The organism is Frankiales bacterium, from assembly GCA_016125335.1.
Taxonomy (GTDB): domain Bacteria; phylum Actinomycetota; class Actinomycetes; order S36-B12; family CAIYMF01; genus Longivirga.
In genome coordinates this window covers 1-56,714 of sequence record WGLY01000033.1, presented here as the reverse complement: position 1 = coordinate 56,714, position 56,714 = coordinate 1, and the positions used below count along the sequence as shown (strand labels likewise).

Here is a 56,714-nt window from a genome sequence, read left to right as displayed (position 1 = left end):
CAGAGCCCGGTGCTGCACTACTGGTCGCTCTCGCTCGAGGAGCAGTTCTACGTCGTGTGGCCTCTGCTCATCCTGCTGGTCGTGCGATCAGCGGGGAGGTGGAGCGCGATGGCCCGACGCCGGCTCGCCACCACCCTCGGCCTCGTGCTCGTCGTGACGCTGCTGCTGTCCGCCGGGCTCACCTCCTCCCTCGGGCCCTGGGCCTACTTCGGCCTCCAGACCCGGGCGTGGGAGCTCGCCGTCGGCGCGGCCCTCTCGCTCGCCGTGCTCGCGCTTGCCGAGCTGCCGCTGCCGATCGCCGGCGGGGCGGGGTGGATCGGCCTGCTGCTCATCGGATGGGCGGCGCTGAGCTTCGGCACCACCACGCCCTACCCCGGCGTGGCCGCGGTGGTGCCCGTGGCCGGTGCCGCGCTCGTGGTCGCCTCGGGCACGCGCACCCGCGGCGTGGGCGCGGCCGGCCTGCTCTCCGCACCGCTGCTCGTGCACGTCGGCCGCCGGTCGTACGCCTGGTACCTGTGGCACTGGCCGATGCTCGTGCTGGCCGCCGCGCTCGCGCCGAGCACCGGCGACCCGGGCGACGGGTCGCCCACGCACGCACCGTTCGCCTACGTGCTCGCCGCAGTCGTGCTCTCGTACGTGCTGGCCGAGCTCTCACATCGATGGGTGGAGCAGCCGGTGCGCCGGTCCCCGTGGTTCACCGCGTCGCGCGGCCGCTCGCTCGCGCTCGGCGCGGCGCTCACCGTCACGACCGTGGTGCTCGCCGGCAACCTGCTCGACTCGGGCACCGGAGCCGAGACCGGCACGGCGCCGGTCGTGGTGCCGGTCGCGGCCGGGGCGTCGGCGGGTCCGTCCGCCACGACGTCGACCGGCCGCGGCGCCAACGAGGGCGCCGCCACGTCCGGCAAGCCCTCCGCGCAGCCGTCGTCCGCGCCCGTCGCGCTCACGGCGATGACCCCCGCGCAGGCGCGCGTCGACGGGTCGGCGGCGACTGCCTGCTACGTCGGCTACGCCACCACCACGGCCGACCCGTCGTGCCGCTACGGCGCGCGCAACGGCTCACGGGTGGTCGCCCTCATTGGCGACTCGCACGCCGCGATGTGGCTGCCCGCGCTCGACCGGGCCGGCAAGGCGCGCGGCTGGCAGGTGTACCTCTGGTCGAAGTCCTCGTGCCCGATGACCGAGGTCGGGATCTACCTGCCCGCCTACACCGCCCCCTACAGCGCCTGCGACGCGTGGCGCGCCGACGTGCTGCGCCGGCTCGCGGCCCTGCCGCGCCTCGACGCCGTCGTCGTCGTGCGCAGCAAGGGCTACACGCCCGACCTCGTGCTCGACGGCCAGGGCTCGGCCGCCACCCCGAGCACCCTCCCCGCCCTCTGGCAGCAGGGCACGCACGACCTGGTGACCCGGCTCAAGGCGATCGCCCCGCAGGTGGTGATGGTCGAGGACACCCCGTGGGCGCTGGGCGACGTCCCGGACTGCCTGTCCGCGCACGTGAGCGACCCGTCGGCGTGCGCGTTCCCGCGCAGCCAGCGCGCCCACCTCGACGCCGGGCTCGTCGCGGCCGAGAAGGCCGGCGTCGCAGGCATCCCCGGCGTGCGGTTCGTCGACCCGACCTCGCTGGTGTGCCCGGGCTCCACCTGCCAGGTGGTGACGCCGACCGGCGTCATCGTCTACCGCGACGGCCACCACCTCACGCGGACGTTCAGCCGCACGCTGGCCGCGAAGTTCGGCCGGCTCATCGCGCCCTCGCTCGGCTGAGAAGCGCCGGCCTACGCCGGGCCGTCGGCCGCGTCGGCCACCGCGCCGTCCGGCCACGAGGCGATGCACACCTTGTTCCCGGCGCGGTCCGCCAGCACCCACCAGGCGGGTGCCCGCGACGCCTCCACCACGCGGCCGCCCGCGGCCACCGCCGCCTCCATCCGGGCACGTGCCTGCTCGCGGGGGAGGGAGACGTCGACGTGCATCGCGTGCCGCAGCGCCTTGGCCGGGTCGAGGTCCTGCATCCACACCGTGGACCCGTGGCCCAACGGGTCGACGCCGGCGTCGTCCTCGAGTGCGTCGTAGCCGAGCACGGCACGCCAGAACCCGACGTCGATCTCGTCGGGCCGCGCGGCCACGGCCAGCTGCACCTCCTGCGTGGCGGCCCGGTCCGCCGCGCAGCCGTGCTCGCGCGCGACGGCGGACACGGCCCGGGCCAGCCCGACGTGCCGCTCCTCGACCTGGAACACGCCCCGGGTGAGCCGCACCGTGAGCCGGTCGTCGGCCACCGTGAGCAGCGCGCCCGAGCCCGCGAGGTCCGGCACCCGGGCCAGCGCCTCGGCCAGCCGCACCGCGTCGACCAGCGTCGGTGCCCGGAAGACGGCCGTGGCACCGCCGTGCAGCACGACCCAGTCCTCGACGCCGTCGGCCGCGAGGAACGCACGCCACCCCTGCTCGCTCATGACCCCACCTCCGCGCCCACCGTAGGGCCGCGCCCGGACAGCTAAGCCCGGCGCAGCGCCGGCTCGTCCAGAACGCGGTCGAGGGTGGACAGCAGGCGATCGGCCTCGGCCTCGCCCCACACGATCGGCGGCTTCACCTTGAGCACGTTGTGGAACGGGCCGTCGGTGCTCACCAGCACGCCGAGGTGGCGCATGCGCTCGATGACGTGCGCCGCCTCCTCCCCCGCCGGCTCGAGGGTCTCTCGGTCGCGGACGAGCTCGATCCCGAGGTAGAGCCCCAGCCCGCGGACGTCGCCGATGAGCTCGTGCCGCCCGGCCAGCTCACGGGCGCCGTCGAGGATGCGCGCCCCGGTGGCCGCGGCCCGCTCCGGCAGACGCTCCTGCTCGATCACGTCGAGCACGGCGTTGCCGATGGCCGCCGACACCGGGTTGCCGCCGAAGGTGTTGAAGTACTCCATCCCGTTGGCGAACGACGCCGCCACCTCGGGCGTGGTCACCACGGCGGCGAGCGGGTGACCGTCGCCGGCCGGCTTGCCGACGGTGACGACGTCAGGCACGACGTCCTGCGTCGCGAAGCCCCAGAAGCGCGGGCCCACACGGCCGAAGCCCACCTGCACCTCGTCGGCGATCAGCAGGCCGCCGGCCGCGCGGACGTGGTCCGCCGCCGCGGCGAGGTAGCCGTCCGGCAGCACCACCTGGCCGCCGCACCCGATCATCGACTCGACGATCATCGCGGCGACGCGACCGTCGGGCGCCTCCTGCGTGCACCGCTGCACGTCGAGGGCGTACGCCGCACCGACGTCGGCGCCGTAGCCCCGGTGCGCCCCGCGGTAGGGGTCGGGCATGGCGGCCACGTGCACCCACGTCGGCGCGCCGCGGCCGCCCGGACCGGCGTGCTTGTAGGGGCTGACGTCGACCAGCGTCTGGGTGTTGCCGTGGTAGCCGTGCTCGACGCACACGACGTCCCACGCGCCGGTGTGCGCGCGCGCCAGCCGCAGCGCGAGCTCGTTGGCCTCGCTGCCGCTGTTGACGAAGAAGCACACCGACAGCGGGTCCGGCAGCGTCGCGGCGAGGCGCTCGGCGTAGCGCAGCACCTCCTCGTGCAGGTAGCGCGTGTTGGTGTTGAGCACGGCCATCTGCCGCGCGCCGGCCGCCACCACGTGCGGGTGGGCGTGGCCCACGTGCGCCACGTTGTTCACCGAGTCGAGGTAGGCGCGGCCCTCGTCGTCGTAGAGATAGGCACCGACGCCGCGCACGATGCGCAGCGGGTCGGCGTAGGAGACGGACAGGTTGGGCCCGAGCAGCCTGCGCCGGTCGCCCAGGGTCTCGGGCACCGCGCGCGCGTCCGGCGCCGCGGTGAGCGTGCTCGGCAGGCCCAGCAGCAGACCGGGGTCGGGCGAGAGCGCGAGCCACGTGGCGCGCTGCGACGGCACGGCCACGCCGGGGTAGTCCTCGTCGAGCCCGAGCAGGTCGAGGATCACCTGCACGTGCACGTGCGGCGCCCAGTCGCCGTTGCGCGGCGGCTCCCCCACCCAACCGATCACGTCGCCGGCGGCGACGGCGTCGCCCTCCCGGAGGTGGTCGAGCGTCTCGACCGCGAGGTGGCCGTAGAGCGACCAGAACGGCTCACCGTCGCCGGTGGCGTGCTCGAGCACCACGAGCGGCCCGTAGTCGAGGCGGGCGGTGTTCTCGCAGACACGGCGCACCCGGCCCGCGAGCGGGGCGTGCACCGCGGTGCCCGCGCGGGTCCACACGTCGGTGCCGAGGTGCACCGTGCGCCGCTCGGTCGCGGGGTCGTCGCCGACGGCGAACTCCGGCGCCGTGTAGAGCAGCCGCGCCTCGCCGTAGCCGCCCACGCCCACGGCGTCCGGGTCGCCGTCGACGTCGCGCCGGATCAGCGCGTCGAACCGCGCCGGGTCCGCCGAGACGTCCGCCGCGCCGAACAGGTCGCTGCCCACCGAGAGGTCGAGGTGGAACGTGCGCACCTGCTCCCACGGCCGGCCCAGCAGCGGCGCCGGGGAGGACGCCGCCAGGTGCGCGCGCACCGACGCCGCCCTCGGGAGCGGGTCCAGGCCGCACGCCGCGCGCAGCCGGCACGACGCGAGCAGCGGCGGGACGTCGAGCAGGCGCGCCAGCGAGCGCCACGCCGAGTCCTCGTCGACGCGCAGGTAGGGGTCGTCCGGGCGCTGCGCCGACTGGTCGGCCGCGTGGACGCCGGAGAGCGCCAGCCGGGCGAGCACGAGCTCCCACAGCACCTCGAGCTCGACGTCGGCCAGCGGGTGCACCTCGTGGAACCCGGCCGCGACATCGGCCACCGCCCCCACGGGGTCGTCGACGTGCACCAGGTAGGCCGCGGCCACGGCCACCTCGGCGACGACGGCCGAGTGCACGAGGTCGCCGAAGTCGATGAGCCCGCTCACCCGGGTGAAGCGGGCGGCCGGGTCGTGCCGGTGCCCGGGGTCGACCAGCACGTTGTGGTCGTTGGCGTCCCCGTGGATGACCGCGCGGCGCAGCCGCGGCGCGCGCGGCGTCACGACGTCGTCGAGCCGGGCCAGCACGCGGTCGAGCAGGGGGGAGCGCGCCGGGTCGGTGACGGCGGACCGGGTGGCAGCCACCACCTGGGGGGCGCGCAGCACGTCCCAGTGGAAGTCGCGGTGCGCCTGCGGGTGGTCGTAGCCCTCGAGGGCGGCGGCGAGACGGCCGAGCACCCGGCCCAGGTCGCGGCGCAGCGCGGGCGTGGCGGGCGCGACGTCGGCCAGGAGCGTGCCGGGGAGGTGCTCGAGCATCCGGACGAGGTGGCCGTCGACCTCGACGACCTCCTCGCCGCTGCGCGAGCGTCGCACGCCCTGCACCGGCACGCCCGCGGCCGCGGCCCGCGCCGCCGCGCCGGACTGCGCGTCGAGCACGTCGCGCGACTCCAGCCCGTTGGCGATCTTGAGCACCCAGACGCCCTCGGCGCCGGCGTCGACCCGGAAGTTGCGGTCGCGCTCGCTCGGCAGCTCGGTCACCGTGCCGTGCAGGCCGAACAGGTCCGCGGCCAGCTCCGCGGCCCGGGCGGAGGAGGTGGTCGGCGTGTGGTCGAGCAGCGACATGGCTGCACCCTAGGCCGTGCCGGAGACTGCTACGTCACACCGCGTCGCTCACCCTGCAACGGGCCGTGACGCGGTCGCACAGTGAGGACATGGCTCGCCCCACGACCACTCCCTCGTCCGCTGTCCACCACATCGCCTGCCTCGACGGCAACGAGGCGGCCGCGCTCGTCGCGCACCGCCTGTCCGACGTCTGCGCGATCTACCCGATCACCCCCGCCTCCGCGATGGGCGAGCTGGCCGACGCCTGGAGCGCGGCCGGCCGCACCAACCTGTGGGGCTCGGTGCCCGAGGTGGTCGAGATGCAGTCCGAGGGCGGCGCCGCCGCCGCGCTTCATGGCGCGGTGCAGAAGGGCGCCCTGGCCACGTCGTTCACGGCGTCGCAGGGCCTGCTGCTCATGATCCCCACCATGTTCAAGGTGGCCGGCGAGCTGACGCCCACCGTGCTGCACGTCGCCGCGCGCGCGGTCGCCACGCACGCGCTGTCGATCTTCGGGGACCACTCGGACGTGATGGCGGTGCGCAGCACCGGCTGGGCGATGCTCTGCGCGTCCGACGTCCAGGAGGCCCACGACTTCGCACTGGTCGCGCACGCCGCCACGCTGCGCTCGCGGGTGCCGTTCCTGCACTTCTTCGACGGCTTCCGCACCTCGCACGAGGTCGCCACCATCGAGCTGCTCCACGACGACGACCTGCGCGCCGTGGTCCGCGACTCCGACGTGCTCGCCCACCGCGCCTACGGCCTGACGCCCGAGGCACCGGTGATGCGCGGCAGCGCCCAGAACCCCGACGTGTTCTTCCAGTCGCGCGAGGCCGCCAACACCCACTACGCGGCGGTGCCCGCCACGGTCGCGACCGTGTTCGCGGAGCTGGCCGAGCGCACGGGGCGCCGCTACGACCTCGTCGACTACCACGGCCACCCCGACGCCGAGCGCGTCGTCGTCGCCATGGGCTCCGCGACCGGCACCCTGCGCGAGACGGTCGACGATCTGGTCTCGCGCGGCGAGCGGGTCGGCGTCGCCGTGGTGCGGCTCTACCGGCCGTTCCCCGCCGACGCGCTGCGCGCCGCGCTGCCCGCGACGGTCACCCGCATCGCCGTGCTCGACCGCACCAAGGAGCCGGGCGCCCCGGCGGAGCCGCTGCACCTCGACGTGATGTCGGCCTTCGCCGGCGAGTCGGGCACGCTGGTGATCGGCGGCCGCTACGGCCTGGGCTCCAAGGAGTTCACGCCAGGCGACGCCAAGGCCGTGTTCGACGAGCTGGCCCTGCCCGAGCCGCGCCCGCGCTTCACCGTGGGCATCGTCGACGACGTGACCGGGCTCTCGCTCCCGGTCGACCCGTCGTACCGCGTGCCGACCTCCGCCGTCCAGGCGATGTTCTTCGGCCTCGGCAGCGACGGCACGGTGGGTGCGAACAAGACGAGCATCAAGCTCATCGGCGAGCACACCGACTCTCACGCCCAGGGCTACTTCGTCTACGACTCGAAGAAGTCCGGGTCGATGACGGTGTCGCACCTGCGCTTCGGTCCGGACACGATCCGCTCCGCATACCTCATCGACCAGGCCGACCTCGTGGCCTGCCACCAGTTCCACCTCCTCTCCCGCGTCGACGTGCTGGCCCACGCCCGGCCGGGCGGCACGGTGCTGCTCAACAGCCCCTACCCGGCCGAGGAGGTCTGGGACCACCTGCCGCACGACGCGCAGAGCCACGTGCTCGCCAAGGGCCTCGCGCTGTGGACCATCGACGCGACGACGATCGCGCGCGAGGCGGGCCTCGGCCCGCGCATCAACACCGTGATGCAGCCGTGCTTCTTCGCCGTGGCCGACGTCCTGCCCGTGGACGAGGCGATCGAGCTGGTCAAGGCCGGCATCGAGAAGGCCTACGGACGGCGCGGCCCGGAGGTCGTGCAGCGCAACCTCGTCGCGATCGACGCCGCCCTCGCGGGGCTCGCCCGCGTGCCGGTGCCGCTCGCCCTCACCGCGACGGCCCCCGACACCAAGGGCCCGGACGGCGTGGTGCGCGAGCTCATCGCGGGCCGCGGCGACGCCCTCCCGGTGAGCGCGATGAGCATCGACGGCACCTTCGTCACCGGCACCGCTGCGCTCGAGAAGCGGATGCTCGCGGAGGAGCTGCCGATCTGGGACCCGGCGCTGTGCATCGACTGCGGCAAGTGCGCCATCGTCTGCCCCCACGCGGCGATCCGGATGAAGGCGTTCCCCGCCTCTGACGCCGTCGGAGCGCCCGAGGGGTTCCTCACCAAGACCTACGGCGGCCACGACCTGCCGGAGGGCACGCTCCTCACGGTCCAGGTCGCGCCGGACGACTGCACCGGCTGCGGCATCTGCGTCGCCGTGTGCCCGGTGCGCGACAAGGCCGACCCCTCCCACAAGGCGATCGACCTGCTGCCCGCGGCCGAGCACCGCGACGTGGAGCGGCCGCGCTACGAGTTCTTCCAGAACATCCCGGACGTCGACCGCTCCGCGGTGCGCCACGACACGGTCAAGGGGTCGCAGCTGCTCCGCCCGCTGTTCGAGTTCTCGGGCGCGTGCGCCGGCTGCGGCGAGACGCCGTACCTCAAGCTGCTCTCGCAGCTGCTCGGCGACCGGATGGTGGTCGCGAACGCCACCGGCTGCTCGTCGATCTACGGCGGCAACCTGCCCACCACCCCGTGGGCCAAGGACGCGAACGGGCGCGGCCCGGCGTGGGTCAACTCGCTGTTCGAGGACAACGCGGAGTTCGGCCTCGGGATCCGGCTGGGCGTGGAGCGGCAGGTGGCCGACGCGCACCGGCTGCTGCGCGAGCTGTCCGACGTGCTGCCCCCCGACGTCGTGACGCCGCTGGTGGAGCGCGAGCCCGAGGTGACCGACGAGGCCTCGGTCGCGGAGCGCCGCGACGAGGTGGCGCGCCTGCGCGACGCGCTGGCCGGCGTCGACGACCCGCGCGCCGTCTCGCTCGCCTCGCTCGCCGACGCGTTCGTGCCGCAGAGCGTGTGGATCGTCGGCGGCGACGGCTGGGCCTACGACATCGACTTCGGCGGCCTCGACCACGTGCTGGCCTCCGGCCGCAACGTGAACGTCCTGGTGCTCGACACCGAGGTGTACTCCAACACCGGCGGGCAGGCGTCCAAGTCGACGCCGCGCGGTGCGGCGGCGAAGTTCGCCAGCCACGGCAAGCCGACCAAGAAGAAGGACCTCGGGCTGCTCGCGATGGCCTACGGCGACGTGTACGTCGCGCAGGTCGCGATGGGGGCCAACGAGACCCAGACCGTGCGCGCCCTGCTCGAGGCCGCCGCGTGGCCCGGGCCGTCGATCGTGCTCGCGTACTCCACCTGCATCGCCCACGGCATCGAGATGTCGTCGTCGATGGCGCACCAGAAGGCGGCGGTGACGAGCGGCTACTGGCCGCTCTACCGCTTCCACCCGAGTCCGGCGCCGGACGCGCACCCGTTCAGCCTGGACAGCAAGCGGCCCACGACCACCCTCGCGGACTTCACCCGCGAGGAGACGAGGTACTCCGCACTCGACCGCAGCGACCACGACCGCAGCGCGCACCTGCTCGCGCTGGCGCAGGCCGACATCGACCAGCGCTGGCACTACTACGAGCAGCTCGCCGGCGTGGAGCGCTCGCTGTCGGCGGAGATCGAGGAGGAGCTCGGGGTGGCCGATCACGGCGACCACGAGCCTCGGTGGGTGACGGTCGAGGACGACTGACCGCACCGGGACGCCGGCCCGCCGGGGAGCGGGCCGGCACCGAGTCCCGGGCTCCCCGGTGGTGGGGCCGCCGGGGAGCCCGACCCTCCCCTCCCGGCGCCGGCGACCCGCCCTCTGCGTGGCCGAGCGCGTCGCGGGCCCTGAGTCCAGCCGTTCGGGGGTGCCGCGGACGTCGCCGCGCCCGCTAGCCTCCGGCCATGCGACGGGGAATGCGCGGTCCTGGACTGGTCGTCGGCGCGGTCGTCGGCCTCGGTCTCACCCTCACGGCGTGCGGCGGGAGTTCGCCGTCCGACACGGCGCAGAGCCTGATCGCGCGGGCGTCGAGCGCCGCGTCGGTCGCGGAGAGCGCGGCGTCGGCCAACGCCGGCGAGTCAAGCGCTCCGGCCGTGGGCGGCGACCTCGACTGCTCGGGCATCACGAAGGACGTCACCGCGAAGTTCATCGTGTTCACGCAGGTGCTCGCCGGCGCCGGCAGCAAGGACGCCGTGGACGGCCTGCGCAGCGGCCAGCTCACCAGCTACACGCCCGACGGCATGGACGAGGTGCTCGCCAAGCTGGAGGTCCTGCGCGGCCACCCGGCCACCGGCTTCGGCGACCCCGGCGCGTCGATCGACTACTTCACGCAGGTCAACAAGCTCATGCGCGCGATGATCGAGGCCGACTCGGTCTCTCAGGCCCAGATCGACGCCTACACGGCCGCCACCGGCTCGCCCGCGCAGGTGATCGGCAAGCAGCTCCCCATCAACGCCGCGCTCTCCCAGTACTGCAAGTTCTGACCGATGTCACTGGTGGAACGGCTGCTTCCGCTGCCGGGAAGCGACCCTTTCACCAGTGACGTCGGGTCCGTGCGGGAAGCGGCTTCGTAGGCTGGCGGCATGCCGGCGCGCGAGGTCCCCACGAGCGTCCGGGCCGACGCCTGGACCTGGGCGGTGCGCGTCTACCCCACCCGCTCGGCGGCGAGCGCCGCCTGCCGGGCCGGGCACGTGAAGGTCAACGACGTCAGCGTGAAGCCGGCGCACCCCGTGCGGCCCGGCGACACCGTGCGGGCGCGGACCCCGGCCGGGGAGCGCGTGCTGGTGGTGACGGGCCTCATCGAGAAGCGCACGAGCGCCACCGTGGCGGCGCTGCACTACGAGGACCGCACCCCGCCACCGCCGCCCCGCGCGGAGCGACCCGCCGTGCTCGTCCGCGACCGCGGCGCCGGGCGTCCCACCAAGCGCGAGCGCCGCGACCTCGACCGCCTCCGCGGCCGACGCTGACGCCGATCCCCGAGGAGGCACCCGGTGAGCGAGCTGACCCCCTACATCGCCGTCGGCGACGCGACGGCCGCGATCGCCTGGTACGTCGACGTCCTGGGCGCCGAGGTGGTCCACGAGCCGATCGTCATGCCGGACGGGCGCATCGGCCACGTGGAGCTCGCCGTCGACGGCGCGCGCTGGATGATGTCCGACGAGCACCCGGAGCTGCACGTCGAGGCGCCGGCGCCGGGCCGCGGCGCCGCCGTCACCCTGCACCTCACCGTCGAGGACGTCGACGCCGTCTGCGCCCGGGTCACGGCGGCCGGCGTCGCGCTCGACCGCGGCCCGCAGGACAACCCGGGCCTGGGCCGCGTCGCGGTGTTCCGCGACCCGTTCGGCCATCGCTGGTTCCTCCACCAGCCCGAGTGATCCGACCGTCGGAGGGAGTCAGCCGCGGCCGGCGCCCCAGGCGGTCCAGGCCAGCGCGGTGGTGGTGAACGGGCCGTCCGGCAGCCGCTCCCGCAGGAGCTCCTCGAGCCGCGCTCGCGACGCCGCGTCCAGGGCTGCGACGTGCTCGCCGGCCGGCCCGACGCCGAGCGTGTAGGGCTGCCACCACGCGTCGAACCCGTCGTGGTGCACCTCGACGGAGAGCGCCGTCGCCTCGACCGCGCGGGCTCCGGCGTCGCGCAGCAGCTCCGCCAGGTGGCCCTCGCGCACCCCGGGCAGGTGCGACTCGTCGCGGGCGCCCGGGTCGAGCGAGCGCACGGCGGACCAGAACTCCGCCAGCGGGCCCCGCCCGCCGGCGTGGTCCCACACCGTGGCGCCGACGATGCCGTCGGCCGAGGCGGCCCGCGCCATCGCGCCGAGGCCCCGGACCGCGTCGTGCATGAAGTGGACCGCCAGCGACGCGAGCACGACGTCGTACGACGCGGTGCCCACGTCGAGGGCCTCCGCGGTCGTCTGGAGCACCTCCATCGACGGGTAGCGGGCGCGGACGGCGGCGACGAACGACGCCGACGGGTCGGCCGCGCTGACGGCGTCGACGCCGAGCCGCTCGACCAGGACGTCGGTGAGCGCGCCGGTGCCGCAGCCCACGTCCAGGGCCCGCTGCCCGGGCCGCACGCCTACCGCGTCCGCGAACAGCACCGCGAGGGGACGCGAGAAGCGCCCCATGAACCGGCCGTAGGCCTCGGCGTCGACCTCGAACACGAGCCCATGCTCGCTGAGCTGGGTCGTGAGCGCAGCCGGACGCCGGGAGTCGTGGCTCAGCCGCCGTAGGGGCGGGTGATCGCCTCGAGCACGTGGCCGACCGGGTCCTCCCAGTAGACGCCGCGGCCTCCGTCGTCGTGGTTGATGCGCCCCGGGCGGCGCCGGGAGGGGTCGGCCCAGTAGGGCAGCCCGCGCTCGGCGATCCGCGCCATGATCTCGTCGAACTCCGGCTCGCTCACCAGGAAGGCGTAGTGCTGCGGCTGGATGCGGCCCTGCGCGTCCGCGCCGTATCCGTCGAGGAAGTCCAGCGAGACCCCGTTGGCGACGTCTACCACGAGGAACGGCCCGAACGGCACGGGCGCGCCGAGGCCGAGTATGTCGGCGAGGAAGATCGCGGACTCACGCTTGTCGCGGGCGCCCACGATCGTGTGGTTGAGCTGTACCGGCACGACGACCTCCTCCGGGGAGGGATCGATTCTGGCCGCCGGGGCAGCGACCCGTCGAGACTCACGGCTGTCACCAAGCCGGGGACGCGGGCGGGCCGGCGGCGTCACACTCGCGCCATCGCCCCGCGTCCGGCGGGACGCGGCGCCGCCGGCTTCCGGCGGCCGGGAGGGTGATGCGACGTGTGGGCCCAGCTGATGACGATCCGGAGCCAGCCGGAGAACGAGGAGCGCCTGCGCGAGGTCTTCGCGCAGCTGCGCGCGGTCGAGCAGCCCGGGTCGGGACTGCTGCGCACGATGGCGATGCGCAGCCAGGCCGATCCCGCGACTGTGTACACCCTGGTGATCTTCGAGAGCGAGGCGCACGCGCGCGCCCGCGAGAACGACCCGCGGCGCGAGGCCGGGCTGGCGCAGGTGCGCGCCCTCATGGGCGAGGTCCTCGAAGGGCCGCCGCAGTTCACGGACCTCGACGTCATCGTCGACCTCCCCGGCGCCGACCCGGCCTGACCCCGACCTCGGCCGATGTCACTGGTGAAATGGCTGCTTCCCGGGCCGGGAGGCGACCGGTTCACCAGTGACATCGCGGGCGGACCGACTGACAGGGGCCGCGCGCGCACCTAGCGTGGGGGTCCACAGCCGCCGAACCCGTGAGGGGCCGCGCCATGTCCGTGACACGAGGGTTCCTGGGGCACCGGCGCGAGCGCGACCCGCGCCTGCCCCCCGGGCAGTACAACGCCGGCGACGACTGGCCGGTGCTCACCGCCGAGGTGACGCCGAACCTGCGCACGGATGCGTGGACCCTCACCGTCGACGGGCTGGTCGAGCGCGTGAGCACGTGGACCTGGGACGAGGCGCACGCGCTGCCGCAGTCCGAGTACCACGGCGACATCCACTGCGTGACGACGTGGTCGAAGCTGGGCACCGTGTTCGGCGGCGTCAGCGTCGACGAGGTCCTCGACGCCGCAGGCCCCCGGCCGGAGGCCACGCACGTGATGGCGACGTCCACCACGGGCTACACGACCAACCTCCCGCTCGAGGACCTGCGCGGCGGCAAGGCCTGGGTCGCGTTCACGTTCGGCGGGCTGCCGCTCACGACGCACCACGGCGGGCCCGTACGGTTGCTCGTACCGCACCTCTACTTCTGGAAGAGCGCGAAGTGGGTCACCCGCCTCACGCTGATGGACCACGACGAGCCCGGCTTCTGGGAGCGCAACGGCTACCACGACCGGGGCGACCCCTGGCAGGAGCAGCGCTACCAGGGCGACTGACACCACCGACGACGGAGGAGCACGCCATCGACACCGGCACCCCCACCGCCCCGCGCGGGGGCTGGCGCCGCGCCACCGTGCGCGAGGTGCGCGACCCGGGCGGAGCCGTCGTGCTGCGCCTCGACGTGCCGGACCGCGTCGACCACATGCCCGGCCAGCACTACGTCGTGCGCCTCACCGCGGACGACGGCTACACGGCGGCGCGGTCGTACTCCGTGGTGTCCGCGCCGTCCGACCCGCTGGTGGAGCTGTACGTCGAGCGGCTCGAGGACGGTGAGGTCTCGACGTTCCTCGCCGACGTGGTGGAGCCCGGCGACGAGCTCGAGGTGCGCGGCCCGATCGGCGGCTGGTTCGCCTGGGACGGCGAGACCCCGGTGCTCGCCGTCGGCGGCGGATCCGGTGTCGCGCCGCTGGTGTCGATGCTGCGCCACGCGCACGACCTCGGGCGTCCCGAGCTCGTGTGCCTCGTCGCCGCGGCACGCACGCTCGCGCAGACGCCGTACGCCGAGGAGATCTCCGGCGGGTGCCAGGTGGTGGCCCTGTCGCGCGAGACGTCACCCTCGGGCCGGGCGGCCTCGCGGCTGTCCGCCGCGGACCTCGCCCCGCTGGTGGAGGGCCGGCGCACCGCCTTCGTGTGCGGCTCGGCCGCGTTCGCCGAGGCGGCCAGCCAGCTGCTGGTGTCGGTGGGGATGCCCGCCGGCTCGATCCGGGTCGAGCGGTTCGGCCCGAGCGGCTGACCGTCAGCCCCCGCGTGCCGTTCCCCGACGGCGCGTCCCGCCCGACCGACGAGGAGAGCACCGTGGACGACCTGCACCGCCAGATCAGCGACCTGATCGAGGAGGAGCACCGGCTGCGCTCGGCCCCCGCGACCGACGCGTCGCGCTCCGAGCTGTCCTCGCTCGAGACCAGGCTCGACCAGCTCTGGGACCTCATGCGCCAGCGCGCCGCGCGGCGCGACGCCGGCCAGGACCCGTCCGGGGCGCACCAGCGGCCGGCGTCGGAGGTGGAGGGCTACCTCCAGTAGCCGCACCGGACGCGGACACGTGGCCGGCGTCGGAGGCCGACTGCCGCCCCGCGGCGCCTCCGACCCGGCCGCGACGGAGACTGGGGTCATGACCACGACGTCCCGCACCGGCGCGCACCCGCTCCCCCACGTCACCCACGAGGTGCTCAACCAGGCACCCCCGCGCGAGGACGTCGACGAGCTCGCGACCAACCCGGTGCTGGTGGAGGCCGTGCGCCGGCACGGCGCGGAGTGGGCGCTTCACGAGCTCGGGACCGTCGGCCGGCTCGTCGGGAGCCGCTCGTTCCAGGACGACGCCGCCACCGCCAACACCCAGACGCCGACGCTGCGCGCGTTCGACCGGCACGGCCGGCGCGTGGACGAGGTCGACTACCACCCGGCGTACCACCGCATCATCCGCGAGGCGGTCGCGCACGGCGCGCACACCTCCGCATGGGCGGACCCGCGCCACGGGGCCAACGTCGCCCGGGCCGCGGCGTTCATGCTCTTCAGCCAGGTGGAGCCCGGCCACGCCTGCCCGGTGTCGATGACGCACGCGGCGGTGCCCACGCTGATGCTCCAGGCCGACGTCGCCGAGCAGTGGGTGCCGCGGCTGCTCTCGCGCGAGTACGACCCCGAGCTCGGCGACGGCGCCAAGGCCTCGGCGATCCTCGGGATGGCGATGACCGAGAAGCAGGGCGGCTCCGACGTGCGCGCCAACACCACCACCGCCGTGCCGACGGGCGCCGGCGGGTCGGGCGGCGAGTACCTGCTCACCGGCCACAAGTGGTTCTGCTCGGCGCCGATGTCCGACGCCTTCCTCGTGCTCGCGCAGGCGACCGGGGCGGCGGGCGAGGGCCTCTCGTGCTTCCTGCTGCCGCGCGTTCTCCCGGACGGCACGCGCAACGTGTTCCGCATCCAGCGGCTCAAGGACAAGCTGGGCAACCGCGCCAACGCCTCCTCGGAGATCGAGCTCGACGGCTCGGTCGCGCTGATGGTCGGCGAGCCCGGGCGGGGCGTGCGCACCATCATCGAGATGGTCAACCGCACCCGGCTCGACTGCGTGCTCGGGTCCGCTGCGGGCATGCGCCAGTCGGTGGCCGAGGCCGTGTGGCACGCCCGCCACCGGGCCGCGTTCGGCCGGCTCCTGGTGGACCAGCCCGCGATGGCCGCCGTCCTCGCCGACCTCGCCCTGGAGTCCGAGGCGGCCACCGTGACCTCCGCGTGGCTGGCCGCCGTCCATGACGACGACGCGCCGCTGCGCCGCCTGGCCACGGCGGTCGCGAAGTACTGGATCTGCAAGCGGGGGCCGCACCACTCCTACGAGGCGCTGGAGTGCCTGGGCGGCAACGGGTACACGGAGGACTTCCCCCTCGCCCGTCGCTACCGCGAGCAGCCGGTGATGGCCGTGTGGGAGGGCTCGGGCAACGTCATCGCGCTCGATGTGCTGCGCGCCCTCGACCGCGAGCCGGAGTCGTTCGTCGCCTTCGACCACGAGCTCTCGCTGGCGGAGGGCCACCATCCGGTGCTCGACGCCCATGTCGAGGACGTGCGGGCGCAGGTGCGCGCGATCGCCGCCGCCGGGCCCGACGAGGCGCAGCGCGGCGCTCGTCGGCTCGTGGAGTCGATGGCCCTCGCGCTCCAGGCCTCCCTGCTCACGCGCTTCTCGCCGTCAACGGTGAGCGAGGCGTTCGTGGCTGCGCGGCTCGGCGAGCAGCGCGGGCACGAGTACGGCGTGCTGCCCCACGGCACGGACGTCGAGGCGATCCTCGCCCGCCACTGAGCACGAGCCTCGGTCGCTCAGCCCTCTGCCGGCAACGCCGGGAGGCCGTCGATGCTCGTCGCGTTCTTCGCCGCACGGTAGGCCGAGAGCTCCTCGTCGCTCTTGCGGGAGGCCCACGACTCGAGCAGGTCGCGATCGCCCACGTGCTCGTAGAGCGGGACGGCGAACCCGCACGAGTCGCTCACCCGGGTGACGTCCACCGTCACGACGGCGCGCACGCCCGGGCGGGCGGGGAACCGGGCGACCAGCTCGCCCCACTCCGGGTCGTCGGGGGTGTGCACCGTGCCGCGGCCGTGCAGCCGCACGATGTTCGGCGGCCCGTCGAACGCGCAGAACATCACCACGATGCGCCCGTTCTCGCGCAGGTGGGCCAGCGACTCGGCGCCGCTGCCGGTGAGGTCGAGGTAGGCGACCGTGCGCTCGTCGAGCACCGCGAAGGTGTCGCGGTGCCCCTTGGGCGAGAGGTTCACGTGGCCGTCGGCGTCGAGCGGCGCCGTCCCCACGAAGTAGACGTGCTGGGCCTCGATGAAGTCCCTCAGCCGGCCGTCGATCGTCTCGTGCACCCGTCCCATGGCCCGACGCTAGTGCGCAGGCCTCCCCGCCCCCGTCCCGTTCCGCGATCCGGACGCCCGGCGGCCGGCCGGTGGGGGTCAGGCGCGGTGGGGGAACTGGGCGAAGTCCGGGGTGCGCTTGGCCTTGAAGGCCTCACGGCCCTCCTGGGCCTCGGCCGAGCCGTAGAACAGCAGGTTGGCGTCGTGCGCCAGCTGCTGGATCCCGGCGTACCCGTCCTCGGCGGCGTGGAAGCTCGCCTTCATCAGCCGCAGCGCGAACGGCGAGAGCGCCAGCATCTCCCGGCACCAGCGGACGGTCTCGGCTTCGAGGTCGGCGAGCGGCACCACCGCGTTGACCAGGCCCATGTCCAGCGCCTGCAGCGCGTCGTACTGGCGGCAGAGGAACCAGATCTCCTTGGCCTTCTTGGGCCCGACGAGGTCCGCGAGCAGGCTCGCGCCGAAGCCGCCGTCGAACGAGCCGACCTTGGGGCCCACCTGGCCGAAGCGAGCGTTGTCCGCCGCGATGGTCAGGTCGCACACCACGTGCAGCACGTGACCGCCGCCGATCGCCCAGCCGGCCACCATCGCCACGATCGGCTTGGGGCAGCGGCGCATCGCGACGTGCAGGTCGGTGACGTGGAAGCGTCCGGTGGCGTTCTCGTCGGTCTTGTAGCCGCTGTCGCCGCGCACGCGCTGGTCGCCGCCGGAGCAGAAGGCCTTCTCGCCCTCACCCGTGAGGATGATGACCCCGACCGACTCGTCCTCGCGCGCGAGCGTGAGCGCCGCCGAGATCTCGATGAGCGTCTGCGGGCGGAACGCGTTGTGCACCTCGGGACGGTTGATCGTGATCTTCGCGATCCCGTCGTCGGAGACCGCGTAGCGGATGTCGGTCCAGTCGCCGTGCTCGTGCCAGACGACGGAGGGCGTGGTGGTGTCGGTCATGAGGACATTCTGCCGACCATGCCCCCGGTCCGCCCCTGGGGCTACCGGGACTTGATGTAGCCCGAGATGGCGGAGGCGGTGCCCGCTCCTGCCCAGTTCAGCGGTACCACCTTGAAGCGGTAGTACTTGCCTGACGTCAACGGCGTGACCGTGGCCCTCCGGCTGGTCGTGACCGGGTCGGCGAACCTCCTCCACACCGTCGAACCCTTGACTTGGTAGTAGATGGCGTAGTCCCGGGGGGCCGAGATGCCGCCGGCGGTGGACGGCGCCGTCCAGGAGATCGTGATCCTCCTCGCGGCCGTCGACGACCCGGTCGGCCGGCCCGGCGCCGAGTTGACGAGCACCACGCGGTACGGATTCGCGGCGATCCCGAACGCGTTGCCCGGGCCGGTGCCGTCGGGAGCGTTGTTGGACGTCCCGTCGCCCAGGCGGCCTCCGCTGCCGTTGCCCCAGCACCAGACGCGACCGCCGTCGGCGATCTCGCAGCTGCCCCAGTACGAGCTCCACACCGAGGTGGCCTTGGCGAGGCTCGCGGTGGCGCGAACGGGAGCGGCCTGGGTGACGTACTGCCCGTCCCCGAGACGGCCGAGGTCATCGGTGCCCCAGCACTTCACCAGCCCGGCGATCGTCACGCAGCCGCCATAGGGAGACATGGCGAGCGACGTGGCTCCTGCGACGCCGAAGACCGGGACCGGGGTGGCGGAGTGCGTCGCGCTCGTCGCCGCCCCGAGCGCCCCGTACGAGTTGTCGCCCCAGCACGACACCGTGCCGCCCGCGCGCAGCGCGCAGGAGTCGTTGTAGCCCACCACGACGGCACTGGCGTCGGAGATGCCCGCCACGGTCACCAGACCGGTGCGGGGCGAGGTCGTGCCGTCGCCGAGCTGGCCGGAATCGTTGGCGCCCCAGCAGACCACGCGCTTGTCTACGCGCCGCACGCAGGCATGCAGGCCGCCCAAGGAGACGTCGGTCGCTGTCGTGATCCCCGCGACCTTGACGGGCGAGTCCTGCTGCGTCGACGGGAACCCGGTGAACCCGGGCCACTGGGGGTTGCCCCAGCACCAGACCGTGCCGTCCTGCCTCACCGCACAGGTCGCGTTGAGCCCGACCGTGACTGCGGCGACGTTGGTCAGGCCCGGCACGGTCGTGGGCGTGGACACCGCGGCGCTGGTGGTGCCGTTGCCCACCATCCCCTGGTTGTTCGCGCCCCAGCACTTCACCGTGCGATTGAGCATCAACGCGCAGACCGTGGCGTTGTTCACCGAGACCGATCGCGCGAGCGAGGTCAACGGCGACGTCACAGGGGCGACGGCCAAGCTGGGATTGACGTCTCCGCGCCCGAGCTGACCCGACGCGTTGGCCCCCCAGCAGTAGATCATCGCGCTCTCGCGGACGGCGCACATCGTGAAGTTGTCGCCGGAGATCACCGGTTGGGAGCCGTCGGCGATCCCCGAGTCCCATGCCCACGCCGGGGCCGCAGGAACGAGGGCCGCGATCGCGAACGCGGTCATGACACCGATGGACACAAGGCGCTTCATGCTGTCTCCCTGCCCCAGGCAGACCGACCACGACGAGCGGGCGCGCGCCGCCGGTGCTAGCGGCAAACGTACGGCGCACAGGTCCGCCGACGGCCCCCGCCACGCCGAGGCGTCGCGGTGCCGGCCCCGTGACGGCGGACGGAGGGCTCGCGCCGTCAGACCTGGGCGCCGGGAAGGCGGAGGACGCCGAGCCCCCGCTTGATCAGCTCGTTCGCGACCACGAGGCGCTGGATCTCCGAGGTGCCCTCCCAGATCCGGTCGACGCGCACCTCGCGGTAGATGCGCTCGACCGCGAACGAGCGGTCGTAGCCGCGTCCGCCGAAGACCTGGAGGCACCGGTCCGCGACGCGGCCGGACGCCTCGGAGGCCGACAGCTTCGCGATGGACGCCTTGGCGTGCATCGTCTTCGGGTCGGCGCCTGCGTCGATCTCGCCCGCCACCTGGTGGTAGTAGGCACGGTTGACGGCGATGTCGACGGCCGAGTCGGCCAGCATCGCCTGCACCAGCTGGAACTCGGCGATCGGGCGCCCGAACTGCTCGCGCTCGACGGCCCAGTCGCGCGCGTGCTGAAGGGCACGCTCCGCCGCGCCGATCGTCCGGGCGGCGATGAGCAGCCGCTCCTCGACGAACCACTCCTTGGTCAGGTCGAAGCCCTGGCCGACCTCGCCGAGGACGTGGTCGTCGGGCACGAGGACGTCGGTGAAGCCGATCTGCGGGTGCCCCAGCACCGGCGTGTGCATGAACGACGGGGTGTGCAGGATCTCGACGCCGGGCGAGTCCTTCTCGACGAGGAAGAGCGTCGGCGCGGCCTCCGGGCCGGCGTTGGCGTGCACGATGAGGAAGTCGGCGACGTCGCCCGCGGTGACGAACCACTTCTCGCCGTTGATGAGCCAGCCGCCGTCGACCTTCGTGGCCGTCGTCGTCACGCCGCCCGCGTCCGAGCCGGCGCCCGGTTCGGTCACGGCGTAGGCGTCACGCACCTCGCCGCGGATCACGGGGAGCAGGAAGCGCTCCCGCTGCTCCGGCGTCGCGTGCACGAGCACGTTCGCCGGCCACCAGGTGAAGTCCCACAGGCAGTTCGTCGCCTTCCCCACCTGCTCGGAGACGATGACGCGCTCGAGCATCGTGAGGCCGGCGCCGCCGAGCTCGCGCGGCATGTTCATCGCCCACAGGCCGGCGTCGCGCGCGCCCTGCTCGAGCTCGCGCTGGATCGCCGGGTCGAGCCGGCCCCCGGACGCCTCGACGGCCTCCTCGTGCTGCATGAGGGTTTCGACGTACGCCGCGGCCCGCCGCTGGAGCTCGACCTGCTCGGGCGTGTACTCGAAGTCCATGACTGCCTCTCGTGCTCGGACGGACGTGGGGTGAGCGGTGGTGTCAGGGAGCCGCGACCGCGCGCGCGTCGAGGGCGAGGACTCCGTCGGGCGTGGCCAGCAGGGGGTTGACCTCGAGCTCGCCGAGCTCGGGGTGGGCCGCCGCGACCTCGGAGATCCTGGAGACCGCGTCGGCGAGGGCCGCGACGTCGACCGCGGCGCGGCCGCGCACGCCATCCAGCAGGGCCGCCCCGCGCAGGCCGCGCAGGAGCGCCTCGACCGTGCCGGGCGAGGCCGGCGCGAGCGCGAACGCGACGTCGCCCAGAACCTCCGCGTGCACGCCGCCGAGGCCCACCATGAGCACGGGACCGAAGCGGTCGTCCCACCGCACGCCCGCGATGACCTCGACACCGGCAGCGACGTCGGCCATGGCCTCGACCGTGACGGACGGAGGAGCGAGCCGTGCGACCAGCTCGGCGTGGGCGGAACGCACGGCGCGCTCGTCGCGCAGGCCGATCACCACGCCACCCGAGTCGGACTTGTGCACCAGCCCCATCGCCTTGAGCACCACGGGATACGCCGGCCGGTCGGTGGCGAGGACCTGCTCGAGCTCGGATGCGTCGCGCACCACGGCGGCGTCGGGGAACCGCAGCCCGGACGCCTGCAGCAGGTCGCGCGTCGCGAGGTAGTCGGTGCCCGCGACAGGTGCGGCCGCCGGGGGCACGGTCAGGTCGTCGCGCGGCGCCGCAGGCGGGCCGCACACGGCGGCGAGCGACCGCGCGGCCTCCTCCAGGCCGCGGAAGACGGGGACGCCGACGCCGTGCAGCGCGTCGAAGCTCGCGCTGCGCGGGAAGATGGTCTGGACCACGACCGGCGCGTCCTGCGCGGCCACCACCTCGGCCGCGCGCCGCGCTGCGTCGAGCTCGAGCGGGCCGAGGACGCCCGGCTGGTCGGCATAGCCGCCGAAGTACCCCACCCAGAGCACCCCGTCGACCTCGTCCGAGCCGAGCAGCACCTCCAGACCGCGCGCGTAGCTGTCCGGGTCCTGCTCCCCGGCGCCCGCGAGGTCGACCGGGTTGGAGGTGGTGGCGCCCGGCCAGGTCGCCGCGCGCAGCCGGTCGCCGAGGGCCACCGACAGCTCGGGGACGACCAGCCCCGCGTCGGCCGCGACGTCTGCGGCCACCGACCCGTGCCCGCCGCCGTCGGTGAGCACCGCGACCCGTCGCCCCGAGGTGCGGCGGGGGGAGACCAGGGAGGCGAGGAGGGTCACCATCCGCTCCGGCGCGTCGACGCGGTGCACCCCACCCGCCAGGCAGGCCGCGTCGACGACCGACGACGGGCTGGTCAGCGCACCGGTGTGGGACGCCGCGCCGCGCGCCGCAGCCCGGGTGCGTCCGGGCGCGAGCAGCACCACCGGCTTTCCGGCGTCGGCGAGGTCACGGGCGGCGGCAACGAGGTCGCGTCCGTCGACGAGGTCCTCGGCGTACACCGCGACCGCGCGCGTGGCGTCGTGGTCCACGCAGGAGCGCATGAGCTCGGCGAGGGTGACATCGGCCTGGTTGCCGAGGGAGACGAACCTCGCGATCCCGAGGCCCTGCAGCGCCAGCCGGTCGTCGAGGTCGATCACGAGGTTGCCGCTCTGCGAGAGCACCGTGATGGGGCCGCGCCGCACCGGGTCCGACGAGAGCAGCAGACCCGTGCTCGTGTCGGCGACGCCGAGGCAGTTCGGCCCGACCAGCACGGCCCCGGCGGCCCGGGTCCGGCGCACGGCCTCGGCCTCGATCGCCGCGCCCTCGGGCGAGGCCTCCCCCAGTCCCGCCGTGACGGCGACGATCGCGCGCGCCCCGGCGGCGAGGGCGCTGTCGACGGCGTCGAGGAACCCGTCCGCGGGGACGCAGACGGCCACGAGGTCCACGGCGCGGCCCACCTCGAGCAGCGATCGGGCCGCCGGGATGCCGAGCACGGTGCCGCCTCGCCGGTTGACCAGGTGCAGGTCGCGACCGGAGGGCGAGGACAGCAGCTGGCGCGCGATGTGGTGGCCCCATTTCGCCGTGTCGTCGCTCGCTCCGACCACCGCGACGGACACCGGGTCGAAGATCGCACCGAGGTCCCGCGCGGCTCCGGCCGTGCCGCTCGCCACCCGCTGCATCTGGCCCTCTCACCCGTCGGCGTCCTGATCCGCGAGTCAGTCAAGCAGACGGCCCGCGTCCCGGGGCAGCCTCCCCCGGACCGTTGCGTGCGACCTCAGACCAGCTTGGGGTAGAGACCCACGAGGACGACGGCGACGACGAACAGCGCCAGCCCCAGACCGAGCAGGGCCCACTGCGCGCCGCGGGTGCGCATCCGGCCGGAGATCGCCGCGAAGAACAGCACCGAGGCGAACGCGACCGTGAGGAGCGTGTAGTTGTCGCCGCGCTGGTTGTAATCCAGGGCCTGCTGGAACTTCGCGTCTGCGAGCGCGTCCGACGCCTTGGCCTGTGTCGACTCCGGCACGACGTACTGCGGCATGTCGAACGGCGACGCCGGCGCCTGCGCGTTGTTCTGCGGGTCGGTCGCCCTCCAGGCGCCGAAGGCCGTTTTCAGCGGCTCCGGGAAGCGCTCGGCGAGGTAGGCGGCGAGGGTCTCGTCGCCCTGCGCCTTGGCCTGCAGCCACTGGGTGTACAGCGACACCTGCACGGTGATGCGGCGGTTGGCGTCGCCGTCGAGGCGGGCGGCCTGGATGCGCGCGGAGCTCGCCTGGCTGAACGAGATCGACATCGCGCCGCCCCACTTGCTCGACTGGAAGCCGGCCCAGGCGGTCAGGATGGTCGTGATCGAGAGCAGGACGACGGCCACCAGCTCGCGCCAGTCGCGCCCCTCGGTCCCCGTGTCGGCGTCGGTCACGCGGTCAGTATGGACAGCACCCGCCCGCGACGGCGGCCGAAACGGTCCAGCGGCGCGCGCCCTCCCGAGCCGCCTCCTCCCGGCGTACGGGGATCCTCGACGGATGCGCGTCGGCGCCTAGTCTGGGAGGCATGGATCCGCAGGCGAACGTCCACGGCGACCCCCTCGAGGTGTGCAGCCTCGAGCCGCTGACCGGCTTCTACCGCGACGGCTTCACCACGACCGGGCCTGACGACGTCGGCTCGCACACCGTGTGCACCGTGGTGACGGCGGAGTTCCTGGAGCACCAGCGCCGCGTCGGCAACGACCTGTCGACGCCGGTGCCCGAGTACGGCTTCCCCGGCCTGGTGCCGGGCGACCGCTGGGCCGTGTGCGCGGCCCGCTGGTGGGAGGCCTACGCCGACGGCGTCAAGGCTCCCGTCGTGCTGCGGGCGACCAATTCCGCAGCGCTCGACACCGTCCCCCTCGACGCCCTCGTCGAGTGCGCCGCGGACGCGCCCGACGACCCCTCCGAGCTGTTCGCCTGACCTCCGGGTGGGTCGACGCCAGTGCGTCAGAGCCCGCTGACCGCCGTCACCGAGCCGTCGTCGATCGCCGCCAGCAGCGCGGCGTGGTCGCGCTCGTTGAGGTCGGCGTACGCGACTGCGAAGTCGGCGACCGCCTGGTCGAACGTGTCCTTGCGTCCGAGGTACGACGCGATCGCGACGCGGTCGCCGGCGCGGGCATGGGCGCGGGCGAGCGTCCAGCCGCACATCTGGCCGTACACGGTCATCCCCTCCGGGAGCATGGTCTCGATCGGCAGGGACATCTTCCAGTCGCGCAGCTGGCGGACGTAGAAGTCCCGCTCGGCGCCGTCGGTGAGCACGCGCTGGTAGCCGAGGAAGATGTCGCTCGCGGCCTGCATGAGCCGCTGCCCGTGCACCACGCGCTGACCGCTCTGCCCCCGCGTCGTCGTGCCGGTGACCGTCTCGATGACGGACGCCGTCGCCTCCTTGCCCTGCAGGAACAGCGGGTCGCCCTCGTCGATCCCCTGGAGCAGCAGGATCCAGCAGCGCGTGCCGACGCTGCCGACCCCGACGACCTTCCTGGCCATGTCGACCAGCTGGTACTGCTCGATCAGGTGCTTGCGGTCCGAGGGCAGGCTCGCCCGGTAGGAACGGATGAGCACGCGCATCTCGTGCATCACCTCGTCGCGGTCGCGGTCCGGCGCGAGCTCGTCGATCGTCTCGACGAGCGGCGGGTCGCCCACGATCCGCGGCTTGCCGTCCACCTGCGTGGTCAGCTTGTCCAGCGCCTGCATGCTGTCGCGCGTGCGCGCCTTCGCCAGTGCCGCCTCGGTGCGCCGGGCGCCCTCGAGCGACAGCTTCCCGCGCACCGCCTGGAAGGTGCGGTCGACGTCGAGGCGCGCGTACCAGACGTCCAGCGAGCCCATCGTCGCGAAGTGCCGCATCGCCGTCCGGTAGGACGCGACGGCCGCGAGCACGAGGGCACGGGTCTGCTTGCGCTTGAAATCGTTGCCGCGCGCGGCGATCTCGAGACTGGCCGCGAGGCGCTTGACGTCCCACTCGAACGAGCCGGGCGCCGTCTCGTCGAAGTCGTTGATGTCGAAGAGCAGGTTGCGCTCCGGGGACCCGAACACGCCGAAGTTGGACAGATGGGCGTCCCCGCACAGCTGCGTGCGCAGCCCGGTGGTCGGGGTGCGCGCGAGGTCGCTCGCCATCACGAGCGCGGCTCCCCGGTAGAACGCGAAGGGCGTGGTCGCCATGCGGCCGTATCGGATCGGCACCAGCTCTGGGACCCGCGTCGCGCCCTGGGACCTCAGCAGCTCGACGGGATCGGGCCGCCCGGTGCCGGCGTCCAGGGCGGAGTGGGCGTCGAGCGGCACCCGGGCCCTGGCCGCCTTCCCGGCGGCGGCCCGGTCGGCCCGGGTCGGGTGGCTCAGCTTGGGCGGGCGGGCGGTGGTGCTGGTCGTGTCGGCCATGGGAACTCCTTCGTCGGCGTCGGGAGTCGAGGGAATGATGGCGCTCACCGCCCCCTGTTCGCAGGTCGCGCGGGATGTCCGGGCGCCGTCCGTGCCTCGGGCCGCGGCTGGGGAGCGGTGACGGCGGCCCGCCGCTCGGGCACGATGGCCGCATGGACCCCGCGGCGGAACGGGAGCAGGCACGGTCCGCGCACGACCGGCGGGACTGGCCGGCCGCCCGCGACGCCTTCGCCGCAGCCGACGCGCGGGAGCCGCTCGGCGCGGTGGATCTCGAGGCGTGGGGCCTGGCCGCGCTGCTGGTCGGGCTGGACGCCGAGTCGGACACCGTCCGCGAGCGCGCGCACCACGCGTTCCTCGGCGGGGGCGACCTCGACGGCGCCGCCCGCGTGGCGTTCTGGCTGGGGCTGGCGCTGCTGATGCGCGGCGAGCAGGCCCGTGCCGGCGGCTGGTTCGGGCGCGTGCGCAGCGTGCTCGGCCCCGCGTTCGAGGCCTCGGTGTGGCGCGGGTACGAGTCCGTGAACGACGGCATGCGCGCCCTGTTCGCCGGCGAGGCCGACCACGCGCTCGCCGCGCTCGGCGGCGCGATCACGGTGGCGGAGCGGTTCGACGACACGGCCCTGCGCGTGCTCGCGGGCAACGGCCACGGCCAGGCGCTGCTGGCCCTGGGCGAGTCACGACGCGGGCTCGCGGAGCTCGACGAGGTGATGGTGCTCGCGACGACGACGCCGGGGGTCACACCGCAGGCGGTGGGACTGGTCTACTGCGCCGTCATCGCCGTGTGCCGCGAGTGCCTCGACCTCACCCGCAGCGCCGAGTGGACCGACGTCCTCTCCCGATGGTGCGAGGACCAGAACGGGCTGGTGCCCTATCGCGGCCAGTGCCTCGTGCACCGGTCCGAGGTGATGGCGATGCGCGGGCGCTGGGAGGCGGCGGCCGAGGAGGTGCGCACGGTCATCGACCGGCTGGCCGACGTGCCCGGCGACGCGGCCGCGGGCATGGCGCACTACCAGCTCGGCGAGCTGCACCGGCTGCACGGGCACGACGACGCGGCCGAGGCGGCGTACCGGCACGCCCTCGCCGCCGGGGTCGACCCGCAGCCCGGCCTGGCGCTGCTGCGGCTGGCGCAGGGCCGCGCCGCGACCGCCTTGCTCTCCGTGCGCCGGGCCCTCGACGAGGTCGCGCTTCCCTTCGGGCGCACCCGGCTGCTGCCCGCGGCCGTGGAGATCGCCCTGGCCGCCGGCGACACGGGCACGGCGCACGCGCTGGCCGACGAGCTCGCCTCGGCCGCGGCAGCCGGGTCGCCGGTCGTGGCCGCCGCAGCCGCGCAGGGACGGGGCGCGGTCGCACTGGCCGACGGCCGGCCCTCCGACGCGCTGGGACTGCTCCGCACGGCGCTGCAGGCCTGGACCGCGCTCGAGGCGCCGTACGAGACGGCCCGGTGCCGCACGCTGCTGGCGCGCGCGTGCGACGCCGTGGGCGACACCGAGACCGCGGAGCTCGAGCGGGCGGCGGCCCGCTCGGTGTTCGCCGCGCTGGACGCCGCGCACGACCTCGCGGCGCTCGACGACGGCCCCGCCGGCGCGGACCGCGGTGCCGCACCGGCCGGGCTGACGCCGCGCGAGCTCGAGGTGCTGCGCCTGGTGGCCACCGGCGCGAGCAACCGCGAGGTGGCCGAGCGGCTGGTGCTCTCGGAGAGGACCGTCGCGCGTCACATGGCCAACATCTTCCTCAAGCTCGGCGTCTCCTCGCGCTCCGCCGCGACGGCGTTCGCCTTCGGCCACCGGCTCGTCTGAGCCCCCGCGCGGCCGGCGACCGGCCCGGCGGTCTGCACATGCATCTGCACAGTTCTGCCGACGAGGACGCCGCCGTCGCGCGCCTAGCGTCGCGCCACCCGAGACGCAGGAGGCGGACATGCAGGTGCTGGTGGCGGGCGGCGGACCCGTCGGGACGTACACGGCGATCGCGCTCGCGCGACACGGCCACGTGGTGACCGTCGTCGACCGCGACCCGGGACCGGGTGCGGACGGCGAGTGGCAGCGCAAGGGCGTGATGCAGGGCACGCACCCGCACGGGTGGCGGCCCGGCGTACGCCGGGCGCTGCTCGCCGAGATGCCCGACGTGTACCAGGAGATCCTCGCCGCGGGCGCCCGCGAGCAGCGGCCGCCCGGCGTCCCCGACGCGATGGCCGCCATGGCCACGGGCTACTTCTGCCGGCGCCCGGTGGTCGAGCGCGTGCTGCGCGCGGCGGCGCAGCGGCAGCCCGGCCTCACGTGGCTGACCGGGCACGTGGACGACGTCGTGGTCGAGGACGGGGTCGCGCGCGGCCTCGTCGTGGACGGCGACCGGCTCGACGCCGACGCGGTGGTCGTGGCGACCGGGCGGGTGAGCCACCTGGGCGAGCGCCTGCGCGGCCGTGTCGAGGGCGGCCCGTGCGGGTCGGCGTACATCTTCCGGCAGTACCGGGCGCGCGAGGCGGAGTGGGCGTGCGACCTCACCGTGCCGTCGTTCTCGACCGGGCCGGGCTACGTGTCGCTGGTGATGCCGCAGGACGACGCGACGCACTCCGTGCTGGTCGCCTATCCCGTGGACGCCCCCGAGTTCGCGGCACTGCGCACCGCCGACGGCTTCGCCCTGATGACGCAGGCGATCCCGAACCTGGCCCCGTGGACCGACCCGGAGCGCTACGAGCCCGTCACCGAGGTGACCGTGGGCGGCAACCTCACGAACACCTACCAGCTGCAGGGCCCGGCGCTGGGCATGCCGCCGGCGCGCGGGCTCTACTTCGTGGGCGACGCGATCCTCACCACGAACCCGGCGGCCGGCCGCAACCTCTCGCTGCTGCTCGGCCACGTGCAGCACCTGCTCGCCACCCTCGACACCGTCGACGACCCCGACTCCGTGTCGCTCGCGCTCGACGAGTGGGCCGAGCAGCACGTGCGTCCCTGGTTCGAGGACCACGTCCGCTGGGACCGGACGCTGCTGCGCCGGTTCGCCGGCCAGGACCTCGACCTCGACGAGCGCATCCCGTCCGACGTGATCTGCGCGGCCGTCGAGGTGGACCGCTCGATCCTGCCGAACGTCATGATGTACCTCGGGATGGCCGCAGGACCCGACGTGCTCGACCCCGTCGAGGACACGGTGCGCACGCTGCTGCGCGACGGGTGGCGACCGCGCACGGACGGCCCCACCAGCGCCCAGCTCGCCGCGCTCGTGTCCGCCGTGCCGGCCTGACCGGCCGACAGGATCAGCGCGTGGGACGACGGTCGAACAGCCGCTGGGCCCAGAGGTAGGACAGCACGGCGATCAGCACGCTCCATCCGATCGCGAGGGCGACGTCGCGACCGCTCGGCGAGCCGAGCAGCAGCCCTCGCACGGACTCGATCGTGGGCGTGAACGGCTCGTTCTCGGCGAACCACCGCAACGCCCCCGGGAGCGACTGCGTGGGGACGAAGCCGCTGCTGAGGAACGGCAGCAGGATGAGGAACATCGGCAGGTTGCTGGCGCTCTCCGGGGTCTTGGCGACCAGCCCCAGCGCGACGGACAGCCAGGTGAGCGCCACCACGAACAGCGCGACCACCCCGGTGGCGGCGAGCCACCCCGCGATCCCGGCGTTGGGCCGGAAGCCCACCGCGAGGGCGACGAGGAGCACGGCGAGCACGCTGAACATCGCCTGGAGGAAGCTGGCCGTGGCGTGCCCGGTGAGCACGGCCGAGCGTGTCACGGGCATGGTGCGGAACCGCGCGATGAGGCCGGCGTCCATGTCCATCGCCACGGAGATGGCGGTGCCCTGCGCCGCCGCGGCGACGGTGATGACGAGGATCCCGGGCGTCACGTAGTCGGCGTAGCCGGCGCGCCCGAGCGCGCCGACGCCGAGCCCCGCGCCGAGCGTCTCGCCGAAGACGTAGACGAACAGCAGCAGGAACACCACCGGCATCCCGACGAGGATCAGGGTCATGCTCGGGTAGCGGATGATGCGGCGCAGGCTGCGCCGGGTCATCGTCGAGGAGTCGTGGACGGCGAGTGCCAGTGCGGACATGTTGATCAGCTCCGCTCGTCGTGCCGGTGGCCCGTGAGGCTCAGGAACACGTCGTCGAGGTCGGGCAGGTGGACGGACAGCTCGTCGGGGACGAGCGAGCCGTGGTCGAGGGTGTCCAGCAGGGCCCGCAGCGCCGGCACGCCGCCGTCGCTGGGCACCTGGAGCGAGAGGCCGGACTGGTCCGGCGTCGAGCGCGGGAACGCCCGGGCGGCGGCGTCGAGCTGCGCGGCGTCGGCGAACTGCAGCCGCACATGACCGCCCGGCACCAGGCGCTTGAGCTCGGTGGGCGTGCCCTGCGCCACGATGCGGCCGGAGTCGAGCACGGCGACGTGGTGGGCGAGGTGGTCGGCCTCCTCGAGGTACTGCGTGGTGAGGAAGACCGTGACGCCGGACCCCGCGAGCTCGCGGACGATGTCCCACATGGCGCGTCTGCTGCGCGGGTCGAGCCCGGTGGTGGGCTCGTCGAGGAACAGGATCTCGGGGTCCCCCACGAGGGTCATCGCGAGGTCGAGCCGGCGGCGCATGCCGCCTGAGTACGCCGCCGCGGCCTTGCCGGCGTCGGCCTCGAGGTCGAACCGCGCGAGCAGGTCGTCGATGCGCCGCTGGGCCGCGGCGCGGTCGAGCCGGTGCAGCCGCGCCATGAGGGCGAGGTTCTCGCGGCCGGTGAGCAGGTCGTCGAGGGCGGACGCCTGACCGGTGACGCCGATCCTCGCGCGGACCGCGGCGCCCTCCTGAGCGACGTCGAACCCGCCGACCCGGGCGACGCCGCCGTCCGCGGGGATCAGGGTCGAGAGGATCTGCACCAGCGTGGTCTTGCCGGCGCCGTTGGGGCCGAGCAGGGCGAACACCGTGCCCGCCTCGACCGCGAGATCGAGGCCGTCGAGCACCATGGCGTCGCCGTACGCCTTGCGCAGCCCCTCGGTGACGATCGCGGTGCGCGTGGCCGTCGCGGTGCTCATGAGCCGTCCTCCCCGTCGTCGGCGACGACCGCGCGCAGCACCTCGACGTCGCCGGCGCTGGTGCGTGCCCGGACCTCCACCCGGCGCTCGTGCGGGCCCGGCTGGGACACGGACTCGAGCTCGCTGCGGACGGCGCCGAACGAGGTGCCGAGGTCGAGCAGCGCCGCCGTGCCCGGCGCGACGCCCACCTGGACACGACCGATGGAGGTGCTCAGCTCGACCGTGCCCTGCTCGACGGAGCCCACGCGCAGGCTGCCGTTGGCCGAGGTGGCGTGCACGTCGCCGTGCGCCCGCTCGACGGTGATGGCCCCGTTCGCGGACTTGACCCGCAGCGGTCCCCCGCTCTCGCCGATCTGCGTGTCGCCGTTGGCGTTCTTCACCTCCGCGCGTCCGTCGATCCGGTCGATGCGGACCGAGCCGGATCCGGTCGAGCAGTAGGCGTCGCCGCCGATGCGCCGGGCGTCGATGCTGCCCACGCCGGTGCGCAGGTCGGCGTCGGCGGCGTCCTGCAGCACGATGTCGCCGGCGGAGGTCTTGAGCCGGCAGTCGCCGAGCTCGCCCTCGACCGTGATGCATCCGGCCGAGGTCTGGGCCTCGACCTGCGAGCCCGCGGCCAGCCGCACCGACACGTCGATCGCGCCGTAGCGGCGCCCGAAGATGATCGGCCCGATCGTCGGCCCGACGACCCGCAGGCGGCCGTCGTCGAAGGACACCTCGGTGGCCTCGGCGGCCCGCCGGTCCTTCTCGTTCGCGGGGTCGGCCGGGACGACCTCGACGCTCGTGGCGCCGGCGTCGTCCACGGAGACCCGCAGGCTCCCCATGTCGACCTTGAGGTAGGCGCTGATCGGTCCCTCGGTGGCGAAGCTGGTCATGGCGTGCTCCTTCGGTGCTCGTGCGGTCGCGACGTGACGGTGCGGGGCGGCGCTCACCGGGCCCACCCCCGGTAGCGGTCGCCCCCGGAGCGCGACGGGCCCGGAGACGGGACGCGCCGCGTCGACTCGGTGGCCAGGGCGCCCGTGGCGGCGCGCACGAGCCAGGCGTTGACCGAGAGGCCGGCGGTGCGCGCGGCGTCCTCGACCCGGTCCTTGAGGTCCTGGCCGAGACGCAGGTTGATCCGCGTCATCGCGTCCTCGCCGCCGGCCGGGGCGGAGGGCGCCTCCACCACGGCCTCCGGGGGCGCCTCGGCGTGCGGCGGCGGCGTGACGACGAGCTCCGGGTCTCGCCCGCGCAGGCGCACCTCGACCGACCCGGGGGCGAGCTCCTGGGTGATCTCGGCGGCAGCCACGGACAGCGCCTCGAGCAGGGCGAGCCGGAAGGCCGACTCGAGCGGCGCGGCGAGCCGCTCGGCGAGGTCGCGGGCCTCCGGGCCGGCCGGTTCGGCCGCCGCGAGCAGCTGGCTGCGCAGGTCGATCAGGTACGGGGTGAGCTCCATGGCGCCACTATGGCATCACTATGGCACCACACGCAACCACTCTGGTGCCATCACGGCACCACGCCCGGAGAGCGGCGGGGCGGGCCTACCCGGCCGGGCCGTCGAGCCGGGTGCGCACCCAGCGCAGGCACGCCTGCGCCTGCGTCAGCTGGAACCGGCGGATCGTGGGCATCTCCGGCCTCGCGGGCTGGCGCCCCTGCCAGGAGAAGTAGCCCGCCAGCCCCGCCAGCGTCGCGGTGAGGCTGTCCCGCTCGGCCGCGGCGAGCACCGGCGTGCGCGCCACCAGGTGCTCGGGGTCGTGGCCGCCGAAGACCGCGGCGTTGAGCACGAGGGTGAGGCTGTCGAGCCACGCCGGCCCGAGGCAGGCCCAGGGCCAGTCCACGAGGACGACGCGGTCGTCGGTGAGCAGCAGGTTGTCCGCGCGGACGTCGCCGTGCACGAGCGTGGTGCCCTCCAGGGCCTGCAGGCTCGAGCGCCCGAGCGCGGCCAGCTCGGGCAGCCGCGCGACGGCCCACGGGTCGAGGTCGTCGGGGACGGCCTCGCTCAGCGTCTCCCACCGTCTGACATCGGGGGCGAGCACGTCGGCGAGGCGCGGCAGGTCGGCCAGCGGCGAGGGCGTCAGCTGCCGGGCCATGCCCTCGAGCGCCTCCAGGCACCGGCTGAGGTCGTCCTCCTGCCACGGCATCGCCGGTGAGCGCCCGTCGACGTCCTCGAGCGCGAGAGCCACCCAGGACCCGTCGTCGTAGCCGCCGAGCAGGCGCGGGGCGAAGGCGGCCTCGGGGAGCGCCGCGGTCACGGCCAGCTCGCGGCGGTGGATCCCGGGCGAGTCCGGGTTGACCTCCGGGCCCACGGCCTTCACGAAGGCACGGCGCCCGTCGGCGAGCACGACCCGGTCGGCGCTTCCCGGGGAGAACCCGCCGGGCTGGCTCACGGCCGACACGACCGTGGAGCCCAGCGCCTCCTCGACGCCCTCGCGGACGGCGGCCGGCAGCTCGTGCCACTGGGTCCGGCGGCCGCCCACGGCGGCGGGGGCGACATCGTCGGTCGGCGGAGTCGTCATGACCGGCCAGCGTGGCCCGGGGCCACCTCGCGGGCAAGCATCCGGCCGCGAGCCATCAGGCGACCAGGGTGCGCAGCAGCCAGCGGTCCACCGCCGTCAGCGCCCGCACCACGACGGGCATGGCAAGGCAGAGAACGGCGGCCAGCACGGTCGTGAGGATCACTGCCGCCTCCCCCTCCAGCGACCAGGAGCCGAGCACCACGGTGCGGCTCGGCAGCAGCCACGCCCAGGCCTGGGACGAGAGCCCGGCGAGCACGAGCGACCAGCCGGTAAGGACGACGGTGGCGTTGACGATCCCGAGCGGGAGCAGCACGACGCCGTAGACCACCGACCGCCACGCGCGCCCGTCGACGAGCAGGCGCAGCCAGGCGGACCACGAGCGCGGGAGCGACGTGGGCCCGGACGACGGCGTCCCGAGGAGCGCCGCCCCGCGGTGACGCTCGACCGAGGCTGCGAGCAGCGAGCCGGCCAGTGTCAGGACCAGCAGCGCGATGCCGAGGAGCGCCAGGGGCAGCAGCCCGACCGAGGCGGCGACGAGGGCGACGACGGACGTGCCCCACAGCATCCCGACTGGGAGGTCGAGCACCAGGTGGGCCGTGGCCAGCCAGGTGCGGCGCGACCACGGGGTCCAGGCGCCGGCCCGCACGTGGGGGGTCGGCGTCACGACGCGGACCACGGGCACTGACGGGGTCGCGAGCGGCATCGGGGCTCCTGAGGTCGTGCGCGGGCGGGTCACGGGACGCGGCGGACGCTGCGCAGCGCGAGCAGTCCGACGACGAGGAGGACGACGTCCTGCGAGACCATGACGGCCCACAGTGCGCCGCCGTGCAGGCCGGTTGTGTGCAGCAGCAGGTCGGACACGGCGTGCGTGCCCGCGAGGAACCACACGGCGCTGGTGCGCAGGCGCAGCAGGGCGTAGCCCATCCCGAACACCGCGGCGCCGAAGGCCTGGGCGGCGGTCACCGCGACGTTCTGCCCGAACAGCGCGTTGGCCAGGTGGGTCGCGCCGAAGACGGCCGAGGTGACCAGCGCGGCCCGGCCGGGCCCGAGCGGGAGGGCGGCTCGCAACGAGAGGCCGCGGAACCACAGCTCCTCGTACGCACCGGTGGCGAGGTAGCCCACGGCCAGCGCGACGAGGGTCGCCCGGTCGGGCGACCAGCCCCACGCCAGCGGCACCAGGGCCACCAGCAGCGGGGCCACGAGCCACGCGCGATGGCGCCAGGTGGCGGGCCGGCCCGCCCCCACGGCCGACCAGCCGGCGCGCCGAGCGACGACGAGGCTGATGACGAGCAGGACGAGCACCACGGGCAGGCGGCGGAGGAGCTGGTCGGACTGGGGGGCGACGAGGCCGACGACGAGCGACCCGAGGGCCGTGACGGCGATGCTCACGCCGGCGTAGCCGAGGACGGCACGCACCGGGCGCACCCGCTCGGGCGCGACGGTGCGGGAGCGCACCGGGGCGACGGGGTCGATGCTCACGAGGTTCTCCTGGAGGGCGGGGCGGGTCATGGCGGGGTCAGGCCAGGGCCGCGGCGGGCACGGTGGCGGTGGCGCGGCGGGCGCGGACGACGAGCACGGCGGTGCGGGCGAGCACCATGGCGAGCGCCATGACGACGAAGGCCGCGGTCCAGGCGTCGGCACCGGTGATGGCGTGGTCGCGGGAGAACGAACCGACGGCGGCGGCCCCGGAGCCGGTGGCCCACTCGGCGAACAGGACTCGGCCGCCGATCATGACGATCCACAGCGCGGCGAAGCCGGCACCGGCGGTGGCGTGGAGCCGGCCCTGGTGGTGGTGCAGGCGGGTGACGGCGGCGGCCGCGAGGCCGAGGACCGCGCCGACGACGCCGAAGGCCACGACGAGGTCGAGGTCGTTGCCCGCCGTCGGGAGCGGGACGAGGAAGAAGGCGGCGGCGCCTCCTACGAGGGCGAGCGGGAGGACGAAGGTCGAGCGGGTCACCTCGCGGGTGCCCAGGTTGCGCAGCAGCGCCCACGCGAGGAGGACGATCGACAGGATCCACTGGGTGGCGCTCATCGGGAGCTCCCTTCTGGTCGGTACCTCGAGGGTGCCGATCAGGGGGCGCTGCCCGCGTCGGTGGGAACGGCCGGTGCGAGCGGGATCAACGGCCGTCGGCCGGCTCGGCCGGATGACGTAGCCGGCCTGCGGGCTCAGCCGGCGACGGTGCCCCTGGAGAGGGGGACGGCGACCTCGACCCGGGTCCCCGCGCCCCGCTCGGAGGTGACCGTCGCCGAGCCGCCGAGGCCGCTCGCCCGCTCGCGCATGGTGCCCAGCCCCAGGTGCCCGAGGTGCTCGACCGAGGTGTCGAAGCCGATGCCGTCGTCGACGACCGCGAGGCGCACCTCGCCCGTCGCGTCGTCGTGCTCGATCGAGACGTCGATCCGGCGCGGCCGGGCGTGCTTGACCGCGTTGTGCATCGCCTCGAGCGCGATCCGGTACAGGTGCTCCTCGGCGTCCGCGGGCAGCGGCAGCCGCTGCACCGGCGCCTGGACGTCGATCACGACCTGCTCACGCGCGGCGATCGCCGCCGCCTGCTTGGTGAGCGCGGCACCGAGCCCCTCCTCGGCGAGCGCCCCGGGACGCAGCTCGAAGATGAGCGCGCGCATCTCGGCCAGCGCTCCCCTCGTGAGCTCCTGGAGCCGCGCGACCTCGGCTCGCGCGAGGTCGGCGTCCGGGCCGAGCGGCTCGAGCCGCCGCTCGGCCGTGCGCGCGTGCATCGTCATCGAGAACAGCGCCTGGCTCACCGAGTCGTGCAGCTCGCGCGCCAGCCGCTGCCGCTCGGCGTCGCCGGCCGCACGCGCCTGCTCGGCGAACAGCGCGGCGTTCTGGACCGCGAGGGCGGCGTGGTCGGCCATGGCCAGCAGGTAGTCGCGGTCGTCGACGGTGACCCTCGCGCTGGCCGGCAGGTGCACGTGGAGCTCGCCGAAGCTCACGCTCCCCGAGACGAGAGTGAGCACCACCAGGTCGTCCCACTCCGGCTGCGGGGACGCCCAGAACCGGTGCACCGGCTCGAACCGCGGGTCCTGGAACGCCGCCATGCGGAAGTCGCGCAGCAGCTCGAACGGCTGGGGGTTGCGCTCGGCCGGGTCGCGCGGGTCCTCGAGGTGCATGCGTCGCATCGCCGCCGCATATCCGTCGCCGAACGACGGGTCGGCGACCATCGTGAAGGAGTCGTCGTCGGGGGTGAGACCGGACGCCCACGTGATCAGCGAGCAGGCCGTCGCCGGCGTGGTCCGCATCAGCTGCTCGCGGATGGTGCTCAGCGTGGAGGTCAGCGGCTGGTCGACCGTCATGGCCGCGGACACGGCCGTGAACGCACGGATCCGCGCCTCGAGGCGTTCGTGCGAGAGCACCCGGTCGGTCGCGTCGGTGACGACGTCGAGCACGCCGACGATCTCGCCGTCCTCGTACAACGGGGCGAACACGACGTCCCAGTAGGTGGCGACACCGGGGATCTCGATCTTGTTCGCCGCCTGGCGCACGACGTTCCCCGCGCGGACGGCGCCGAACAGCTCATCGAGGCCGGCCTCGTTGCCGGGGATCATGTCGTAGATGCTCCGGCCGGGGGCCGTGTACTCCGGGCCGGCGCCGAAGTAGAGCTCGTAGAAGCCGGTCCAGGTGCGGTTGCACCGCTCGAGGCGGCCGTCGAGGTCGAAGACGGCGAGGCCGAACGGCACGCGGTCGAAGAAGATGTCGACGATCTGCCGCTCGATCGGATCCGCGCTGGGCGGGTAGGGCTCGATGACCGGCTCCGTCGGCATCGACGTGCTGCGCAGCGGCGAGGGACGGCCCTGCCCCAGCGTGTCGTCGGCGGCGGTCACCCGCCCGTCCCCGCGGCGTCGACCAGCCCTTCGCGCACGGCCCACATGGCCGCCTGCGTCCGCGAGGCGAGGCCGAGCTTGGCGAGGATGTTGGACACGTGCGTGCGGGCGGTGCGCTCGGCGACCCCGAGCCGCTTGCCGATCTCCCGGTTGGTGCGCCCCTCCGCGACGAGGATGACGACCTCGCGCTCGCGCGGGGTCAGCGACTCCGCGGACGACGGCGGCGTGCGCAGCGACAGCGCGAGGGCCGCAGCCACAGCGGGGTCGAGGCGAACCTCGCCCGCGACGGCGGCGCGGATCGCATCGGCGACGTCGCCGGCGTCCGCGTCCTTGAGCAGGTACCCCGTGGCCCCCGCTTCGAGCGCCGCCCGGATCCTGGCCTCCTCGATGAAGGACGTCACCGCGATCACGTCGATGCCCGGCCACCGGGACTTGATCCGGCTGGTGGTCTCGACACCGTCGAGCTGCGGCATCTGCATGTCCATCAGCACGACGTCGGGGGCGCCCTCGCCCCGAGCGAGGGTCTCGATGCGCGCGAGCGCCTCCAGGCCGTCGGCCGCCTCGCCCACCACCCGCACCCCCGGCTCGGTGTCCAGGTAGGTGCGCAGGCCGGTGCGGACGATGGCGTGGTCGTCGACGAGGAACACGGTGATCGGCGCGGCGTCGTCCAGGTCGTCGGTCATCGTGACGGCCCCTCCCAGAGGCTCGGGTCTTCACCAGGGTCGGTCGCCACATTCTGGACCGGATCTCCGGCGGCAGCGGTGCGGATCGCGTGGACGAGCGCGTGGTCGTCGCCGTCCTTCTCCAGGAACACGGCGGCACCCGCGCGCAGCGCCGCCGCACGGACCGTGCCGCGGAGGCTGACCGCCACGACCCGCACGCCGGGCGTCAGCCTGCGGATGACGGCCAGGCCCTGGGAGCCCGGCGGGCTCAGGTCCACGACCGCGACGTCGGCTCCGAGCGCCGTCAGCGACGCGAGGCGCATGGACTGCTCGACATCGAGCGCGGCGGCCCGGAAGCCGGCCTCCTCGAGCAGCCGGACGAGCGCCGCGCGCACGCGCGCGTCGTCGTCGACGACCAGGACGCCGATGCCGCCGGTCACACCAGCCACAGGCGGTCGTGCCGCGGGGCGCGGGGGGTCGCTGTGGGACGCGGGCGACGACGTGGCGCGACGACGGTGCCCGGCGCGCCCGGGCCGGGCGTGCGCGGTCCTCGTCGGACGAGGCTGCGGAGCGTGGTGGCCATGGTGCCGTCCTCTCTGCTCGGGGTCGCCACCAGCGTCGTCCCACGCACCGGTCGACCGCGTCGGCGTGGGCGACGCGGTCGACCGTGCGCTTGCGCCGGCACTCCCTCGGCCGGATGACGTAGGCCCACGACGCCGAGCGGCGTCGACATCGCGCGCGTGCACAGCCACGCCAGGTGGATGACGCCGCCGGGGTGCTCGGCTCGTGTGGCTCCTCGTGCTGAGCCGCCGTCCCGTGCCGGTCGCGGACCTGCCCGACCTCCCGGGTTGACAGGCCCTCGCCCGATAACGGAACATCGTTTCAGCAATCGCATGGGGAGTACCCCCTCGCTGGTACGTCGTCATCACGACCCGGCCATCCGGGTCCGGCGCACCGGATCGCCTCTACGGAGGCGGTGGTGGGAGACCTGCGACTCCAGTCGGGCGCGTGCCCGCGAGTCGGAGGTCGAACGTGGTCGTCCCCCTCTGGGCCTGGTTCGCCGTCGTCGGCGTCATCCTCGTGATGCTCGCCGTCGACCTCGTGAGCCACCGCCGGGCACATGTGGTCTCGCTGCGCGAGGCCGGCGTCTGGACCGGCATCTGGGTCGCGCTCGGCGTCACGTTCGGCGTGGTGCTGGCGGCGGTGTACGGGAGCGAGGCAGCGGCTCAGTACTTCGCCGGCTACGTCATCGAGAAGTCGCTGGCCGTGGACAACGTCTTCGTCTTCGCGATCATCTTCGCCTGGTTCAGCGTCCCCCGGGAGTACCAGCACCGGGTGCTGTTCCTGGGAGTCGTCGGTGCGCTCGTCCTGCGCGGGATCTTCATCGCCCTGGGCTCGGTGCTCATCGCGAGCTTCGGCTGGGTCCTGTACGTCTTCGGTGCGCTGCTCGTCTACACCGGGTGGCGCATGGCGCGTTCCGCGGGGAGCCACGTCGACCTCGAGCGCAGCCGCACGGTCCGTGCGTTCCGGCGCCTCGTCCCGATGACCGACGAGTACGACGGCCAGCGGCTGGTCGTGCGCCGCGCCGGTGCGCTCGTGGCCACCCCGCTGCTGCTCGTGCTGGTGGTGGTCGAGGTCACCGACGTCGTGTTCGCGATCGACTCGATCCCCGCGATCTTCGCGGTGACCCAGGAGCCCTTCCTCGTCTTCACGGCCAACGCCTTCGCGATGCTGGGCCTGCGCGCCATGTACTTCCTGCTCGCCGACCTCATGGACAGGTTCGTCCACCTCAAGCTCGGGCTCGCGCTGGTGCTGGTCTGGGTCGGCGTCAAGATGCTGGCGCTCGACGTGGTCCACGTCCCGACGCTGCTCTCGCTGGGGGTCGTCGTGTCGATCCTCGCCGTGACCGTCGTCGCGAGCCTGAGGGCGACGCGCACGACGGACGCCGTCGCCGACGACGGCGTCGCGTCCGACGCTGCCGACCGACCGGAGCACCCGCACCCGGGCTCGGCGTCCGCCGGCACCGACCAGCAGGCCCCAGCGCACCGCGAGCCGCACGCCGGCGTCGCGGCCACCGGCACCAGCACGCCCATCACGACGACAGGAGCACCGCGATGACCACCACCCGTCCGCGCAAGAACGACACCGAGCACGTGGGCGCCCTCACCGTCGACGGACGACGGCTGCTCGAGGAGCGGGTCGCCATGATCCGCGACGTCTCGCTGCCCGTGCTGCGCCAGCTGCTCACCTCGCGGGACCGCGACGAGCGCGACGTCGCCGAGTTCGAGCGGCTCACGGAGGAGCAGGCACGGCTCGAGGCCCTGCTCGCGGCGACGACCACCCTCCCGGACGAGCACGACGGCACCGTCAGGGTGGGTACCCGGCTGCTCATCGAGCTGCCCGAGGGCGAGCTCCTCTGGATCCGGCCGGTGCACCCCGCGGAGGCGTTCCTCGACGACGAGCGGGTCTCGCTCGACTCGCCGGTGTCGCGGGCCGTTCTGGGCGCACGGTCCGGCGACGTGGTTCCCGTCCACGGGCCCGACGCCGTCTGGCAGTGCCGGATCGCCGCCGTCGGCGAGCAGGTCGCGAAGCCGCGCCGCCGCCGCTCGGCCTCCCGGACCAGGGGCTGACGTGCCCGCCTGGCGGGACTGGGCGCGCCGGCGGCACTCGACGCACCTGGTGCTGAAGGCCGTCGTGCTCCTGTGCGGGGCGACGCTCGTCGTCGCCGGCGCCGCGATGCTCGTGCTCCCCGGGCCGGGCGTGGCCGCCGTCCTCCTGGGCCTGGTGGTGCTCGGCTCCGAGTTCGCGGCCGCCGATCGCCTGAGGGCCAGGCTCCAGGGTGCGGTGCGGGCCGGGTGGTCGGCGGCCGCCGGACGTCGTCGACGACGGCGCCGTGCCGACGACGCCTCCGGTGGGGTCAGGAGCGAGGACGGGCCAGCGCCGGGTGGTGCAGGTCGAAGGCCGGACGTTCGGAGCGGATCACCGGGATGCTGACGAAGTTGTGCCGTGGCGGCGGGCTCGACGTCGCCCACTCCAGCGAGACGCCCCACCCCCAGGGGTCGTCCTGGTCGACCTGCGGTGCCGTGCGCCAAGTGACGTACACGTTCCACAGGAACGGGATCATGGACGCGCCGAGGATGAACGCCCCGATCGACGAGATCGCGTTCAGCGTCGTGAAGCCGTCGCTCGGGAGGTAGTCCGCGTAGCGCCGTGGCATGCCGTACGCGCCGAGCCAGTGCTGCACGAGGAACGTCGTGTGGAAGCCGACGAACAGCATCCAGAACTGGATCCGCCCGAGCCGCTCGTCGAGCATGCGCCCGGTCCACTTGGGCCACCAGAAGTAGAAGCCGCCGAACATCGCGAACACCACCGTGCCGAAGACGACGTAGTGGATGTGGGCGACGACGAAGTAGGAGTCCGACACCTGGAAGTCCACGGGCGGCGCCGCGAGCAGGACCCCGGTGAGGCCGCCGAACAGGAAGGTGACGAGGAAGCCGAGCACGGCCAGGCGTCGTGGGACGACGGCGGACGACGACCAGCCGACCCGGGGCGGTCGCCTCGGGATCAGGTACAGACGAACGTGACGGTCCGGATGCGGTCCTCGCGCAGGTTGGCCACCTGGTTGCGCGCCATCTCGGCGAAGTCGCTGCCGAGGAACGCCGCGAAGGTGACCGGCGGCGGACCGTCCACGGCCACCCGCGCCGCGACCGCCGCGAACCACTCGGTGCTGGCGGACGACGAGTCCGTCTCCGAGACGATCGAGAACCCGGCCCCGGTGAGCAGGACGCGCATCTCCTCGGGGGTGGCCAGGTGGCTGTGGGCGGGATCGCGCGCCCAGGGCACGGGGTAGTGCAGGTCGCCGCCCGGACCCTGGAGCACGTCGTACACGACGAAGCGCCCACCGGGTGCCAGCACCCGGCGCGCCTCGCGGTAGAGCCCCGCCTTGTCGGCGATGTTCATGGCGACGTGCATCGTGAGCACCGCGTCGAAGGAGGACTCGGTGAAGCCGAGCGCGGTCGCGTCGCCCACCTCGAACCGGGTCCGCTCCGCGAGCCCGGTCCAGCGCGACAGCTCGGCCGCGACGTCGCAGAACTCGGGCGTGAGGTCCACACCGGTGACGTGGCATCCGACCACCTCCGCCAGCGTGCGCGCCGGGCCGCCGAGGCCGCTGCCGAGATCGAGCACGCGCGAGCCGGCGTCGATCTGCAGCGCCTCCGCGATCTCGAGCGTCGCGGCGCGGCCGCGGATGTGGAACTCGTCGACCGGCGCGAGCGCCGTCGTCGCGATCCCGTCGATGTCCACCCCGGCGCCGCCGAGCGCGGACCGGATGGCGGCGATCAGGTCGCCGGACCCTGAGTAGTGCGAGGTGACGTCGCTCACGCGGCGGAAACTACCGGCTCTCTGCCGACGATCGCGGCGAGTTCAGCCCAGTCGCGCCCACGACGGCCGGCTGAGGCCAGGTAGTCGGTGTCCCCAGGGTGCGCAGGCAGATCGGGCACGGCGAGCGCCTGGCCAGCCGCTCGGCCGTGCTGACCACGGGGGTGGGCACCCCTCACGACCTCGACGTGCCGGTGACCGGGCCGCCATAGGAGAGGTCCATGGGTGTCTCGTTCCCCACACCCGACGAGCGCGACACGCCATACCCCCCGGGGGGTACGGTGACGAAGCCGGCACGACCGCGGCGGACGAGCGAACCGGCACCTACGACCCGCTCCCATCACCGCCGCGGACGCCTCCCGGCGGGTCGGAGCACGCACATGCAGATGACGGTGCAGCAGCCGTCGCGCCAACCGGCGGTCCTCGTCGTGCCGAGCCGCTCCCACCCCACGACGGACCAAGCCACGTCGAGGACACCCGCGATGACCGACCAGCGAAGGCGCACATGAGCATCCAGACCGCCGCCCCACACCACGCCGAGACCGTGTACGACGAGACCCTCGGCATCTGGGAGACCTCGCTCCGCGGCAGGTCGGTCCTGACGGAGCCACGGCTGAACAAGGGCACCGCGTTCACCGACGAGGAGCGCCGCGACCTGGGCCTCGTGGGCCTCCTGCCGCCGCGCCAGCTCACGCTCGAGCAGCAGGCGACCCGCGCGTACCTCCGCTACCTGGAGCAGCCGAACGACTTGGCGAAGCACGTGTTCCTCACGGCGCTGCACGACCGGAACGAGGTGCTGTTCTTCCGCGTCCTGGGCCGGCATCTCCCGGAAATGCTGCCCATCGTGTATACGCCGACGGTGGGCGACGCGATCCAGCGCTACAGCCACGAGTACCGACGCCCCCGCGGCGTGTACCTCTCGGTGGACGATCCCGACGGCATCGAGACCGCCCTGGCGGCGTCGGGCCGCTCGGCCGACGAGGTGGACCTCATCGTCGCCACGGACGCGCAGGGCATCCTGGGGATCGGCGACTGGGGCGTCGGCGGCATCGACATCGCGGTGGGCAAGCTGAACGTCTACACCGCGGCGGCCGGCATCAATCCGGCCCGGACCCTGGCAGTGATGCTCGACGTCGGCACCGACCGCCAGACGCTGCTCGACGACCCGCTCTATCTGGGTCTGCGCCATCCCCGCGTGGACGCCGACACCTACGACGCGTTCATCGATCGCTACGTGCAGGCCGCGACCCGTCTGTTCCCCTCGGCGATCCTGCACTGGGAGGACTTCGGCACGAGCAACGCACGGCGGATCCTGGACCGCTACCGTTCCACGACGCTGACGTTCAACGACGACATGCAGGGCACGGGTGCGGTCGCTCTCGCCGCGGTGCTGTCCGCCACTTCGCAGCTCGACCTGCCTCTCGGCGAGCACCGGGTGGTCGTCTACGGATCCGGCACCGCAGGGATCGGGATCGCCGACCAGCTGCGGGACGCGATGGTCTCCATGGGGGTGCCACCGAGCGATGCCGCGCGACAGTTCTGGTGCGTCGGCAGGCACGGGCTCCTCACCGACGACCGGGCGGATCTGCGCGACTTCCAGGCGCCGTACGCACGCCCGGCGCACGAGGTCGAGGCGTGGGACGTCGACGTCGAGCTGGGCGGAGTCAGCCTGGACGAGGTGGTCAGGCGCGTGAGGCCGACCATCCTGATCGGCACCTCCGGACGGCCTCAGGCGTTCACCGAGACGGTCGTCCGGGAGATGGCCGCCCACGTCGAGCGCCCCGTGATCATGCCCATGTCCAACCCCACCAGCCTGTCCGAGGCGTTCCCGGGCGAGCTCATCGAGTGGACGGACGGACGCGCCCTGGTGGCCACCGGGAGCCCGTTCCCGCCCGTGAGCTATGGCGGTGTGGAGCACGAGATCGCCCAGGTGAACAACGCGCTGGTGTTCCCCGGCCTGGGTCTCGGCGCGATCGTGGTCCGCGCCAGGCGCATCACGGACGGCATGCTGTACGCCGCGGCCGCCGCAGTGGCCGGCCTGTCCGAGGCCTCGCATCCGGGCGCCTCGTTGCTCCCCCGCGTCTCCGACCTCCGCGAGGTCTCCGCCGTCGTAGCGACCGCGGTCGCCCGGCGTGCGATCGAGGACGGGGTCGCCGCAGCACCGCCGGTGGCTGACCTCGAGCAACTCGTCCGCGCGTCGATGTGGCGGTGCGACTACCACCCGGTCCGGGCCGTCTGACCCACGACAGCCGCCATGGCGCGGCCTCAGCAGATGGACCTGGTCCGGGCAGCAGGCCGCGACCCGACGTGTGAGGAGAAGCGACGTGACCCCCACCGGTGGTCGGGGGCCACGTCCGCGGTGGTCCGGAATCTCTGCAGCGGGGGCAGGCTCCGTCGAAGCGCGACGCCGCCCACACCATGCCCCCGCAGCGCGAACGCCAGGAGCCCGGTCCTGACGGACCGGGCTCCTGGCGTGTGGTAGCGGGGGCAGGATTTGAACCTGCGACCTCTGGGTTATGAGCGCCGGAATCCCCTCTTGATTCGATCTCGTCCGTGCCGGATAATGCCTGAGTACCAACGCTTTTCGTGACTATCTGACTTGACTCGTGGTAGCCAGTATCGGCTCTTGCCATCAGGTCTTGATGGCAAATTGATGGCATGTGAACCACGACCGGAGGGGCTCGCATGGGGTTCACCCGCAAGCGCAAGGACACGAAGGGCGGTGTCCGCTACGCCGCCGTCTATCGGGATGCCCGGGGGCAGGTGCGGCAGGCTGGCACGTTCGCGACGCGCAAGGAGGCGAACCTGGCCTGGCAGAGGGCCGAGGCCCGGTTGGCGGCAGGTCGCCCGGACGACGCGTCGGCCGGGAAGCTGAGGTTCGAGGATTACGTGAACGAGCGCTGGTTCCCCCACCATGTGCTCGAGCCCTCGACCCGGCAGAGCTACCGGTATGTCCTGGACCGGCACATCGTGCCGTGGTTCGGGCCGATGCGGATGCGCGACATCCTGCCCGCCCACGTGCGTCAGTGGGTGACCGAGATGGATGCCAGCGGGGTGAGCCCGGCGAGCATTAGGCACGTGAAGATCGTGCTCTCGGCCATCTTCACAACTGCGCTCAATGACTTCGTGATCGCGATCCACCCTTGCCGCGGGGTGAAGTCCCCCACTGTGCCGGTGAAGGAGTACCGGATCCTGACCCCGGAGGAGTACGCCCGCCTCTACGACGCCCTGCCCAACGACGCGTCGCGGCTGATTGTCGAGGTCGCCATCGGGTCCGGGCTGCGCTGGGGTGAGCTCACCGAGCTGCGCGTCCGCGACATCCACCCGGTGACCGGGATCCTGACCGTGACGCGCTCGGTCGTCGAACTGAGCCCGAAGTTCCACCCGACCGGTGAGCGGTTCCTCGTCAAGCCCTACCCCAAGACCAAGCACTCACGCCGACTCAAGCTCGACCAAGCACTCGTGGCCGAGATCCAGCGGCACACGAAGGCGCACGGCCTCCGAGCGGACGACCTGCTATTCCAGCTCGAGCACCTCAGCCTCGAGGCGCCGTCACGTCCACTGCTGGTGGACGCCGCCGAGCTCGGGCTCACCGAGCCGAACGCCGCTGGCCGCACCTACCGGCACGGCACACTGTCCGCCTACACCGCCGGTAAGTGTCGCTGCGCGCACTGCAAGGCCGCCTTCGCCAGCTATCGGGCGCAGCGTCGCGCCGAAGGCAGGGACGAACCGCGTGGAAGCCGGGCGGTCGACACCGACGGACACCTGCCCCGCGACTGGTTCACCCGGCGCGTCTGGCGACCCGCCTGCACCGAGGCAGGGCTCGACCCGAGGCCACGGCTGCACGACCTCCGCCACTCCCACGCGTCCTGGCTCCTCGCTGGTGGCGCCGACCTTCAGGTCGTCCGCGACCGACTCGGACACACGTCGATCGCCACCACGAGCAAGTACGTCCACACCCTGCCGACCGCCGACGAGACTGCCCTCGCCGCGCTCCGGCGCGTCAAGGCTTGAAGCAAGTAGGACACTCCGCTGGGCCAGGCGGTCTCACCCTGGCACGCGCGATCCCTTGGTGGTCTGCGTGGCCGGCGCGTCCGGCCCGCTCTCGACGAGCCGGAGGAGCGGACCACTCGGGATCTTGATCAACCTGCCGAACCGGAGAACGGCGGTGGGCCACTCCCCTCGACGGACGAGTTCATAGGCCAGAGATCGGCCAATGCCGAGCACGCGGGCCGCGTCAGGGACGTCCAACAGTGCTGGCAACCCGGCCAGTTCCTCGCGTTCCATGATCATGCCTTCCGACCTGTGCCACCGTATTGCGCGGCGGCCTCACCGGGAGGTGTGCATTCCAGCGGAGCGACACGAGGGTCGCCGTCGCGATCTCGTCTGTTTCGGGCGCAGTCGGTCTGCCTCAAGCAGGCCGCTGGGCCACCCCACACGGACTGGCAGAGCGTGCAAGAAGAGTGCTGAAGACGCGGCGCACCGCGCATTGCGCGATGGCGAGGACGTGAGGGTACCGACGACACACATGGCCGAACCGTGGAGACGGACGCGAGGGATGGAGGCTCCCTCGCCAACGCGACAGAACAGAACACGGTGACGGCGTTCGCGAATCTTGGGACCGATGTCCGGCGTCATGTGCCGGCAGTGCGACTCCGTCCCGACGGCCCGAGTCTAGGAACCCCTTGGGATTCCTAGACTCTTCGAGGATTGTCCTCCAACCCCGGTTGCCGAGCGTGCCGGTCGTTCAGGTGTGGTGGGGCAACGATTGCGACCAATTCCCGCGACCGCTCCAATCCGCTCGATGGGGCACTTCGCCGTTCCCGGAATCCGTCAGGTTCCCCTCGTTCGAGGCCTGGCCTCGACTGATGCCTCCTCGCGGACCGATGCTCCGGCGATCAGACCAGTTCGGACTGCGGGGCGGCGACCTCGGCAGGAACGGTCGGGCGCTGTGGGCGCAGGTAGATCGCCAGAGTGATGACGAGGTAGGACACCCACACCGTGAGCTGCAGCCATGTGGTGATCGGGTCGAAGTGAAAGAAGCCGCCGAGGATCGTGCCGAGCGGGCCGTCTTCGTCGATCGTCGCGCTGACGTCGAAGGCGTAGTTCGCCCCGCCGGGCAGCCAGCCGGCCTCCTGCAGGTCGCGCACGCCGTAGGCAAGGACTCCGGCGGCGACCACGATCAGCAGGGCCCCGGTCCAGGTGAAGAAGGTGGCCAGGTTCAGGCGCATGGCGCCGCGATAGACGGCCCAGCCGATCGCGATCGCTGTGGCGATGCCGAGCAGTGCCCCGCCGAGGGCGGCCGCCGTGCCCTCGGACGCGGAGGTCGACGCCCACAGGAACAGAGCGGTCTCCAGACCCTCGCGCAGCACCGCGACCAAGGCCACGAGGCCTAGCGCGAACCCGCCGGAGAGCATCGCCTTGTCGAGCCGGCCGTGCATGTCGCCGCGCATGTCGCGGGCGGTCCGCCGCATCCAGAACACCATCCAGGTCACGAGTGTGACCGCGATGATCGACATCGTGCCGGCGAAACCGTGCTCGGCTTCCTCTGACAGCGAACTCGAGGTCACAGTCAGCACGGCACCGAACGCAAGCGACAGCGCGATCGCGATGCCGGTACCAGCCCAGACCGCGCCGAGACGCGAGCGCTGACCCGCTTTCACGACGTAGGCGACAAGGATTCCCACAATGAGCGAGGCCTCGAGGCCTTCCCTGAGCCCGATGAGGTAGTTCGCGAACATGCCGTCTCCCATTGAAGTTAGGTCACCCTTACTTATTAGGGTTACCTAACCAGCGCCCGACCAGCGAATGCAACCCGACCGCTGTGGCCTTGATCACCCGATGTCACGTCGCAACGCACTCACACCCGGCGACCGGTGGGTGACCCCGGACGGGAGGTGTAGTCGCGACTGGGCGTCTCGATCAGGTCACGTCGAGTTCGGTCCGGGGGCTGTGCAAACCGTCTGGAGAAACGCGCGCGCGCCGGCGTCGCAGGCGACCACAAGCCGCTAGGCGTTATCATCTATGGATGGCGATGAAAGCGAAGTCCACCAGCACCGACCGGGCGTCGGGGGAGAAGCCGGTGGTGCCTGATGCGGCGGCGTTGCAGGCCGCCGCGAGTCTGTTTCGCAGCCTCGGCGACCCATCACGCCTCGCGATCCTGAGCCACCTGCTGCTCGGAGAGCACCGGGTCGTCGAGCTGACCGAGCATCTCGGGCTGGCGCAGTCCACGGTGTCGGCCCATCTGCGCTGTCTGCTCGACTGCGGCTTGGTCCGGTCCCGCCCGGTGGGGCGAGCGTCCGTGTTCGCCGTGACCCATGAGCCGGACGTGCTCGCGGTCCTGGCGGCAGCGGAGGGGCTGCTCGCGAGCACGGGTGACGCCGTCGTCCTGTGCCCCGTGTACGGGGCACGTGCGTTCGAGACCAAGGCACGGTCATGAGCGACGCGTGCGGGTGCGGGACTGAACCGCGTTCGGCCGGGAGCGACGACTCGACGGAGCGCGAGCCGGAGCGACTGTGGGAGGTCAGCGAGATCCGGTTCGCTGCCGTCTCTGGGATCTTCCTCCTTGCCTCGTGGATCGCGACGCTCGCTGGAGCTTCGCCGAATCTCGTTCGCGGCCTTGAGGCCGTGGCGCTGCTGGTCGGCGCCTACACCTTCGTCCCCGGAACCCTGCGCCGCCTGAGGAAGGGGCAGATCGGCGTCGGCACGCTCATGACGATCGCGGCGGTGGGCGCTGTCATCCTCGGCGAGGTCGGCGAGGCCGCCATGCTGGCGTTCCTGTTCTCCATCAGTGAAGGGCTCGAGGAGTACTCCCTGGTCCGGACCCGGCGCGGTCTGCGGTCCCTGCTCTCACTGGTCCCGGATCAGGCCACCGTGCTGCGCGACGGCCACGAGATCGCCGTCGCACCCAGTGACCTGCATCCAGGGGATCGGATGCTGGTCAAGCCCGGCGAGCGCCTCGCCACCGACGGTGTCATCGAGGTAGGACGCACCGCACTGGACGTCTCAGCCATCACCGGGGAGTCGGTCCCCGTCGCGGCCGGACCGGGTGACGAGGTGTTCGCCGGCTCGATCAACGGAAACGGTGCGCTGACCGTGACCGTCACCACCACCGCCGGGGACAACTCGCTGGCCCGCATCGTCCGTATCGTCGAAGCCGAGCAGTCCCGCAAGGGAGCGAACCAACGGCTCGCAGACCGCATCGCCCGACCGCTCGTGCCCGGCGTCATGATCGCGGCTGCAGTCATCGCGGTCGCCGGCACGATCGCCGGCGAACCCGGGCTGTGGATCCAGCGCGCCCTGGTCGTCCTCGTGGCGGCGTCCCCGTGCGCGCTGGCCATCTCCGTCCCCGTCACCGTCATCGCCGCGATCGGCGCGGCCAGCAAGATGGGTGTCCTGATCAAGGGCGGCGCCGCCCTCGAGACCCTCGGCGTCATCCGGTCGGTCGCCCTGGACAAGACCGGGACGCTGACCCGCAACCACCCCGCGGTCATCGAGGTCGCCACCACCAACGGCACCAGCGGTGAGCAGGTCCTCGATGCCGCAGCCGCCCTGGAGTCACGCAGTGAGCACCCGCTCGCCCGCGCGATCCTGGCTGCGGCCGGCACCGTCCAGCCTGCCGATCACGTCGAAGCCGTTCCCGGTGCCGGCCTGTCCGGAACCCGCGGCGGCGCGAGCCTGCGCCTCGGTCGGCCCGGCTGGATCGACGCAGGGGACCTCGCGGAAGCCGTCGACCGGATGCAGCGCGCAGGTGCCAGCGTCGCCCTCGTCGAGCGGAACGGCCAGCTGCTCGGGGCCATCGCCGTGCGGGACGAGCTGCGCCCGGAGGCCGCCGACGTCATCGCGACACTGCACCGCGACGGCTACGCCGTCGCCATGCTCACCGGCGACAACCACGCCACCGCCACCGCGCTCGCACGCACGGCCGGCATCGACACCGTGCACGCCGAGCTTCGCCCCGAAGACAAAGCCGAAGTCGTGCGCGGACTCGGCGGATTGCGCCCGACCGCAATGGTCGGCGACGGCGTCAACGACGCACCGGCGCTGGCGACCGCGGACCTGGGGATCGCGATGGGCGCGATGGGCGCTGACGTCGCGATCGAGACCGCCGACGTCGCCCTCATGGGCGAGGACCTGCGACACCTGCCCCAGGCCTTCGCGCACGCCCGGCGCTCACGGCGGATCATGCTGCAGAACGTCGGGCTGTCCCTGGCCCTCATCACCGTCCTGATGCCCCTCGCCCTGTTCGGGGTTCTCGGACTCGCCGCCGTCGTGCTGGTTCACGAGTTGGCTGAGGTCGTCGTCATCGCCAACGGAGTTCGCGCCGGCCGCACCCATGGATTGGACGCCCTGCCCGGGCCGGCGCCGGATCCCGTTCTGTCTGGGTCACGCACCTCGGTCACGACATGAACGGCTCGCAGCCGTCGCGCCTCCCACACCGGCCCGGTTCACGCTGCTCGACTCAGCAGAGGGACGAACAGAGCGACGACGGCGGAGCCTCCCTGATCTCGACGCGTACTCCGGGATGGACCTCGTGAGCGACCACGGGCACAGCCACGGACCCTCGATCAGCGCCGGCGGGTTGCACCGCAAGAAGCTACTCATCGTCCTCGGTATCACGGCGACGGTGCTGGTCGCCGAGCTCGTCGGTTCCGCCGTGAACGGGTCACTGGCGCTGCTGGCCGACGCCGGACACATGTTCACCGACGTCGCCGGGATCCTGCTCGCCGTCCTCGCGGTCACGTTTGCGTCCCGACCGGCAACCCCGCACCGCACCTTCGGGTACTACCGGCTCGAGATCCTCGCCGCCGTGGTGAACGCGGTGTTGCTCTTCGGTGTCGCCGTGTTCATCCTCATCGAGGCGTGGCAGCGCTGGAGGAACCCACCCGAGGTCGAGGGCGGGCTGATGCTCGCGTTCGCGACCATCGGCCTGGTCGCGAACATCATCGGCTTGCTCGTCCTGCGTGCCGGTGCCCGCGAGAGCCTCAACGTCAAGGGCGCCTACCTCGAGGTCCTCGGCGACCTGCTCGGCTCGGTCGCCGTCATCGTCGCCGCCGGGATCATCGCGCTGACCGGGTGGTTGCGCGCCGACGTCATCGCATCGGTCGCCGTCGCGCTGATGATCCTCCCGCGGACCTGGACCCTGCTCCGCGAGGCCGTCGACGTCCTCCTCGAGGCCACCCCGCGCAACGTCGACATCGTCGCGGTGCGCCAGCACAACCTCAACACCCCCGGCGTCGTCGACGCCCACGACCTGCACGCCTGGACCCTCACCTCCGGCCTGCCGGTGATGTCCGTGCACGTCGTCGTGACCGACGACGCCCTCGCCGACGGCGGCGGCGCACGCGTCCTGGACCACCTCATGGACTGCCTCGCCGACCACTTCGACGTCGAGCACTGCACCTTCCAGCTCGAACCACCCAGCCATGCGGCTCACGAGTTCAGCACTCACGACTGACGTCGTCGGTGGGCCCGACGATCGAAGGGTAGCCGCCAACGAGGTTGCACGAGACCAGGCCATCTCCCGACCCCCTCGTGTTCCGGGGCTCGATCCAAGGGTGTGGACAGACCGGGCGCTACGTCGACGATCGCCCGAAAGGGCAGGACGCCGTCGCGCTGGTGCGTTCGGTACTCGACCTAACCGGCCTGGCAGGCGCCCCGGTCGAGCTCGAACTTGTAGTTGAGCTCAGAAACCACCGCCACGCGGGGTCCACAGCCTCGAGCACGGCGGGTTCTGGATGACCTACCATCCCAACCTGCCGAAGACCGGATCGCCGCCACCAAGGTGCGGTCGCGGGGCGGGCCTACCCACTGGGTCCCCCTCCCCGGCCGCCCGGCTCAGGTCGAAGCGACGGCGTGGGGCGTCCAGTTCAAGTTCGGCTCCGCCACCGACTCGGGCCACCGCTTCAGCCCCGCGTACGCCGATGCCTCGAAGGCGCCAGAATCCCGAGGTGAGGAGCACTGGCGGGGCGGGTCCGCCGACCAGTTGGAACCGCTCTTTCGGCGCAGTTGGGCAGCCCCCTGAGGCCACGGATGTGAACCGAGAGCCACGCGTCACGACGGCGCGAGACTTGCCCGTCGTTCACTGACTCGCGCGCCCTGACCTGTCCAAACGCAATTGCTGGAGTCGGCGGAAATCGGTTTCGGCTGGGTTCTGATCCATGGATGCCACCGCTCAATCTCGATGGTCCCGACAACTGCGTTGCCGAAGGTGGGCCCATATGGCGGTGGGGGGAAGTGAGCGTGTGACTTCAGGTTGTGGCGTCAAGGACCGCAGCCATGGGGCTGGCTCGAGGCTCCGGTGCAAAAAAGCGGTCCAACTAGAGGTACCGGCAGATTTGACCAGCAGAACATGTCTCGGGCTCGATTGCCTCGGCCTGGTCGCGAAGCTGGGTGATGGCGGTGCGAAGTTCAGCCAACTGATTGATCTGTCGTTCGAGGTCGACCAAGCGTGCGTCTAGGAGCTCGCGGACATGCCCACAGGGCGCATTGCCGCGGTCGCGAATGTCCAGGATCTGCCTGATCTGCGCCAGTGTGAGGCCGGCGGCCTGGCCGCGGCGGATGAACAAGACCCTGCCCACCACGTCGGGGGTGTAGTCGCGGTACCCGCTAGTGGTCCGGTCGGCGGTCATGAGCAGGCCCTGCGCCTCGTAGAACCGCAAGGCCTTCGTGGTCATCGCCGTTGCGGCGGCCAGCTCCCCGATCCGCACGTGTCCTCCGATGTCCGACGCGGCTCTTGACCTTCCCCTATACGGGAACGTCCAGTATGACCGCATCGGAGAGGAATCCCAACAGGCAGCGGAGGACAGCATGGACCACCTCAAGGTCGACCTGGCGGTGATCGGGTCGGGCGGCGCCGCATTCGCAGCCGCCATCCACGCCACCGGTCTGGGGAAGCGCGTGCTGATGGTCGAGCGTGCGACGATCGGAGGCACCTGCGTGAACACCGGCTGCATCCCGTCCAAGGCCCTGATCGCCGCCGCTGAGGCGCGCCATGTGGCCGCCCACGCTGCCCGCTACCCGGGGATCACCGCCACTGCCGGACCGGTGGACATGCCGGCACTGACGGGCGGCAAGCAGGAATTGGTGGAATCGCTGCGCACGGACAAGTACGTCGATGTGGCCGAGTCCCACGGTTGGCCGATCATGCCGGGCGACGCAATCTTCGACGGCACTCCCGATGCTCCGTTACTGACGGTCGTGACTGACGGCGGCGGGATCGAGCTGGTCGAGGCCGCCCACTACCTGGTCGCCACCGGTGCCCGACCCTGGATCCCGCGCATCTCGGGGATCGACGCCATCGAGTATCTGACCAGTACCACAGCGATGGAACTGACTGAGGTGCCGGCGTCTCTGTTGGTGCTCGGCGGCGGCTATGTAGCGATGGAACAAGCTCAGCTGTTTGCCCGACTCGGGTCGAAAGTGACCATGCTGGTCCGCTCCCGGCTCGCGTCGAAGGAGGAGCCCGAGGTCGGCGACGCACTCCAGGAGGTGTTCGCCGAGGAGGGCATCCGGGTCGTCCGGCGGGCGCAGGTCACCAGGGTGGAGCGCGACGCCGGGACGGGCCTGGTCGTTGCCACGGCGTCGGTGGCAGGCGGCACCCAGGAGTTCCGAGCCGCTCGGATCCTCGTTGCGATGGGTCGTCGACCGGTCACTGACGGACTCAACCTGGCCGCGGTGGAGGTCAAGACCGGCGACGATGGCAGGGTCGTGGTCTCCGACCAACTCGCCTCATCCAACCCACGAGTCTGGGCAGCGGGCGACGTTACCGGGCACCCCGAGTTCGTGTACGTCGCGGCACATCACGGCGCGATGGTGGTCGACAACGCGTTCACCGGAGCGGCCAGGTCCGTGGACTACGCGCATCTGCCTCGGGTCACCTTCACGAGCCCCGCGGTAGGGGTTGTGGGGATGACCGAGGAGCAGGTGCTGGCCGCCGGGATCAGCTGTGACTGCCGAGTCCTGCCCCTGAAGTACGTGCCCAGGGCACTGGTCAATCGCGACACCCGCGGCTTCGTCAAGATCGTCGCCGATCGCGACAGCGGGCGCATCCTCGGCATTACCGCGGTCGCCCATGACGCGGGCGAGCTCGCTGCGGCCGGGGTGTGGATCCTCGACGCCGGGATGACGGTCGATCGGCTCGCCCACTCCTGGGCGCCGTACCTGACCATGGCCGAGGGCCTAAAGATCGCGGCTCAGTCGTTCACTACCGACATTTCCAAACTCTCCTGCTGCGCTTCTTGAGGTCGTAGCCATCTAAACCACCAACCAGAACGAGGACGATGATGACCAACACGACCACTCGTGACGTGATCGCGAGGCTCGCCCTCCCCGAGGAGTCCGGCCTGGATCTCGCCGTGCTGATTCCGCTTCTGCGGCTACTCGCCAGCGGGGACCCAGTCGACGTAGCCGCCCTGGCTCTTGCCTCGGCCCTGCCTCTGGACGAGGTCCGCAGACGCCTGGATTCAGTGCCCGACACCGAGTACGACGATGAGGGCCGGATCGTCGGCCAGGGCCTCACCCTGCGTCCGACGCCGCATCGGATGAACGTCGACGGCCAGGAGCTCTATACCTGGTGCGCCCTGGACACCCTGATCTTCCCGACTCTGCTCGACCGGGCCGCCCGGATCGAGTCCGCCTCACCGACCAGCGGCGAGCCGATACGGGTCACCGTCGAGCCGGCCGGTGTCACCGCCGTTGAACCCGCCACCGCGGTGGTGTCGCTGGTCAACCCCGGGGCCATGACCTCAATCCGTTCGTCGTTCTGCAACCAGGTGCACTACTTCACCTCCGCCGAGGATGCCCAGCCCTGGCTCGAGCAGCACCCCGGCGGTGAGGTGGTGCCCGTCGCGGACGCCTACCAGCTCGGAGCAGCCCTGACCACCACGACAGTCCCTGAGCCCGACACGCATGCGACACCTGGAGCAGTGGTCAGTGCCGACGGATGCTGCCACTGACCAGCGACCCTCCCTAGCCCTCACGCCCGGGAACGCCACACAAAGGACTCCCGACCACCGATGATCAACCAGCCACAACGCCCGCAGCACAACACCGGTGCCTCCCGATCCGGGCTCCGCTTTGGAGGGGGCGCCGCGCTGCTGATGATCCTGTGCTGTGCCGGACCCGCCCTGATCGCGTCCGGTGCCGCGGCCGGCGCACTGGCCGTCCTGGGCGGCTGGCTGGCCAACTCCTGGGGCATCGGCCTGGCCGCCGTGGCCGCACTCTTCGTGATCGTTGGGCTGGTCCGTCGCAACCGTTCCGGTCGCACCGACGACTGCTGCTCGCCGGCAGCCCCCAGCCTCGATGACTCCACCACACCGGGCCACACCCAAGAACAGGAGGGCTGAGCAATGCCGACCTCTCCCCGCAGCTCACCCACGATCTCCAGCCAGTCTCGTCGGCGGCGTCGCCGGTACGTGGCGCCGCTGGCGCTCGGTTCCCTCGCCCTCCTGCTCAGCGCCTGCGGCGGGCTCACCAAGGACACGGGCACCAGCGAGAGTGGCAACCCTCCCGCCGCCGGGGCCACCGCATCGACCTTCACCGCCCAAAGGATCGGCGGCGGCTCCATCCAACTGCCCGGCGCCCGGCCCAGCGTCGTGCTGTTCTTCTCCGTCGAGTGCGGCGGCTGCGGTCCCACCGCCAAGGCGCTGGCCGACGCCCAGGCCGCCGACCCTGCTGCGGCGGACTTCGCCGTCGTCGACGTCGCCGGCTACGAGACGGCCAACGACGTCGAGAGCTTCCTGCGGGCCAACAGTGCCACCAGCCTGGCCTACGCCCGCGACACCGAGGGCGACATCTTCACTGGCTACGGGGTTACCGCGTTGAGCACCGTGATCATCGTCGACACCGACCGCAGGGTCGCCTACCGGGCTGTGGAGCCCTCGGCCGACACCATCCGCACCGAACTGGACAAGCTGGCCAACTGATGTCCGGTCTGCTTGCCCTCGCCTTCGCCGCCGGGATGGTCGCCCCGGTCAACCCGTGCGGGTTCGCGCTGCTGCCCGCCTGGATCACCCTCAGTGCAGGGGACGCCCGGACCCACGCGCTGCAGGCGAGGCTGATCCGCGCCCTGAACGCCGGCCTGGCGTTGACCATCGGGTTCGCCGGCACCCTGGTCGTCGTCGGACTGGTCGTCAGCGCTGGCGCCCACGCGATCATCGACGCAGCGCCCGCGTTGGGACTGCTTGTTGGGGTGGTCCTCCTGCTAGTCAGCCTGGTCATGCTCACCGGCCACCCGCTGGGCCTCCGGCTACCCGGCCGGGTGGTCCGCCCGAGGGTCGGCGGCCACGGGATGGGCCGCTCGGTCGCCTACGGGGTCGGGTTTGCCGCAGCCTCGCTGTCGTGCACCTTCGGGGTGCTGCTCGCGGTGATCGCCCAGGCTCAGGCGACGGCCACCTACCTAGGCCTGGTCGTGGTCTTCGCGGTGTATGCCGCCGGGTCCGCCACGATCCTGCTGCTTCTCGCCATCGCCACCGCCTTTGCCGGCACCGCCCTCACCCGACGAACCGTAATCCTGGCCCGGTTCGGCCCTAGGATCACCGCCATCGTGCTGGTGCTCACCGGCGCCTACCTCGTCTGGTACTGGTACCCCCTCGCAGTGACCGGCAGCAGTTCCTCAACTGGTAACCCCATGTCCCGGTTCGCCGCGGCGGCGTCCACCTGGGTGCAGGCCCACGACGGGCTTATTGCCCTTGCCGCGGCCGGAGCCGTACTCGGTGCCCTCACCCTGCTCGTCGTCCACCACCGCAAGGCCCGGATTCGCCCTGCACACCCGGCGTGGACAAGCGGAGAGGCCTCGACCGCAACCGATGACTGCTGCGCCCCCGCAGTCACTATCTCGGACGCCTCCAGGCGGACAGGGCTCGTCGAGACCGGCGACGCGGGGCAGCCAGATGGGTGAGCGGGGTGGTCACCCCGCCCCTTCTGGGCGCGCTTGAGCGACGGCCGCGGGGGCATTGTGCAACTC

General features: G+C 72.9%; 51 protein-coding genes and 2 pseudogenes (1 of these 53 running past the window's edge). 26 read left to right on the top strand and 27 right to left on the bottom strand.

Annotated features, from left to right (window positions below; translation table 11 throughout):
- Positions 1–1,758 carry the 3' portion of an acyltransferase family protein gene (locus GC157_16540; protein ID MBI1379067.1) on the top strand. It extends 768 nt beyond the left edge of the window, so only the last 1,758 of its 2,526 coding nucleotides appear in the window; its start codon lies beyond the left edge, outside the window; the stop codon is at positions 1,756–1,758.
- Between the two features lie 11 nt (positions 1,759–1,769).
- On the opposite strand, the gene GC157_16535 is transcribed toward GC157_16540, so the two are convergent.
- A complete protein-coding gene (locus tag GC157_16535) occupies positions 1,770–2,441 on the bottom strand; it encodes a hypothetical protein (protein ID MBI1379066.1) in 672 nt (223 codons plus the stop codon).
- Between the two features lie 41 nt (positions 2,442–2,482).
- Entirely contained in the window at positions 2,483–5,533 is a 3,051-nt protein-coding gene (locus tag GC157_16530) for an aminotransferase class III-fold pyridoxal phosphate-dependent enzyme (protein MBI1379065.1), read from the bottom strand.
- Between the two features lie 89 nt (positions 5,534–5,622).
- On the opposite strand from GC157_16530, the gene nifJ reads away from it, so the two are divergent.
- The 4 genes from nifJ (at position 5,623) to GC157_16510 (ending at position 10,907) form a co-directional block, all read left to right on the top strand.
- Positions 5,623–9,240 carry a pyruvate:ferredoxin (flavodoxin) oxidoreductase gene (nifJ, locus tag GC157_16525; protein ID MBI1379064.1) on the top strand — a complete coding sequence of 1,206 codons (3,618 nt, stop codon included), beginning with the start codon at positions 5,623–5,625 and terminating at the stop codon, positions 9,238–9,240.
- A 197-nt stretch (positions 9,241–9,437) separates the two neighbouring features.
- Positions 9,438–10,016, top strand: a complete 579-nt coding sequence (locus GC157_16520; GenBank protein MBI1379063.1) for a hypothetical protein — start codon at positions 9,438–9,440, stop codon at positions 10,014–10,016.
- Positions 10,017–10,115: 99 nt separating this feature from the next.
- Positions 10,116–10,499 carry an RNA-binding S4 domain-containing protein gene (locus GC157_16515; protein ID MBI1379062.1) on the top strand — a complete coding sequence of 128 codons (384 nt, stop codon included), beginning with the start codon at positions 10,116–10,118 and terminating at the stop codon, positions 10,497–10,499.
- Between the two features lie 24 nt (positions 10,500–10,523).
- Positions 10,524–10,907, top strand: a complete 384-nt coding sequence (locus GC157_16510; protein ID MBI1379061.1) for a VOC family protein — start codon at positions 10,524–10,526, stop codon at positions 10,905–10,907.
- Positions 10,908–10,925: 18 nt separating this feature from the next.
- Here GC157_16510 and GC157_16505 read toward each other — a convergent pair whose 3' ends face one another.
- Both GC157_16505 and GC157_16500 read right to left on the bottom strand, forming a co-directional pair.
- Complete coding sequence (locus tag GC157_16505) at positions 10,926–11,651, bottom strand: methyltransferase domain-containing protein (GenBank protein ID MBI1379060.1); 726 nt, start codon at positions 11,649–11,651, stop codon at positions 10,926–10,928.
- Between the two features lie 92 nt (positions 11,652–11,743).
- Positions 11,744–12,136, bottom strand: a complete 393-nt coding sequence (locus GC157_16500; protein ID MBI1379059.1) for a VOC family protein — start codon at positions 12,134–12,136, stop codon at positions 11,744–11,746.
- Between the two features lie 177 nt (positions 12,137–12,313).
- Here GC157_16500 and GC157_16495 point away from each other — a divergent pair, with 177 nt between their 5' ends.
- From GC157_16495 to GC157_16475, 5 genes are all read left to right on the top strand, one after another.
- Positions 12,314–12,637 carry a hypothetical protein gene (locus tag GC157_16495; protein MBI1379058.1) on the top strand — a complete coding sequence of 108 codons (324 nt, stop codon included), beginning with the start codon at positions 12,314–12,316 and terminating at the stop codon, positions 12,635–12,637.
- Between the two features lie 155 nt (positions 12,638–12,792).
- Positions 12,793–13,398, top strand: a complete 606-nt coding sequence (locus GC157_16490) for a molybdopterin-dependent oxidoreductase (protein MBI1379057.1) — start codon at positions 12,793–12,795, stop codon at positions 13,396–13,398.
- Complete coding sequence (locus tag GC157_16485; GenBank protein MBI1379056.1) at positions 13,368–14,135, top strand: oxidoreductase; 768 nt, start codon at positions 13,368–13,370, stop codon at positions 14,133–14,135. The genes GC157_16490 and GC157_16485 overlap by 31 nt, the downstream gene beginning before the upstream one ends.
- A 62-nt stretch (positions 14,136–14,197) precedes the next feature.
- A complete protein-coding gene (locus tag GC157_16480) occupies positions 14,198–14,422 on the top strand; it encodes a DUF2630 family protein (protein MBI1379055.1) in 225 nt (74 codons plus the stop codon).
- A gap of 88 nt (positions 14,423–14,510) precedes the next feature.
- Positions 14,511–16,184, top strand: coding sequence for a DNA alkylation response protein (locus tag GC157_16475; GenBank protein ID MBI1379054.1), 1,674 nt, complete (start codon positions 14,511–14,513; stop codon positions 16,182–16,184).
- Positions 16,185–16,201: 17 nt separating this feature from the next.
- On the opposite strand, the gene GC157_16470 is transcribed toward GC157_16475, so the two are convergent.
- The 6 genes from GC157_16470 to GC157_16445 all read right to left on the bottom strand — a co-directional run bounded on the left by GC157_16470 (position 16,202) and on the right by GC157_16445 (position 23,405).
- On the bottom strand, positions 16,202–16,756 hold the full coding sequence (locus tag GC157_16470; GenBank protein MBI1379053.1) for a pyridoxamine 5'-phosphate oxidase family protein: 555 nt from the start codon (positions 16,754–16,756) through the stop codon (positions 16,202–16,204).
- Positions 16,757–16,834: 78 nt separating this feature from the next.
- Positions 16,835–17,677, bottom strand: coding sequence for a 1,4-dihydroxy-2-naphthoyl-CoA synthase (gene menB, locus GC157_16465; protein MBI1379052.1), 843 nt, complete (start codon positions 17,675–17,677; stop codon positions 16,835–16,837).
- 41 nt (positions 17,678–17,718) lie between these two features.
- Positions 17,719–19,212 carry a hypothetical protein gene (locus GC157_16460; GenBank protein MBI1379051.1) on the bottom strand — a complete coding sequence of 498 codons (1,494 nt, stop codon included), beginning with the start codon at positions 19,210–19,212 and terminating at the stop codon, positions 17,719–17,721.
- A 155-nt stretch (positions 19,213–19,367) separates the two neighbouring features.
- Positions 19,368–20,543 (bottom strand): acyl-CoA dehydrogenase, encoded by a 1,176-nt coding sequence (locus GC157_16455; GenBank protein MBI1379050.1) that lies wholly within the window; start codon positions 20,541–20,543, stop codon positions 19,368–19,370.
- 43 nt (positions 20,544–20,586) lie between these two features.
- The gene (locus tag GC157_16450; protein ID MBI1379049.1) at positions 20,587–22,671 is read right to left on the bottom strand and encodes a CoA-binding protein; all 2,085 of its coding nucleotides are present in this window, start codon (positions 22,669–22,671) and stop codon (positions 20,587–20,589) included.
- Positions 22,672–22,766: 95 nt separating this feature from the next.
- Positions 22,767–23,405 carry a hypothetical protein gene (locus tag GC157_16445; protein ID MBI1379048.1) on the bottom strand — a complete coding sequence of 213 codons (639 nt, stop codon included), beginning with the start codon at positions 23,403–23,405 and terminating at the stop codon, positions 22,767–22,769.
- Positions 23,406–23,536: 131 nt separating this feature from the next.
- Here GC157_16445 and GC157_16440 point away from each other — a divergent pair, with 131 nt between their 5' ends.
- Positions 23,537–23,932, top strand: coding sequence for a DUF2237 family protein (locus GC157_16440; protein MBI1379047.1), 396 nt, complete (start codon positions 23,537–23,539; stop codon positions 23,930–23,932).
- A 26-nt stretch (positions 23,933–23,958) separates the two neighbouring features.
- On the opposite strand, the gene GC157_16435 is transcribed toward GC157_16440, so the two are convergent.
- On the bottom strand, positions 23,959–25,386 hold the full coding sequence (locus GC157_16435; GenBank protein MBI1379046.1) for a DUF2252 domain-containing protein: 1,428 nt from the start codon (positions 25,384–25,386) through the stop codon (positions 23,959–23,961).
- A 74-nt stretch (positions 25,387–25,460) separates the two neighbouring features.
- Here GC157_16435 and GC157_16430 point away from each other — a divergent pair, with 74 nt between their 5' ends.
- A complete protein-coding gene (locus tag GC157_16430) occupies positions 25,461–27,179 on the top strand; it encodes a hypothetical protein (GenBank protein ID MBI1379045.1) in 1,719 nt (572 codons plus the stop codon).
- A 118-nt stretch (positions 27,180–27,297) separates the two neighbouring features.
- Complete coding sequence (locus tag GC157_16425; protein MBI1379044.1) at positions 27,298–28,617, top strand: FAD-dependent oxidoreductase; 1,320 nt, start codon at positions 27,298–27,300, stop codon at positions 28,615–28,617.
- Between the two features lie 13 nt (positions 28,618–28,630).
- Here GC157_16425 and GC157_16420 read toward each other — a convergent pair whose 3' ends face one another.
- The 11 genes and pseudogenes from GC157_16420 to GC157_16370 form a co-directional block, all read right to left on the bottom strand.
- Complete coding sequence (locus tag GC157_16420; GenBank protein ID MBI1379043.1) at positions 28,631–29,422, bottom strand: ABC transporter permease; 792 nt, start codon at positions 29,420–29,422, stop codon at positions 28,631–28,633.
- Positions 29,423–29,427: 5 nt separating this feature from the next.
- Complete coding sequence (locus GC157_16415; GenBank protein ID MBI1379042.1) at positions 29,428–30,381, bottom strand: ATP-binding cassette domain-containing protein; 954 nt, start codon at positions 30,379–30,381, stop codon at positions 29,428–29,430.
- On the bottom strand, positions 30,378–31,253 hold the full coding sequence (locus GC157_16410) for a DUF4097 family beta strand repeat protein (protein MBI1379041.1): 876 nt from the start codon (positions 31,251–31,253) through the stop codon (positions 30,378–30,380). Before GC157_16410 ends, GC157_16415 begins: the two co-directional genes overlap by 4 nt.
- Positions 31,254–31,306: 53 nt before the next feature.
- Positions 31,307–31,840, bottom strand: a pseudogene (locus GC157_16405) (hypothetical protein).
- 58 nt (positions 31,841–31,898) lie between these two features.
- Positions 31,899–32,873 (bottom strand): phosphotransferase, encoded by a 975-nt coding sequence (locus GC157_16400; GenBank protein ID MBI1379040.1) that lies wholly within the window; start codon positions 32,871–32,873, stop codon positions 31,899–31,901.
- 55 nt (positions 32,874–32,928) lie between these two features.
- Positions 32,929–33,576 carry a hypothetical protein gene (locus GC157_16395; GenBank protein MBI1379039.1) on the bottom strand — a complete coding sequence of 216 codons (648 nt, stop codon included), beginning with the start codon at positions 33,574–33,576 and terminating at the stop codon, positions 32,929–32,931.
- 29 nt (positions 33,577–33,605) lie between these two features.
- Positions 33,606–34,382 (bottom strand): CPBP family intramembrane metalloprotease, encoded by a 777-nt coding sequence (locus GC157_16390; GenBank protein MBI1379038.1) that lies wholly within the window; start codon positions 34,380–34,382, stop codon positions 33,606–33,608.
- Positions 34,383–34,389: 7 nt separating this feature from the next.
- On the bottom strand, positions 34,390–34,905 hold the full coding sequence (locus GC157_16385) for a hypothetical protein (protein ID MBI1379037.1): 516 nt from the start codon (positions 34,903–34,905) through the stop codon (positions 34,390–34,392).
- A 134-nt stretch (positions 34,906–35,039) separates the two neighbouring features.
- Positions 35,040–36,710: a PAS domain-containing protein gene (locus GC157_16380; protein MBI1379036.1), complete on the bottom strand. Its 1,671-nt coding sequence runs from the start codon at positions 36,708–36,710 to the stop codon at positions 35,040–35,042.
- On the bottom strand, positions 36,707–37,393 hold the full coding sequence (locus GC157_16375) for a response regulator (GenBank protein ID MBI1379035.1): 687 nt from the start codon (positions 37,391–37,393) through the stop codon (positions 36,707–36,709). The genes GC157_16380 and GC157_16375 overlap by 4 nt, the downstream gene beginning before the upstream one ends.
- Positions 37,390–38,301, bottom strand: coding sequence for a response regulator (locus tag GC157_16370; GenBank protein MBI1379034.1), 912 nt, complete (start codon positions 38,299–38,301; stop codon positions 37,390–37,392). The genes GC157_16375 and GC157_16370 overlap by 4 nt, the downstream gene beginning before the upstream one ends.
- Positions 38,302–38,404: 103 nt before the next feature.
- Between GC157_16370 and GC157_16365 the strand changes: the two genes are divergently transcribed.
- Genes GC157_16365 through GC157_16355 form a run of 3 tightly spaced genes read left to right on the top strand, consistent with a single transcriptional unit; the run spans position 38,405 to position 40,366 of the window.
- The gene (locus tag GC157_16365) at positions 38,405–39,490 is read left to right on the top strand and encodes a TerC/Alx family metal homeostasis membrane protein (protein ID MBI1379033.1); all 1,086 of its coding nucleotides are present in this window, start codon (positions 38,405–38,407) and stop codon (positions 39,488–39,490) included.
- Complete coding sequence (locus GC157_16360; protein MBI1379032.1) at positions 39,487–40,002, top strand: hypothetical protein; 516 nt, start codon at positions 39,487–39,489, stop codon at positions 40,000–40,002. Before GC157_16365 ends, GC157_16360 begins: the two co-directional genes overlap by 4 nt.
- 46 nt (positions 40,003–40,048) lie before the next feature.
- Positions 40,049–40,366: a hypothetical protein gene (locus tag GC157_16355; protein MBI1379031.1), complete on the top strand. Its 318-nt coding sequence runs from the start codon at positions 40,049–40,051 to the stop codon at positions 40,364–40,366.
- On the opposite strand, the pseudogene GC157_16350 reads toward GC157_16355, so the two are convergent.
- A pseudogene (locus GC157_16350) lies at positions 40,290–40,871 on the bottom strand (cytochrome ubiquinol oxidase subunit I). The gene GC157_16355 and the pseudogene GC157_16350 sit on opposite strands and share 77 nt — an antisense overlap.
- Before the next feature lie 65 nt (positions 40,872–40,936).
- Positions 40,937–41,752 (bottom strand): methyltransferase domain-containing protein, encoded by an 816-nt coding sequence (locus tag GC157_16345; GenBank protein MBI1379030.1) that lies wholly within the window; start codon positions 41,750–41,752, stop codon positions 40,937–40,939.
- A gap of 502 nt (positions 41,753–42,254) precedes the next feature.
- Between GC157_16345 and maeA the strand changes: the two genes are divergently transcribed.
- Together maeA and GC157_16335 are read left to right on the top strand one after the other, a co-directional pair.
- Positions 42,255–43,988 (top strand): oxaloacetate-decarboxylating malate dehydrogenase, encoded by a 1,734-nt coding sequence (maeA, locus tag GC157_16340; protein ID MBI1379029.1) that lies wholly within the window; start codon positions 42,255–42,257, stop codon positions 43,986–43,988.
- Positions 43,989–44,434: 446 nt separating this feature from the next.
- Positions 44,435–45,763 carry a tyrosine-type recombinase/integrase gene (locus GC157_16335; GenBank protein ID MBI1379028.1) on the top strand — a complete coding sequence of 443 codons (1,329 nt, stop codon included), beginning with the start codon at positions 44,435–44,437 and terminating at the stop codon, positions 45,761–45,763.
- 33 nt (positions 45,764–45,796) lie between these two features.
- On the opposite strand, the gene GC157_16330 is transcribed toward GC157_16335, so the two are convergent.
- Together GC157_16330 and GC157_16325 are read right to left on the bottom strand one after the other, a co-directional pair.
- On the bottom strand, positions 45,797–46,042 hold the full coding sequence (locus GC157_16330; protein MBI1379027.1) for a helix-turn-helix domain-containing protein: 246 nt from the start codon (positions 46,040–46,042) through the stop codon (positions 45,797–45,799).
- A 605-nt stretch (positions 46,043–46,647) separates the two neighbouring features.
- Entirely contained in the window at positions 46,648–47,490 is an 843-nt protein-coding gene (locus GC157_16325; GenBank protein ID MBI1379026.1) for an iron transporter, read from the bottom strand.
- A 293-nt stretch (positions 47,491–47,783) separates the two neighbouring features.
- On the opposite strand from GC157_16325, the gene GC157_16320 reads away from it, so the two are divergent.
- From GC157_16320 to GC157_16310, 3 genes are all read left to right on the top strand, one after another.
- Positions 47,784–48,188: a metalloregulator ArsR/SmtB family transcription factor gene (locus GC157_16320; protein ID MBI1379025.1), complete on the top strand. Its 405-nt coding sequence runs from the start codon at positions 47,784–47,786 to the stop codon at positions 48,186–48,188.
- The gene (gene cadA, locus GC157_16315) at positions 48,185–50,158 is read left to right on the top strand and encodes a cadmium-translocating P-type ATPase (GenBank protein MBI1379024.1); all 1,974 of its coding nucleotides are present in this window, start codon (positions 48,185–48,187) and stop codon (positions 50,156–50,158) included. Before GC157_16320 ends, cadA begins: the two co-directional genes overlap by 4 nt.
- A 115-nt stretch (positions 50,159–50,273) precedes the next feature.
- Entirely contained in the window at positions 50,274–51,206 is a 933-nt protein-coding gene (locus GC157_16310; protein MBI1379023.1) for a cation diffusion facilitator family transporter, read from the top strand.
- An 862-nt stretch (positions 51,207–52,068) separates the two neighbouring features.
- Here the strand turns inward: GC157_16310 and GC157_16305 are convergent.
- Positions 52,069–52,458 carry a MerR family DNA-binding protein gene (locus GC157_16305; GenBank protein ID MBI1379022.1) on the bottom strand — a complete coding sequence of 130 codons (390 nt, stop codon included), beginning with the start codon at positions 52,456–52,458 and terminating at the stop codon, positions 52,069–52,071.
- Between the two features lie 100 nt (positions 52,459–52,558).
- Between GC157_16305 and merA the strand changes: the two genes are divergently transcribed.
- From merA to GC157_16280, 5 genes are all read left to right on the top strand, one after another.
- Complete coding sequence (gene merA / locus GC157_16300; protein ID MBI1379021.1) at positions 52,559–53,992, top strand: mercury(II) reductase; 1,434 nt, start codon at positions 52,559–52,561, stop codon at positions 53,990–53,992.
- Positions 53,993–54,033: 41 nt separating this feature from the next.
- Positions 54,034–54,705 (top strand): organomercurial lyase MerB, encoded by a 672-nt coding sequence (merB, locus tag GC157_16295; GenBank protein MBI1379020.1) that lies wholly within the window; start codon positions 54,034–54,036, stop codon positions 54,703–54,705.
- Between the two features lie 144 nt (positions 54,706–54,849).
- A complete protein-coding gene (locus GC157_16290; GenBank protein ID MBI1379019.1) occupies positions 54,850–55,095 on the top strand; it encodes a hypothetical protein in 246 nt (81 codons plus the stop codon).
- Positions 55,096–55,098: 3 nt separating this feature from the next.
- Positions 55,099–55,674, top strand: a complete 576-nt coding sequence (locus tag GC157_16285) for a redoxin domain-containing protein (protein ID MBI1379018.1) — start codon at positions 55,099–55,101, stop codon at positions 55,672–55,674.
- Positions 55,674–56,648: a cytochrome c biogenesis protein CcdA gene (locus GC157_16280; GenBank protein MBI1379017.1), complete on the top strand. Its 975-nt coding sequence runs from the start codon at positions 55,674–55,676 to the stop codon at positions 56,646–56,648. The genes GC157_16285 and GC157_16280 overlap by 1 nt, the downstream gene beginning before the upstream one ends.
- Positions 56,649–56,714 lie beyond the last annotated feature (66 nt).

Excerpts from the sequence above, each read along its gene's own strand:
- GC157_16535 (MBI1379066.1), bottom strand. The coding sequence starts at position 2,441 with ATGAGCGAGCAGGGGTGGCGTGCGTTCCTCGCGGCCGACGGCGTCGAG.
- GC157_16530 (MBI1379065.1), bottom strand. The coding sequence starts at position 5,533 with ATGTCGCTGCTCGACCACACGCCGACCACCTCCTCCGCCCGGGCCGCG.
- nifJ (MBI1379064.1), top strand. The coding sequence starts at position 5,623 with ATGGCTCGCCCCACGACCACTCCCTCGTCCGCTGTCCACCACATCGCC.
- GC157_16520 (MBI1379063.1), top strand. The coding sequence starts at position 9,438 with ATGCGACGGGGAATGCGCGGTCCTGGACTGGTCGTCGGCGCGGTCGTC.
- GC157_16515 (MBI1379062.1), top strand. The coding sequence starts at position 10,116 with ATGCCGGCGCGCGAGGTCCCCACGAGCGTCCGGGCCGACGCCTGGACC.
- GC157_16505 (MBI1379060.1), bottom strand. The coding sequence starts at position 11,651 with ATGGGGCGCTTCTCGCGTCCCCTCGCGGTGCTGTTCGCGGACGCGGTA.
- GC157_16490 (MBI1379057.1), top strand. The coding sequence starts at position 12,793 with ATGTCCGTGACACGAGGGTTCCTGGGGCACCGGCGCGAGCGCGACCCG.
- GC157_16475 (MBI1379054.1), top strand. The coding sequence starts at position 14,511 with ATGACCACGACGTCCCGCACCGGCGCGCACCCGCTCCCCCACGTCACC.
- GC157_16470 (MBI1379053.1), bottom strand. The coding sequence starts at position 16,756 with ATGGGACGGGTGCACGAGACGATCGACGGCCGGCTGAGGGACTTCATC.
- menB (MBI1379052.1), bottom strand. The coding sequence starts at position 17,677 with ATGACCGACACCACCACGCCCTCCGTCGTCTGGCACGAGCACGGCGAC.
- GC157_16460 (MBI1379051.1), bottom strand. The coding sequence starts at position 19,212 with ATGAAGCGCCTTGTGTCCATCGGTGTCATGACCGCGTTCGCGATCGCG.
- GC157_16455 (MBI1379050.1), bottom strand. The coding sequence starts at position 20,543 with ATGGACTTCGAGTACACGCCCGAGCAGGTCGAGCTCCAGCGGCGGGCC.
- GC157_16450 (MBI1379049.1), bottom strand. The coding sequence starts at position 22,671 with ATGCAGCGGGTGGCGAGCGGCACGGCCGGAGCCGCGCGGGACCTCGGT.
- GC157_16440 (MBI1379047.1), top strand. The coding sequence starts at position 23,537 with ATGGATCCGCAGGCGAACGTCCACGGCGACCCCCTCGAGGTGTGCAGC.
- GC157_16435 (MBI1379046.1), bottom strand. The coding sequence starts at position 25,386 with ATGGCCGACACGACCAGCACCACCGCCCGCCCGCCCAAGCTGAGCCAC.
- GC157_16430 (MBI1379045.1), top strand. The coding sequence starts at position 25,461 with ATGTCCGGGCGCCGTCCGTGCCTCGGGCCGCGGCTGGGGAGCGGTGAC.
- GC157_16425 (MBI1379044.1), top strand. The coding sequence starts at position 27,298 with ATGCAGGTGCTGGTGGCGGGCGGCGGACCCGTCGGGACGTACACGGCG.
- GC157_16420 (MBI1379043.1), bottom strand. The coding sequence starts at position 29,422 with ATGTCCGCACTGGCACTCGCCGTCCACGACTCCTCGACGATGACCCGG.
- GC157_16415 (MBI1379042.1), bottom strand. The coding sequence starts at position 30,381 with ATGAGCACCGCGACGGCCACGCGCACCGCGATCGTCACCGAGGGGCTG.
- GC157_16410 (MBI1379041.1), bottom strand. The coding sequence starts at position 31,253 with ATGACCAGCTTCGCCACCGAGGGACCGATCAGCGCCTACCTCAAGGTC.
- GC157_16400 (MBI1379040.1), bottom strand. The coding sequence starts at position 32,873 with ATGACGACTCCGCCGACCGACGATGTCGCCCCCGCCGCCGTGGGCGGC.
- GC157_16395 (MBI1379039.1), bottom strand. The coding sequence starts at position 33,576 with ATGCCGCTCGCGACCCCGTCAGTGCCCGTGGTCCGCGTCGTGACGCCG.
- GC157_16390 (MBI1379038.1), bottom strand. The coding sequence starts at position 34,382 with ATGACCCGCCCCGCCCTCCAGGAGAACCTCGTGAGCATCGACCCCGTC.
- GC157_16385 (MBI1379037.1), bottom strand. The coding sequence starts at position 34,905 with ATGAGCGCCACCCAGTGGATCCTGTCGATCGTCCTCCTCGCGTGGGCG.
- GC157_16375 (MBI1379035.1), bottom strand. The coding sequence starts at position 37,393 with ATGACCGACGACCTGGACGACGCCGCGCCGATCACCGTGTTCCTCGTC.
- GC157_16360 (MBI1379032.1), top strand. The coding sequence starts at position 39,487 with ATGACCACCACCCGTCCGCGCAAGAACGACACCGAGCACGTGGGCGCC.
- maeA (MBI1379029.1), top strand. The coding sequence starts at position 42,255 with ATGAGCATCCAGACCGCCGCCCCACACCACGCCGAGACCGTGTACGAC.
- GC157_16335 (MBI1379028.1), top strand. The coding sequence starts at position 44,435 with ATGGGGTTCACCCGCAAGCGCAAGGACACGAAGGGCGGTGTCCGCTAC.
- GC157_16330 (MBI1379027.1), bottom strand. The coding sequence starts at position 46,042 with ATGATCATGGAACGCGAGGAACTGGCCGGGTTGCCAGCACTGTTGGAC.
- GC157_16325 (MBI1379026.1), bottom strand. The coding sequence starts at position 47,490 with ATGTTCGCGAACTACCTCATCGGGCTCAGGGAAGGCCTCGAGGCCTCG.
- GC157_16320 (MBI1379025.1), top strand. The coding sequence starts at position 47,784 with ATGAAAGCGAAGTCCACCAGCACCGACCGGGCGTCGGGGGAGAAGCCG.
- cadA (MBI1379024.1), top strand. The coding sequence starts at position 48,185 with ATGAGCGACGCGTGCGGGTGCGGGACTGAACCGCGTTCGGCCGGGAGC.
- GC157_16310 (MBI1379023.1), top strand. The coding sequence starts at position 50,274 with ATGGACCTCGTGAGCGACCACGGGCACAGCCACGGACCCTCGATCAGC.
- merA (MBI1379021.1), top strand. The coding sequence starts at position 52,559 with ATGGACCACCTCAAGGTCGACCTGGCGGTGATCGGGTCGGGCGGCGCC.
- merB (MBI1379020.1), top strand. The coding sequence starts at position 54,034 with ATGACCAACACGACCACTCGTGACGTGATCGCGAGGCTCGCCCTCCCC.
- GC157_16290 (MBI1379019.1), top strand. The coding sequence starts at position 54,850 with ATGATCCTGTGCTGTGCCGGACCCGCCCTGATCGCGTCCGGTGCCGCG.
- GC157_16285 (MBI1379018.1), top strand. The coding sequence starts at position 55,099 with ATGCCGACCTCTCCCCGCAGCTCACCCACGATCTCCAGCCAGTCTCGT.
- GC157_16280 (MBI1379017.1), top strand. The coding sequence starts at position 55,674 with ATGTCCGGTCTGCTTGCCCTCGCCTTCGCCGCCGGGATGGTCGCCCCG.